The organism is Paenibacillus sp. FSL R7-0189, from assembly GCF_037969925.1.
Classification (GTDB): domain Bacteria; phylum Bacillota; class Bacilli; order Paenibacillales; family Paenibacillaceae; genus Paenibacillus_AQ; species Paenibacillus_AQ odorifer.
This window is the reverse complement of record NZ_CP150223.1, coordinates 115,343-173,013: the sequence shown is the minus strand read 5'-3', so window position 1 is coordinate 173,013 and position 57,671 is coordinate 115,343. Positions and strand designations below refer to the sequence as shown.

The following is a 57,671-nucleotide window of genomic DNA, read 5'->3' as shown; positions in this document are numbered from 1 at the left end:
GGCTATCCTGACGCGTTCTTTGATAGCGTCGTGTGCGATCCGCCATACGGACTATCGAAGGAACCGGACATAGCGGAAGTGCTAACGAAGTGGCTTGCGGGCGAACCGTACGACCACGGACACGGCGGATTCATGGGCAAGGCGTGGGACTCGTTCGTACCGCATCCGGATTTATGGCGCGAGGTGTTCCGCGTATTAAAGCCGGGCGGACATGCGCTAGTATTTGCGGGAACGCGTACGCAGGACTTGATGACGATTGCACTTCGGCTTGGCGGGTTCGAGATACGCGACGTTATCGAGTGGTTATATTTTAGCGGCTTTCCGAAATCTTACGATATATCCAAGGCGTTTGATAAAAGGGCCGGGGCCGAACGCGAGGTGATCGGAGTAAGGTACGACGGCGTTGGTTCAGACAGTGGCGAGGGGCGGTATAACTGGAACAACGGGAGCAGCGCGCAGTCAAACGAGGTCAAAATAACCGCGCCAGCAACAGAACTCGCCCGAAAATGGGACGGATGGGGAACCGCCCTTAAGCCCGCGCACGAACCGATTATCGTCGCCCGAAAGCCGCTTGCCGGAACCGTAGCCGAAACGGTCGAGAGATACGGGACGGGCGCGATTAACATCGACGGCTGCAGAATCGGACGGGCCGACGGAGATCGCACGGAATACGGCGTTACAGGTAATCAGACGGCTACAACGGGAGATAGCGGCATCTTTGGGCATTATGACGCTGTAGCGTACGCGCCTCACGAAGCCGGGCGCTTTCCAGCTAACGCAATCACGACGGACGGCGACGCGTTCTACTCCACGTATTTCAACGTATCGCCCGCCGACCTCTCGAAGAAGGCGTCGAAGCGTGATCGCAATACCTGCGTAGACGGAACAGTCCTCGACGGCCTGAACGTACACCCTACCGTTAAGCCAGTTGAGCTTATGCGCTGGCTGGTTACGCTCGTTACTCCGCCAGGCGGGGCCGTTCTAGATCCATTCGTTGGGAGCGGAACAACGCTAGTAGCTGCGGCACAGGCCGGATTTAACTACGTCGGTATTGATATGTTGCCAGCTCACGTTGACATCGCAAACGCACGTTTAAACCCGGAAGGAGTTGGCGCACTTGACGACGCAGCAAAAAGCGCAGCCTAAGATAGAACAAACGTATATCGAACGTTCGACCGCCGCTATTGAGGCGCTAGAATTCGCACTCCGCACGTTATTTAAAGAGGACGACGCCCCGCCAATTCCTTACGTATACAACGGCGCGACTTACGATATCCGCGATCGTGAAACGCGCATGCTCGTAATCGCTGCGATCCAAGACGCATACTACCGCGACCACGGCGAATTTAACCAATACGCACTCGACGTATGGTACGCAAAAGGATCGCCAGGACAACGTCCAACTCCGGTTCCAGCTAATGCGGCGCTACTCGATCGCTTGACTGACGCCGTATTGTACGAAGAGATCACGGACCCGAATCCGCATAAGGTCGCACATTCAGAATATCCGTTTATGTCCGAACGCCAACTTGATCTCCGCCGAGACCGCGAGACTTCCGATTCTGCGGCGGAAGCCCACGGCGCGGACGGCAAGGAATATCGAGCTCCAACGAAGCGAGCGCGTACGCCTTACGAAAAATTTAGCGTTGATGCTGGCGCTAAGATAAGAAACGCGGCGAGGGCTGCGCGGTATAAACGCGATACTGCGACGGGGGCAGTGGTTCCGTATAACCTTCGTGATACTGGCGGCGAGCTTGCGCCAGAGTTCGTAAACTGCGTCGGAATAGGTGCGCGGTGGTTGGCGGATATGAGCGCAGTAAATGAGATTACCGTAGTAGAGAGTGTAGAAGTATACGAAGAAAGAGCCGCAGCTTAATCGCGCGGCTTTTCTAATTCGAGTATGTCCGTTATCTCAATGTCGAGCACTTCGCATACCTTCGCGAGATTTTCCAACGGAAGCCGCACCGTTTTATTAGCGCACATCTCTCCGATGGATGGATGGCGGATTCCAGTCATACGCGAAAATTCACGTTGGCTGATGCCGCGTTCTTCAAGGATTGCGGCGAGTTTAATCCGGACTGTATTCATAAGCGGCGCCCCCTGCGTTTAGTATAGCGCAACTTCCGGTACGGTAAAAGTAAAAATAACGTATTGACACGTTAAACGGAACAGTGTATATTTACGTTATGGATGGTACGTTAAACGTACCGATAACGGAGGACCCCGCTATGAAAACCGCTGATGACCGCCTCGTTTACTATATACGCAAGCTCGATAAATACGGAGAACGGCTACGCCTTGATCCGGAGTATGACCGTTGGGGCTGGCGACGATATCGCTTGCTATCGTATAGGAATCACGTGTTCAAACTGTGTAACCGCGAGTCTGCGGAGAAAGTTCGGGAGGGGGCGCGTTAACATGGATTATTACGATAACCACAGCGCGCATTTACGTGAGCTGGACGCTAAATACGGATCGGATACGGTTAGCGCGGTTCATGCCCGCATAGTTAGCGCAAAGTTGTGGGAGTCGTGGCATACTGACGCGGAGGTGCTGGCGATAATACGCGAGTTAGACCGCGCGTATCGCGAAATCATATACGTTTAACTCGCGTATTTAAACGTACAGACATCGCGCACATAATACTCGCCGCGCACCTTAACGGAGTCATTCGTAATATCTTCGATTATTCCGCTGCCCATAAGTTCGTTGTCGATGAACACGACGATCGGAATACGCTCAAGCTGCGCGGTATAAAGTTGAACGTTAGAGGTTAGCGGCTTCATAAATCGGCTCATAAGCGTAGTCCTTTCATAGGTTAGTCTGTACACTTTCGACAAAATAGCGTCATTTCCTTCCGAGGAGGTGGCGTTTTTATTTACGCCGATACCCGACATTTTGCGTGATTTCACGGCTATATAGTTGAAGAAAATTTTTATTTTGCTCCCGGAGAAACCCGGGCCTTTTTTGCGTTATAACTCGAATAGGAGGCGTTGTACATGGCCGGAAACATTGGCGAAATGAACGTTAAGGTAAACGTAGTGGATATCGCGGAAACAATCCGCGGATTAAAGGCGATCCAACGTGAAGCGAAGAAAGCTACGCAGGCGTTGCGTGATTTAGAGAGTGCGGAAGCCAGCGGAGTATTTAAAACTGACGATTACCTTACGTGGGAAGGCGCCGAACATCGCGTAATTATTGCGGATGCGGAAACGGCGGTACTAGCGCCAGTCATCGAATATACTGACGAGCTAGGCTACGTTAAGTCTACGAAATATACCGATATGTTCGCGGTCAGTAATCAGCCGGAGTTATATGGTTCGATTGCGGATAAGGTAGTGCGGATATGATGTGTGCGTGTAAATTCTGCGGATCTGCGTTTAAACGTAGTGGGCGCGCATACCTGGCGAATCCCTTTTGCGGAGAACGGCAATGTTACGAAGAGAGACTCGAAGCATCCGGCGCGATTGACCTGCGGGATAACCACCGGATTACGCTATTAGATAACGGATATATGAAAATAGAGCCTATTGATCCTACGAAGCTCTTTAAAGCTACGCGGAAAGAGGTGGCGGACGTTGGCCGAAAATAAAACGCTAATTGACCCGGAAACAGGCGAACTTATATATGCTACGGTACTACACTCGGGCGACCGCGTAACAACGGAGTCACAGCGCGCCGGAGCCGCTGACCATTTCGAGCGTGAGACGTTTAAGGGGCGCAATACAGGCTTTACCTTTACGTCGATGGACGCGATCCATTTCGTAATTGAGCGTTTAACCACCGCGCAATGCGGCTATTTACTCGTTCTACAGTGTTACGTAGATTACGACGGCGGACGCATCATAGGCTCGGATAACAAGGCGCTGACGACTGCGGAAATGATGGACGTACTACAGTTGCGTAGGAAGCGCCAAACGTTCTACGATTTCCTCGGCGCGTGTCTTGACTCCGGAATCATTACGAAGGACGAGCACGATAGCTATTACGTTAATCCGCGTTACCACTTCCGCGGCACTACGCAAAGCCGGATGGTCGTGCGCACATACACGGCGAAGATTAAACGTGCTTACCGCGAAGTGAAGGCGGTCGACCTCGGCTTAATGTACCGGATGCTTCCGTTTGTTCACGTTAAGGAGAACGCGTTATGCGCGAATCCTAACGAACGTGATCCGAAGAAGATACGGTGGTTTAACGTAAAGAGCCTGGCGAGTGCGATCGGAGTGGACGAGAAGACATTATCGCGGAGACTGCCGCAACTTAAGTTCGCGGGGGAGTACGTGATTATGCGTCACTCACTCGGCAGAGAGCGTAAGTTTTCGTTTAATCCTCGTGTGTTCTATCGAGGAAATGCGGCTCCGTCGGACGGTGTGACTGCGTTATTTAACGGGTCGGCCGCATAAAAAGGTGACCTTATTCGTACAAATCGGCGGAAAAGGTGACCTTATTCGTACACCTAAAAACGCCGGGAATCCGCGCCACGTATGGGATCTCGGCGTTTTAGGGGTAAAAAGATATATAGTCTTAGTTACTCCGTAACTTGCGCCTACACTTCGGCCGAAACCGTGCCTTGTGTAACTATTATCTAACTACGCTGGTCTTTAATAAAAGTTTGAGCGCAGTTAAATAACATGTTCCGAAGGCGCGCCAGCGACAAGGTGTGAAGCCTGCTTTTGGCTGAACAAGCACTTAAGCTCAAACCTTTGTCTGATAGATACAAGGTGATTATTCATCGAAGTATCTCATGTAGGCAAGCCCATAGAATAGCGCGGATACTAAAGCGCAGTTAAGCGCTAAGCGAACGCTAAGTGAGCGGAGGGATAGCGTAATGAAAGCGACTATTAACGGTATCATTATCGAAGGAACAGCGCAGGAGATAGCGGATGTTATACGGTTAGTAAACGTAGAGGGCGGCGTTAATAAGAACGTTCCTACTCCGCGCAATAAAGGCGTAGTGATACCGTGGGATACGTATAGACCGGAGATCACTTGCGCAGACGGACGGATAGCACCGTATACAACAACGGTTCCTAGCGCAGGGAAATACGATATGTGGTAACGGATCAAGTAGCGCTGTTCGTACGCTTTGCCCGAGCGTATGAGTAGCGTTGTTTTAGGCGTTATTATAGCGCGGAAGTATAAACGTTAGGGTAGCGTATAGAGGCGCTAATACACGGAGGGGAGGCGAACATTATAGCGAAGCAGCTAACGCAAGAACAGTACGATGCTATAGCGTGGATGGCGCAGCCTAAACGCGGAGGTAAGACGTACGAAGAGATAGCGGAGATCATAGGCGTACACAGATCAACGCTATTCGAGTGGAAGAAGAATCCGGTATTCGAGGCGGAGTTAAAGCGCCAGATGGTGCGGAATAGTCAAGAGAAGCTACCGGAGTTAATCGAGTCACTAGCGGTCATTGCTATGCGTGATGGTAACGCGGCTATGGCGAAGTTAGCGTTACAGATTAACGGACTGCTTACGGATAAGGTCGAAGTGGAAACGAAGGGTAGCGAAGGTGTAGACGTAGAAGCGTTGAGGCAGCGTATTGAGGCGATGAGGATGCGTAAGGACGCGGAGTCGGATACGGAGGAATAACGCGCTATTATATGAAGGAACTCGCGCAGGTGAATGCGACTGATTGCGACTCGGCTCCGTTTTATCTGCACGGGTCGCCTGACGCGTACCCTCCGGAAACTTTCGGACTTCACCGTAGTACAGCGTATTTAACGTTGCATAAGCGTTGTATAAACGGAGGAATGTGCGCTCAATTAACGCTGCATAAACTGGAAACGGAATATTGCGTTAAATGGCGATAAGCCGCGTGGTTACAGCGTTCTTACTACGCGGGTACTGGTAAATGTATATGCAACGTATAATGGCGGATTATGCACGCGGGGAGAATGGCGTAGTGGCGCGGTTTGTTGACTAGTACATCCGCGCAGAATACGTATTTTGTGCACATGTCTTGCATAAACGGTGCATAATTTAATCTATTTATTTACTTCAACGCTTTAGTGCTGTAAAGCCCCAACGCCCCAAAGCAATAAAGTGAATTCTGGTGCTACAGATTTCCGCGTATCAAAAATTAACTTTGACTTTTGGAGGTGCTGCACGTGGCTAACATCAAACGTACGAAGGAGTGTGTATCCTCTGAGCTACTCCGACTGGCTGCGGAGGGGCATCCGATGACGTCAACAAAAGTCCCGTCATACCTCGTGAGGTCTGCGCAAACTTATTTCGGAAGCTGGAAAAATGCGATCTCCGAGCTCGGCATAACGCAGACAAGAGCCGCTTACGTTGAGACCGCAGCAATACGAGGTGCTTACGAGAATCGGCGTATATGGACCGACGATGTGGTTTCGGAAGCTTTACGTATGTCATCAAGCGATGGTATTACGCCTATGGAGTTTCGAAAACGTTTTGATCCGATGGGGGACGCCTTAGACCGAAGATTTGGCGGAGTACTCCAGGCGTGCGACTACTTCGGGATATCTAGGTTACCACGTGATAATACGGACCCTTACAAATTCGCAGGTCACTCGTTTGAGGAAGTGCTAGGCGATATTTTCCATGAAATCGGAGTCCACTACGTCAAGGAACGGCGCGGCGATTGCATACCGGACTTTATCGTAGGGGACTCGTGGTATGACGCGAAACTATCAGAAACAACTATAAACCTATGTAAAACGGTTGAAAAGTACGAGCCAAACTGCGAGTCGCTTACTATAGTGTTTCTGCGGGGCAATAAGAATGCAGATCGTAAATTAACTAATAAGACAAGGATACTCCATATCAGTCATTTCTTAAAGCGTTTGCCTGAAAAAAGACAAGTGCACTATAACAGAAAGTTGGACGACATCCTAAATACATTGAACTGCGAAATATTGAACGTAGCGTAATTTCACCGTTAAATCACCGTCGAATTAGCGCGCCTACCTCTTTCCGAGTATAAGCGGAAGGGTCACGTAGTTCAAGCGCTAATTCAACGGTAATTTACGCCTATACGGAAGGGAGGCGATATCTATCGCATGGATTGACGGCAAATGGAACGGACGAGACGAACGCAACACGGTAGTCAGCGGCATTAACGGACTCATTGATTCGTTGGCTGGCGTAGATATCGCGTCTCTTTCGGAAGAAGATCAGCGTTTAATCGACGAACAGGTTGCAGAGCTTGAGCGGTTAGAGCGTATTAACCGTTGCGAACGTAATCTACTCGAATTTTCATTAGAGTATTTCTCGGAAGCGCGCAATCCCGGTAACGACGGAAATTGGGAAGACTTCGACCTTACGGATGTATCTCAAGCGCCAGACTTTCACCGCGAGATATGCGGGTTAATGGACGACGTAAGCAACGTGCACATAAATGATAAGGTGGCGGAAGCAGCGCCTCGTTCTCACGGTAAATCAACGTATTTATCAAAGGCGTTTCCGTTGCGCGAGATTTGTTACCGTAAGCGGCGGTACGTGATTACGATATCAGAGACGCCGGCAGTTTCGAGCGCTAACCTCGATTGGATATCGCTGCAGCTTAAGAGTAACGAAAAGCTCCGGACGGACTTCGGACCGTTACTTAGCGCCAAGCAACAGGAGAATCCGAAAGATAACTCGTCCGAATTTATCGCCTGGGAACCGCGTGAAGACGGTACGAAACGCATGCTGGCGAAAGTAGAAGCGGCGTCAACCGGCCAGGCAATACGCGGACGTAACTGGAATCAAAAGCGCCCCGACCTTATCATTTGCGATGACCTCGAAGATATTAAATCGAATGCTGCTACGCCGGAACTGCGTAGAAAAATGAAGGATTGGTTTTCCCAGACAGTAATGCCACTCGGCGGACCTAAGGGCAAACGTACAGCCTTCGTATATATGGGAACAACGGTCCATCACGAAGCGCTACTCGTTGACGTATTGTACAATCGGTCAGACTTTAAATCGCGAGTCTACCGCGCGGTTATCGAATGGCCTGAGCGCATGGACTTATGGGAAGCGTGCCGACTCGTATATAAAGATCCGGATAGGTCGAAGGAAGAACGCGTTAAAGAAGCACGCGCCTTATACGATATGAACCGCGAAGAAATGGAACGTGGATGCGTCGTACTATGGCCGGAAGCTCAGCCGATATGGAAGCTAATGACGTGGAAGTGGGACAACGGTAGTAAGGCGTTTAATACGGAGTATATGAATAATCCGGTCGATGAGGAATCAATGATATTCAATCCGGAGACATTCACGTATTGGGATAGCGACCAGTTAAAAGACGCGCTATCGCAATATCCGCGACCGGCTGACGCAGTTTACGATATTTACATGGGCGTAGACTTCGCGATGGGTAAGACGCGCGGTGACTACAGTTCTATAATAACGATCGCGCGCCATAAAAAGACCGGAACTAAATACGTAATCGATGCGTTCGGCGAACGGATAAAGCCGGACGCTTTTTTGCGTGTAATCGTCGAAAAGGCGCTACGGTTTCAACCGAACGCAATCGCAGCGGAAGCACAAGCGGCGCAAGAGTTCTTCGTAACGCAACTAAAGACCGCGCTTAAAACTGCGGGATATCCGGCGCAAACACGCGTTAAGGAAATATATCAGCGCTCACGTAAGGGACTGCGGATTGAGGCGCTAATGCCGGCGGTTGAGAGCGGAGAAATCCAATTCTCACGGAAGCACGCGCTTTTACTTGAGCAATTCGAAATGTATCCGACAGGAACGCATGACGACCTCCCGGACGCTTTGGAAATGGCGGTCAGCATCGCGAAAACAGGACGCAAGAAGATACGCAATAAACCATCCGGAATGTAAACGAAAGGAGGACGATTAGCATATCGAAGTTATTCGAACCCGGTGCCTATTACCCGCCACCTGCACACATACCGCGCCTCGCCAACTATAAACGCGGTAAAACGATATTCGACGGACGCCATCCGGAAATCTACGATCGCGCCTCGTCTCTACTAAAAGATACGCCACATGCCGCGCAGCTTAAAACGCTGTTCATCGCGGTTAACTTAATGGATATATTGCTTACGAAGCCGGCGGATTTGCTGACCGGAGAGCCTCCGACATACGAAGCGGGAACCGGCGCAGGCACACGCGAGCAGGAACGCCTTGACTCGATCGTTGAAGAGAACGACTTAACGCAGATGGTTCACGAAATGGTAATCGGCGCAGGCTATCGGGGCGATTCGTTTATTAAGACGTATTATGACGCGCGAGCCGACATCAGCGAAACGGAAGCACTCGGATTAGAACCGCCGAAGCCCGTACTCGAACCAATTATCGAATCTGTACGCGCGGATATCGTATTTCCAGAATTGTCGACCGGCTCGCGGAAGAAATTTAAGGCAATTAATATCGCGTGGGTCGATTGGGTCGAGGAGCCAGGCGGAAAAATTGTTCGTTGGCTCTACGGTAAAGCTGCCTCCTATGTTCCTTATCTCGTCGTTGAGCGCCATATTCCGGGCTATATCGTACATGAGCGTTACGAGCTTTCGGAGGCTGGCGTTAACAGCGATTGGGGAGTTCCGATCTCAACGTATTTAATCGGCGATAAAATTGCGACAGGACGCGAGGAAGATATAGAGCCTACCGGAACCGACCGTTTACTCGTGCATCATATTCCGTATAAAAGCGTTGATGACCGTTGGGAAGGCATTAACGGAGTTGAGAAGCTAGAAAGCGTACTGAGCGCGATTAACGAGCGGTTAGTACAGATCGATTATATTCTTTGGAAGCATAGCGACCCTTGGATGTATGGACCGGAAGACATCGGAGATGACGGCGAAGACAATGCGGGAACACTCCGCGGAGGCGGACGTTATATACCGGTTGCCAAGGAAGACGCGACTCCCGGTTATATGACGTGGGAAGGACAGCTAACCTCCGCTTTTACGGAACTCGACGTACTACTCGGGCTCGTGTACCAAATGTCGGAAACGCCGCAATGGTTATTCGGAACAACGCTTGCCTCAGATAAGGGCGGAACAGGCACGTCACATACAGATAGCGGCGCAATTAAAGCTCGTTTCATGCCGATCCTAGCGAAAGTAAACCGTATCCGCGCGCATGTTGATCGCGCTTTACGTGACGCAATATGGACCGCGATGCAGCTCGAAAACTACGCCAATAAAGACGTTGCGGGCTTCGTAAAATATGATCCTGTTTATCCGCGCATTAACTGGCGCGATGGCGTTCCGATCGACGAAAAAGAAGCCGCAGAAGTGGCGCAGATTCGAACCGGTAATAAGCCGACGCTCTCTGTACAGGACGCAATTAAGACGCTTGACGGAGTAGACGACGCAATAGCAGCCGAGATTATAGCGCGGATCGATGCGGATGAGACGCGGACGCTCGGAACGGTCGACTCTACGATATTTAACGGAGATGCTGCGTAATGGAGCCGACGTACGATTACAGCGTCAATCTTCTCGTCCGCGCATATAAAAACGCATTATTGGCGATATCCGCCGAACTCTCACGCTTAGATTTAACGGATTTATCTCGCGCTAATTCGAAAGCCGCCCTCGCCGAGGTTGCGGCTATTTTGCGTGGGCTAAATGCGGAATCGGCGGCGTGGGTTGACCGCTATATTCCGTTAGCTGCTACGGATGGCGTTGCGCTCGCTATCGTTCAGCTCGGCGCGGCGGAAACGTTAGAAGAGGCGCGGAAGATCGTTAAGTTTAACCGGATCAATCGCGAGTTTGTAGCGTCAGCCGTTGCGGATACTCAAGCGGAATTACTCGCGGTAACAAATAACGTAAGCCGCCGTGTTAAGCAAGTCATCCGCCAGGTAACCGCCGACTCTATGCGTGCGAATTTAACGCGCGGCATTAACGGTAATCGCACGCTCAGTGCCGATATCCTACAGCGGATGCAGAAAACGCTAGGCAGCGCGGTTGATACCGGAATAATTGACGCAGCAGGACGGCGCTGGGCTCCGGAAAATTACGTTAAAATGCTGACGCGTACGAAGATGGCGGCAACACAGCGCGAGTCTACGATTAACGAAGCAGTAGGACGCGGTGCTTATTACGGAGTCATATCGAAGCATAACGCGGTTGATAAATGCCGCGGATACGAGGGAATGATCGTTAAACTTACGCCGGATGCACCTGGAAATTACCGTTATATCGGCGACTTGCCGCGTAATGAAATTTTCCATCCGTGTTGTGCCCATGTCGTAACTGCGATACGCGATCCAAAAATACTGGCCGCCGAATAGGGCGATTTTTCTTTGCCGCGATAGGCTGATCACCGAAAAGGCGTGACCTTGACGCTCTGCGCGGCTCTTTACTCAAGGAATCGAGCCGAAGGGGTTTGGTAATTTGGGGGATTTAATACGCAAGATACACAGTGTTAATGAGGACTTCTTTAAGGTGTGGGATAGAGAAAACGCGTGGGTGTTTGGGTGGTTAGTTACAGACGGCTCTGTTAATGAGAAGAGTGGGCAGATTCGCCTGATGCTTAAATTGCATGATATTGACGTGCTCGAAAAGATCAAAAAAGCAATGCGATTTACTGGTCCTGTTTTCCAGGGAGAGCATGAAGATGGTAGACAGTTCGCTTATCTTCGGATTTGTCGCAAGAGTATGACGGAGGACTTATTCACACATGGAATGGCGAGGAACGATAAGACGTTCAATACCTCCGTACCCAATCTTCCCGATTTTCTATTCTGGGACTTTACGCGGGGCGTGTTCGAAGGTGACGGAAATATAAAACATGGAAAACAGTGGAATGACCTTCAACTATCGATATGTGGTGCGACAAAGAACTTCTTTGAGGAGATGCAGGAGGCGCTTCTAAAGAGAGGGATTAATACAACGCTTAAAGAGCACCCCTCCGGTCAGTCAGGTCGTAAAAGCCCACTATTTACGTTAACTACCAAATCAAACGCCGACGCTTTACGTTGGTGTCTTTTTATGTACGCAGATACTCCGAAATACTTACGCCTGGATCGTAAGTTCCAAGTATTCACGAATTACATGCACGGATACTACGATCGAAACCGTAGATCGCGTCCCTGCATTGAAGCTATCGAACTCATCCGTATATCAATTCCGGAATGCGCTGTAACTACGCAAACTCAGGAACTTCTCGCAGCTTAATAGGAGCAATAAGGCTCCGCGTCCCAAACGTATAAGACGCGATAAACTGGACGGCCAGACATATTAGTGCCGACGGGCCTTGTACGGGAGGTATTATGATGGAAAACGAAATTAAACGCTCACGATATCCGTTAAATCTGCAGTTATTTGCGGAAGGAGACGCGGATCCCGATCCGAACCCAACGCCGGATAAGACGTTTACGCAGGCGGAACTCGACTTAATCGTAGCGGACAGGCTTGCGCGTGAACGTAAGAAAGCGGAGAAATTCGCAGATTACGACGAATTAAAAACGAAGTTGACCGCGCTGGAACAGGCGGAAGCCGACCGTGCTAAAGCGGAAATGACCGCAGCCGAACGATTGGAAGCGGAGAAGGCCGAAGCATTAAAGAAAGCGCAGGAAGCGGAAGATCGCAGCACCGCGCGCGAGACAGCCGCAAATCAACGCATCATTAACGCGGAGTTTAAGTCGCTAGCGCGTGAGGCTAACGTACCGGCTGACCGGTTAGCGGCGGCATTAAAACTAGCGGATTTAAGCGCGGTTACGGTGGATGACGAAGGAAACGCAGTCGGCGTAAAGGAAGCGGTCGAGGCGTTGGTTAGCGCGCACGTTTACCTCGTTGAGAAGACGCAGCCGAAACCGTTAGGCGGACGTAGTGGTGGGGAAGATGTTCCGGATAAGACGAAGGAACAACTACTTAAGGAAGCGGCAGAAAAGGCGCGCAAGACAGGTCGGATTGAAGACCGCATGGCATATTCGGCGCTTAAGGACGAATTGAACAAGTAATTAAAGTCGCGAGCAATTGGCGGCTTATTTTATTGCGCGGATTTATCCGTAGCACACAAAACAGGGGGAAATACACAATATGCCTAAAATTTATAACGCTTCTATCGTAGGAAAACGCGAGTCTATCGTTGACGAACTTTTGCTTCTTAATCCGCACCAAACGCCGCTACTGAACGCGCTTGGATTCGCGCAGCCAATTACAGCGGTCGAACACGTATGGTTCGAGGACGAAATGTTTCCGGACGAAACCGTAACTACTGCTACCGCGCTGATCGACGCGACCGCTGTCGTAGTTGCGGATGTAACACCGTTCCGCGTAGGATCCGTAGTCAAAATCGGCGATGAGCTGCTATACGTTTCCGCAATCAACTCCGGAACTAAGACGCTGACCGTTACGCGCGCATACGCATCTACTACGGCGGCTGCGGTTGCTAATGGCGCTAAGGTAGAGTTCCTTTTTGACGAAGGTGTAGAAGGTGCGGCTGCTCGCGACGCTCGTTTCAAGGCTCGCGTGCGTAAGTCTAACCTTACTCAAATCTTCACCGACTCCGTTGATATCTCTGGGACAGCACAGGCGGTGGCGCAGTATGGTGTGAATGATTTGTATGAATACGAGAAGCAGAAGAAGCAGCTTGAGCTTGCGCTGCAGCTTGAAAAGGCGCTGATTAACGGGATTTCGTACGAAAACGGACAGGTACGGCAAATGAAGGGAGTACGCCAGTTCATCACTACTAACGTAGATACTGTAGGCGGAGCATTAACATTGCCTTCAATTAACAATTTAGCTCAAAAGGTCTATGACGCAGGCGGATTTGCTAATGGAGGCAACTATAAAATCATGGTTGCTGCTAAACAGAAAGTGGCCCTCTCTGCGCTTGACACCACTAAAGTAGTCCTCACGCGTGCAGAAAACACACGAGGACAGGTCGTAGACAACATCGTTACCGACTTCGGACAGTTTGAAATCGTGCTAAATCAGAACCTCGCATCTGACGAGCTGTTCCTGGTTGACGCTAACCGCCTCGGTATCCATCCGCTGGCTACGCGCGAGTTCGGTCACACCTACCTCGGACTGGTTGGCGACTCAATGAAAGGTCAAATCGTAGGCGAGTATACGCTGGCTCTCGAACAAGAAAAGGCTCACGGCCGTCTGAAAGGCCTGGCGTAAGAAACGGAGGTATACGATGGTAACTTACGAATCACCACGCTATCCGCAGCTCGGATTTTACGTAGACGGAGGCTTTCGCAGATTTAGCGGAGGCCTTTTTCATACGGACGATCCCGCTGAGATAGCCGTACTCGACACGATAACTGACGTTGCACGGATCGACGAAGAAGTACCGGAGGAACCCGTTAAGCCAGCGCCTAAACCGCGAAAGGCTGCGAATACCTCCGCAAAATAACGGGAGGTGTTTACGTGGCTCTAACGGTAGAAGACGCAACGGCGTATATAAACGTGAATTGTATTAGCATTGACGACTGGACGGACGCAGACGACGCCAAAAAACTACGGATAGTTAACGTGGCAGGACGAACGCTGACGAACAAATACGCTCAATATACGATACCGGACGCGGCTGTATACGAATATGCGAACGAACTCGCGATCGCGTTTAACGATACGAACGCGCTACAACAACAAGGCGTAGCGAGCTTCGGATTAACAGGCGTCGCGAATTTTACGTTTAAGGATTGGGCGAAAACGGGCCTCGACGCATGGATACCGGATATCGCGCTCGAACTCATTAGCGCGGAGAATGGCGGCGTTAAACTCGGACGTAAGACCGCGAAGTGGGTGACGATGTAATGGCGCTCATACCGCTTAGACAGACCGTCACAATTACGCCGTTCACCGGATATGATCCGGATTATAACGAGCCGTCATACGGTGTCCCTTATACGCAGAAATGCCGCTTTCAAGAGGCGGTTAAACTCGTACGCAATCAGCACGGCGCGGAAGTCGTGAGCGTTGGAACGTTTTACTTCGATAAGCTCGCGGACATATCGCTCGACGATCGCCTAACGTACACCAACGAACTATTAGCGGAGACAACGTACACGCCAATCGCAATCAGCGTAAAACGGGCGCTCAACGGGAAGCCGCTAATAACGGAGGTGGACGTATAATGGTGCTATTAACAGTCGCAGATATTAACGCAGCCATCCGCTTAATCGTTCCGGGATTTGCCGTAGTCGGCAACGATTTTGTAGCGGCTAATCCGGATGATTGCGCTTATACGCGGATAACGGGCGGTCCGCCACCGAGCGAATGGTCATCCGTTGCATATCCGTCATTCCAAGTCGTGATTCGCGCGAAGTCATCCGCAACGGCAGAAACGAAGGCTAACGCAATATTCGAAGCGCTGCATGGTAAAGCGGAGTTTACTATCGGAACAACACGCGTCGTTAAGTGCCTGGCGGATCAATCGGCGCCGTGGTATCTCGGTCCTGACGCGAATAACCGAGCGCTATATTCTGTGAATTTTACGTTAACAACATCGCTATAAACGCAGGGCTGTCCGTTACTGGGCGGCTCTTTTTGTTGTGCAAATATAAACATAAGGGGACCTGTGAGAATGTCACAAAACTTTAGCAAGATCGAGGTAGGCCCGGCGATAGTCGAATACGGCACAGGACTAACGGCGGTCAAATTCGAAACGACCATCGGCGGCGTCGTCTTCACAACGGAGACTACTTATCGCGAACAGAAGACGGACCAAACCGGTGAGACCATCGTCGGTAAGCGCGTAACCGGACGTAATGTAAGCGTGACGGTACCGTTCGGCGAGTATGATCTGCCAACTATTCCGAAGATTATGGCGGGCGCGGAAGTTGTAACAGGCGCAGGTGGTTCGAAGGTTGTTGTTAAGACTGGCGTAGGCCTTAACTTGATTGACACCGCAAAGCAAGCCGTCATTAAGCCATTGGCGAAACTGACTGATCCGGACTTTTGGATTACGATTCCGCTGGCGTACAGCGAGACGGATTTATCTTATTCGTTCAACAACGAAAATGAGCGCATCACAAACGTAACACTCCGGTCAACTCCGGATGAAGACGGAGTTATTGCGATTCTCGGTGACGAAACAATCACTGCAACACCGTAAATATCACGTTGAAAGGGGCGCTTAATTGCGCCTCTATTTCTTTATAAGGAGCGAATATAATGCAGATTTTTAAGCGTTCAGATAAAGCGGAAGTACCCGCGCCAAATATCGTAATTGACCCCAACGTAATCCAGCTCGGAGACAGAACGGTAAAGGTGCGGAAGGTAGCGGTCGGACAATGGCGCGAACTATTTGCCGCTGTTAATATGCTACCGGAATTGATTATGGGCGTTATGTCAGCGCCAGCCGAGAACCGCGTAGCTTACTTATTCGCGTTCATCGAGCACGCGCTAAATGACGTCGTTCAAGTGGTCAGCGTATTGACCGGATTCGAACCGGAGTGGATCGAGGCAAACGTAGCGCCGGACGAATTGATGGCGTATTTTACCGCCGTTGCGCGCGTTAACAATTTCGGAGGTCTCTTAAAAAACGTGCAAGGCGCTCTGCAACTAGCGAACCTGCAAACGGGAGTAGCGGAAGCGAGCGCCGAGTAACGATAGACGAATTTTTTATTGACGCAGCCGTACGCCTCGGTAAAACGCAGGTCGAGTTCGAACGCGGATATTACGTTATGGATTTACTCGACGTGCTGGATGCGGATAAGCGGCGTAAGGCCGGCGAAACATTAGACGCGCTAAATGTTAATGTCATGTCGCATACGACTAACGTGGAGGACTACCGCAAGTTTACGACGGGGCTGCAACGTGAAGCCGGATTCGCAACGCAGAGTACGCCGAAGTTTGACGAGGCCGGATTTAAACTATTACGCGATCAGATGAGCGCGGGGAGGGTGTGACGGACGATGGATTTTCGTATGGAAACGGCGGCGCTACGTCAGTTTTTAGAGCGTCAGAAAACGCGAGTACTCGACGGAGCGATTATCGGATTACATGACGCTACCGATCACCTACTCGCGGCATCGCGTAATGAGGCTCCGTTAAAGTCGAGTACGTTGCGGATGACGGCCGGCAAGAAGGTAGCGAATGAGAACGGACGGATATACGGTGAGGTATTTTATTCCGCAACGGAAACGGGTCCCTCTGGTGCGCGCTTTAATTATGCGCTACGTGTACATGAGATGGGCGAGTATAAGAATCCGACAACGCCTGGCACTCGTCCGAAGTTCTTATCGCGACCACTCCGAACGAATGAACGGATATATAAACAGTTTATCGCGGATGCAGTAAGGAGGGCGCTAAGATGAGTACAGGCGGTACAAACGTAGGTGAAATTCAGGCGCGGATTACGCTTGATATAGCGGAGTTTCGGCGTAACTTAGACGAAGCGAGGCGCCGGATACAGGAACTCGAAGATCAAAGTAGACGCGGTGCGGACGGCATGCGGAACTTAGGCTCTGCGCTTGCCGGACTCGGTGCCGGCGCAGCCTTAACGAAGCTTGTGCGCGAGATGCAGTCGGTCGTCGCAGAGAGTACGAAATTATATAACGCGTTCCAGGGACTCAACGCCGTTGCGAAAGGCTTCGGTATCCAAACAGGAGACGCACAACAAGCCGCGCAGGATTTAGCCAAGCGCGGTTTTTTATCGCTCACTGAATCGGTGCTAGCGTTCAAGACCGCGATGTCTACTGGACTTGATCTCGAAGAATCTACGAAGCTTATTAATTCACTTGCGGACTCAGCAGCATATAACCGCCAGTCCTTTTATACGATGGGCGGCGCTATTCAAGCGTCACTCGACGGTATCAAGAACGGTAACTCGGTACTGTCCGATGCGGTCGGCGTAACGAAGAACCTATCCGTTATGCAAAAGGAATACGCGGCATCGATCGGAACGACAGTCGGCAGATTGACGGACGCGCAAAAGATTCAAGCGGCGTACTACGGATTTATGCGTGAGGGTGCGATCTTTACCGGAAACGCAGACGAAGCGATGCAGGGATTCACAGGTACGCAGAATCGTTTCGCGCAAGCTACGAACGAAGCGCGCGTCGCACTCGGCGAATCGTTTACTCCCGTTGTCCAAAAAACGCTTGAGGCTTTGACCCCCGTAATAATCGGACTTGCGGATTTTGTATCGGAGAACAAAGCACTCGTATCCGGGCTAGCTACCGCAACTGGCGGGGTTCTGCTATTCGTATCGGGCCTTACAATGCTACCACCGCTATTCGCGTTGATTAAGACTGGGATGATGGCGCTAGGAGCTTCCGCAGGTCCAATCGGACTGGCGATCGTTGCTATCGGAGCATTGGCGGGCGGAATCGGTGCGCTAGTTGCGAAAAAGGGAGAAGACGCTAGGGCAACGGAAGATATGATTAAGGCGCAGAAAGAGCTCAATACGCTACTCGATAAAGCGCCAGTCGACCAATCAGCCGCGGATATCGAAACGCTCACAATTAAAACGAAGGAACTTACGGAATCACTCAACGAACGCGCCACGCTGCAGGATCGTCTTAACGAGATCGAGGCGTTTCAATCGCGCGGTGAGGGAACCCCGCAACTACTATCCGAGGCTATCGATATTAACGAGGAACTCGGCGATATGGACGATAAGCTGCGCACTATGGGCTTCGACGGCGTTGAGGCCGCCACGTCTAAACTCGAAGAGATGAACAAAGCGCTCAAGTATTCGGTAGACTCAATCTCCTCGCAAGATAAAGCGGAGTATGCCGCACTCGCAACGAAGAAGGCATCGCTCGTACAAATGAGCGCATTAGCGACGCAATTTAAAGAGCTATCCGGACACCAAACGCTGGACGCCACGCAAAAAGGGCGTCTTGTTGACGTAACCGAAAAGTTGATCGAACAGTATCCGGAGCTCAACGCGCGCCAAGGCGAAGACGGACGTATCCGTGCGGATAATATAGACGTAATTATCGAGCAGATTGCTGCGGATAAGAAATTTACGGACTTAGCCGCCGATCAAGCTGCGCAACGGATTCGTAACTTCGCGAAGGAAAATAAGGCGCAAGAGGAATCGGTCAAGACACAGATTAAGAATTATACGCTGCTAATCGAAGCTATGGCGAAAGTGTCCGGAGCAAAGGCGGATACGTTTGCGGAGTCTGTAGCGCAAGGTGAGGCGCGTATGAACGGGAAGACGCCGAACGTTATGGACATCGTAAACAACGATTACCTGACGAATAAAGTTACGGAGGAAGCGAAGCAGGGGCGGGACTTAGCGCTCGCACAACAGCAGAAATATTCGGACGCAGCGCGCGAGATGGAGAAGTTAGCGGCGGAGGTTGAATCCGGAGCTCAGACGTTTACGAAGGATATTATTCCGCAGGATGCCCCGAAAGCGGCGAAGGAAAAGAAAGCGACGGGCAAGACAGCCGCAGAACTTGCCGCCGAAGCACGCAAGGCTGCGTATGATGCCGATATGAAAACCGTCCAGTTTCAGGCGGACTTTTACGATATGACGGCTGATGCGCAGATTAAGAAATACGAAGAGTTGCGCAAGAAGCACGCTACTTTCCTCAAAGAGTCCGTAGACGATGCGCGCACATTGGCGCTACAGCTTAAGCGGCTCGGTGAGGACAGCGCCCAATCACGCTATGACTTTTCGGCTACGTGGATTGATGCGGAGTCGAAACGGATGGAAGACAGCGGAAAGTCCGAACTCAAGATCGCGGAAATGAAACTCGCAAGCTGGACGCGATTACGTAATCGTTACGCGAAGGACAGCGCAGAATATATCGCCGCCGACGATCAAGTTCGCCAATCACGCAAAAATGTAGCCACCGCAACCGAAGCGGAAGCACGCGCACAATACAACGCATCGTCTAAGTGGATTAGCGCAGAGGAACGGCGGATGTCTGACGCAGGCAAATCGGAAACAGAGATCGCGCAAATGAAGATCGACGCGTGGACTCGCGTACGTGATCGTTACGCCAAGGACTCGGAGTATTATGCGCAGGCTGACGAACAGCTTTATAACCTCCGCAAGTCATTAACGAAACTGACGCAGGATCTTGCGACCGATCTCGTTAAGACGCAGAAAGCCGCAATTAAGGACGCAAAGGATGCGGAGCTCAAGGCGATCGAGGAACGTAAGCAGGCGGCACTCGACGATTATGACGCGCGGATTGACGCTATTCAGCGCTTACGTGACGCCAACAAAGAGCTCAATGTTGACGCGGACTATGCGACGCAATTGGCGGAGAAACAATCGCGCTTGGCGGAATTATCGAGCGCAGTCGGTCCGGAAGGAATTGCGGAACGTGACGCGCTGCTTAAAGAGATCGCGCGCATGCAACTCGAGCATGACCGCGAATTAACCGACCGTACGCTCGCGGATCAGCAAGACGCGCTTAAGGACGAAAAGGATGCGAAGACGAAAGCGTACGAAGCGGAGAAGACCGCAGCCGAAGCGCAATACAGCGTGTTAACGGCGGCATTTGATGCGTACTCAGGCGATATCAAGTCGATAGAAGACGGAATAGCGGCGTATCGTGTTAGCGCAAGTGGTTCCGCAAACACTGCGATACTAACGGAGCTTGACGGATTCCTGACGCAATATCGTGCGAAGATGGCGTCAATAACGCAGATTAACGCGGAGTCGAAGAAGGCGTCCGACCTCGCTGAATACAACGCGAATAAAACCGCATGGACCGCGGCGAAGGCGAGCGGCAATACGGCGGAGATGGCGCGGCTTAACGCACGTAACGAGGAGCTACGGAAATTGTACGGAGTATCTTCGGATACCGGCGCGTTGCAGGCGTTTAAGGACGGCGGCATCGTTAAGGGCGCACCTGGCGCGGCTGTTCCGGTTATTGCGCACGCGAGCGAGATGTATCTAAATCCGCAGCAGCAAGCGACGCTATTCGATATGATCGCAAGCCCGCGTATGTCACCGCAAGCGCCTGCATCAGTTACGAATGTTGTGCAGCATATAGACCTCGGCGTAGATGAGGTAACACTCGCGGATAAAGCCGATATCGCTACATTTTATGACGAACGTACTCGCGCACTATCCCGCCTGCAATCGATGGGAGTGAAGGAGTAATGACGTACGATGTGGCGGTAAATGGCGTTTGGCTATCGGAGCACGGAGCTGCGCTATACGAACGGAACTTACCGGTCCTGCCGGAGACCGAAGACAATACGGTTAAGCTCGCGAATACGGACGGCGTCGTTGATTTCGGCGCTTCCTACGGTCCGCGTACGATTGGACTAACGTTCGAGATTACGGCGTCGGCAGCGGAGTTTCATCGGACACTAGCGTATCTAGCGCGAACGTTTAACGCTAAGCGCGGAGAAATTACGCTAGAGTTTGCGGATATGCCCGGCAAGTACTACGTAGCGACTTACGCGGGAACGCTCGCGCTCGGTGCGACAGGATCACGTTTGATTGACGTTAATCTGCGCATGAATGATCCGTGGCCGACCGGAAGCGAAGTGCTCACGGAATATACGATAGATACGTCATGGCAAGCGGTGGCGATCGAATCGGAAGCGGATGTAAGAGCGCGACCAGTTATTACGATGGCGAATACGGGAGTTACGACAGTTAACGGATTTACGCTAACGAACGAATATACACTCGAAGATTAAACGAAGGAAACGCGAAGGTTCGGCAATTATGCCGGGCCTTTTTTGCGTTGTCAAAAAAGCGTGATCATGACGCTTAAAAATAGGAGGAAACGAATAATGGCGATGCAAATTTCGAACTATCTGAGCGCGGCGCTACTTAACGCGGCTTTACGCAATACGGCGTTTACCGGACCATCTACCGTTTACATTGCGCTTTACATATCGGACCCAACAGCGGCGGATACCGGCACGGAAGTAAGCGGAGGCTCATACGCACGGCAGGCGGTTACCTTCGGAGCGCCGACGCTCGTCAGCGGACAACAATCCGTAGCAAATACCGCAGAAGTAGTATTTCCCGTTGCTACTGCGGATTGGGGACTCGTAACACATATCGGACTACGTACGGCGGCGACTGGCGGGTCTTTGTTATGGACGAAGGCGCTAGATAATCCGCGTACATTACTCGTAGGCGACCGTCCTAGATTCGCGGTATCAAGTACGTCGGTTAAATTCACACAATAATTACGAGAGGGGGAAATCATAGATGGCGCAGGTAGAAATGTTCGCATCAAAAGCGAATAGTCCGGCAACGGAATTGACCGCAGCAATAACGGACGTAGCAACGACTGTCTCCGTATTGGATGCGTCGAAGCTACCGGACGCTCCGAATATTGCGACGATTGGCGTAGATGAGAGCGCGGAAACAGTACGATACGCAGGGAAAAGCGGAAATGACTTAACGGGAGTAACGCGCGGTTTTAGCGGGACATTAGCGAAGGCGTGGGCGACTGGCGTAGGAGTAGCGCGGTATTTTACGGCGTACGATGCGGATGCGCTGCGGGAGAATGTGGCGGAGCATAGTGCGCAGTTGGCGGAAATTGAGAAGGTAACACCAACTGTTGTAAATCTTAAATTTTTCCCCAGATTAGTCGGAGAAATAGATGATACAAACCGATTCAGGCGTGCAATAGCTTATATGAAGGTAAATGCGAACAAAGCTCTATTTGTACCACCACAAACAGGGAATTATCAGATTTCTGGAGAAATCGTTATTGATATTTTAGCATTTAAAATGTCAGGTCAAAACACAAAAACAACACGTATTGAGTACACCACTCCTGAAGCTGTATTCAAAATTGTACCGCTTGAGGGGTATGGCTATCACGCATATGATATTATCATTGAGAACATGCAGTTTTACGGTAATAATATTGCCAAAAAGGGTTTGTGGTTTGATGTATCTTCTCAAATAGACCTATCTCGTATTGAGTGTAATGTTTTCACTGAATGTGCTATTGACATGTACAAAGGAGGTATTAACAGTCTTTATCATGTTGTACTTTCTCATTCTCCCGTAGGAATTAGATTAACAGAAACAAATAATATATCTATGTATTCAATGAACTTCTACAAAAACGTCAAAGACGTTCAATTCGTAGGATTAAATGACAATGTATCTGTTTATGGTTCATGGTCTGAGGAATCATACGAGTGTGTTTTCTACATGTCCAATGTTAATGAAAATGCCCGCATTAACAATTTGAATGTAGATGGGATAAACTTTTCAGGTGATCCGACATTCAACTCACGTTTGATAAAATTCGAAAGTTCTGAGACGGGTAATATTCATCGAAGTGTTGTAAAAATTAAAGATTCTCACATATACGCTCCGGATGCAGATTATCTTATCGAGGTAAATGTTAATGGAAACACTAGACCAGAATCTATCCATAATATTGTTTTTGAAGGGAATACTCTTCGAAAACCACTTTTAGCGATAATGAAAGCACATTCAACCAACAACAAAGTTCGATTTATCTACAGAGATAATATTGAGAGTTCAAATGCAACTTTGTTGGACGGAGATGCTTTATTATCTGGATTAAATTCAGGTGGTTCCGCCTTATCCCCTTTCAATAAGGTTAGTGGTGAATTAATTTTAGGAACTTCAAGGATTGAATCTCTAATTGGTGGGGCTCTTACTTGGGATACAACCAAAAAACATATCAAAATGTATGATGAGTCTAAAAATGTTTACCTGTTAAAAGGCGAAAGCGGTACTACTCGCCCATCAGGGACGTTTGTGGGGCAAATATTCTTTGATGCGAATTTGAAGAAGCCAATTTGGTTTACGGGTACAAGTTGGGTGGACGCTACAGGAACTGTAGTATAAAAAAAGAGGGAGTGATAAAATGGCATTGCTATTAACACTAACGAGTGCAACGGGTTACGAAGTTCAAGATGCGTATATCAAAGTTGACGAGTATGGTTGTTACGGTAATACAGTACACGCTCGTTTAAGAGCATATGTATCAAAAGAGTTAGCAGACAATGGTGCTTCATCAATCGAGGGTAGCGAGGATATTATCACCCTAACAGTTGACTATAGTGATAATGCTGCTAACGCAAAAAAGCAAATTTATGAACACGCAAAGAAACTAGATAAATACGTCAATTCCGTGGATATCTAGTTTCTCAACTGGACTAATTCGAACACCAAGATAGTGACAAATTAGTAGTTGGCGGATATAGCGATTAACGTAAAAAACTTCGGAGCAGTCGGAGGCAGCTTTGGTGGTCTGTAGAATTGTGATTGTATACTCTTCCATTAAATTCATAGACATATTATTATTATCCTTATAATATTAAGTAGTTAAAAAAATAAATACTAATGGGGATTAGGTTATGTCTAAAAGAGGATTGGTAACATTTTTGCTTGTAATAACATTTTTATCCGGTAACTTTACTTTAGCTAGACTTCAATTATCTCATAATTTTGAGGTAAGGTATTTTTTATACGGAGTATTTTTTCTTGCGTTGATTATTATAAGTCCTCACCGGGGACTGCAGGATCGCATGAAAATAAACACTAGGTTAATATCTTTTTTTATTTTAAGTTTTTTTTACTTTTTAATTTCAATATTTTCGTTTTTCTACAGTTCTAACAAAGATATTTCATTTGAAAAAGTAACTTCTATTTTATTTATTATAGCCTTAGTATTAGGAGTTATTTATGTAATGAGATTATTTGAAGCAACTGACTATTATAAATTTATATCTCATATATTTATTTGTTTCGGCCTTATATATGCTATACCAATATTTTCAAGTGTTTTTTCCGGATCTCTCAGGGGTTCTATTGATTTTGGTGGTCCAAATGTTGCAACAAGAATAATGTTTTTTGCTTCAATGTGCTCCATGTTTTTATACAAAGAGAAAAAGAAACTAAAGTACTTACTTTCTACAATTATTTTCTTAGCAGCAATCATTTTTTTAGGGTCCAGAGGTGGAGTTGTTGGTGCTTGTGGAACTTTAGTGTTATTGTGGATTATTAAAAATGTTTTACGTAAACCGAGGTTCAAAAAATTCACCATGTCTATACCAAGGTTGTTTTATTCTGTAATCGGTATTATTGTAGTTTTTTTTATATATGAACCAGTAAAACGAATATTTTTGTACAGGGTTATAAACACAACATTTCAAAGTAACGGAATTTACACAGCTGGTAGAGATCTATTGTATGCTGAATCAATTAGGATGATAAAAGATAAGCCTATATTTGGTTATGGTATAAACGGATTTAAGATAGAAACAGGGGAAGAATACCCACATAATTTGATTTTGGAATTAATGAACGATATTGGACTGTTCGGACTTTTGTTTTTTGTGTGTATAACATTAATATCATTACTTTTAGTTTTTAAATCTAAAAAGACAAATATTTATATTTTTAGTGGTATTCCGGTGTATATGCTGATCGTCGAGATGTTCTCAGGTGGTGTGTATGATTTCAGATACTTTTTCTTTTGGATCATACCATTGCTATACTATTCTTACGGTAATGAAAAGGGCGATCCTAGGATTATATAAAATCAGAGGGCGGATAATTTTGACAAAGGACAATGGAAAATCTAATGTAGTTGAATTTAAAAGGAACATATCAGAAAGCGAGAAGTTAGGGCTCGCAAACAAAATTCAAGTAGTAACTGATCTTGCGAACGATGGTATCATTTCGCAAAAAGAAAGGTTGCGTATTGTAAAAATTTTAGTAGAGGGTTGTTAGACACTTGGATGATACTGCGCACTAACCCGCCATCAAACGCAAGCCCTCGCCGCCACAAGCGGGGGCTATTTTTGCGTAGCAATTATTTACGTTAGAAAGGAGGCGCACGCCTATGTCATTTCTCGGCGCATTCAATCGCGCGCCCTTTAATCGCCCTTACGTAATCCAGACGTTCTTTAACGTTACGATCGCATCGGAAACGGACGTATCCGCACGCCTAAACGCTGACTTTGCGATCGGCATCGTATTTGACACCGAAACGAAGTTCGACGGAGCTCCAACGCGCGATATACCATCCGCGGCAGTATTCGAATCGGCTACGGAATTACTCACGTCAATGATCCGCGAACGCCTACACACGGCAGGCATCCGGTCAGCTACGCAATTCAGCGCAAAAGTCCGTTACATGCACGTCGATAAGCTCGCGTTTACTGGCGGATTTAATCCCGGCGATAAACTCATCATCGACGTTAAGAAGCAGACGATTACGTTAAACGGAGTTAACGCTATCCACTTACTCGACGGAGACTTCTTCGAGTTCGGACTCGGCCTAAACGAAGTCACCTACGCGGACAACGAAGCAGCTCGCGAAATCCTAACGCGCATTACGCATCGCGACCGCTATTTATATTAACGTAGAAAGGAGGCGCGCATTTGATTAACGCACTACAATCGTACGACCGTTTCCGCAAGCGCATCGGCATCCTGCGCGACGCTTACGATATCACACGAACTCGGCGGATTAACGCAGATTATACGCTGACTTTCACCGTCCCAATGACTTCCGATGATTTCCGCGATAAGTTGCCGCTAAAGGGTCACGTAATGGACGAGCGCGGTCAATACTACGTAATTAACAAGCGCGAACGATCGCGTGAGGACCGCAAGTTGACCGCGCAGATATCGTGCTCACACGTCATGTTCAAACTCGCGGATTATAAGTTTCCGTACGCATCGTATATTCGCGAAGCTTACGGAATCCATATCACGCAACTAACAGCGCTCATCTCGGCGGCAACCGGTGGGCGCTTTTCTATTGCGGTCGATGACACGTTCGACCTCGCGGACGTTAAAGCGTTCGGTGGCGGCAACTGTCTCGAAGCGCTCAACGCGGTCATAAATCTGTACGGTGCGGAAGTTGAGCCGGATAACTTTACGCTACATTTGCGCAAGAAGATCGGCAATCCCGCGTCAGACTATCGGATCCAAGTAACTCGCAATTTGATCGCGGCATCCTTTACCGATAGCGCAGCGTCATTATGTACGCGATTATATGCGGAAATGAAAGACTCACGGACATGGATCGGTCAGCCTGCGTCGATTTTAACCGCGGACGAACAGGCGCGGCTCGCTACGATACCAGGCGCAATCACTGACGGAATCCTCCGCGTCAATTACCTCGTATCTCCGTATGCTGACGCGTGGGCCTCGGATAGCGTGCCGTTTTACGACGATCTATTAACGGAGCAAGACGTAACCGATCCGCTTAAACTCGTAGCCGCCGCGAGATTACGCTTAGCCGAGCGTGAGGTGCCGGCGCTTGAGGTGTCCGTGAGCGCTGCGGACTTATTCAAGATCGATAAACAAGAAGCGCGGCCCGGCCTCGGCGATACAGTAACGCTCGTAGATCCAGCGCTCGGCTTGACGGGCATTACAGCGCGAATCACGGAAATGACGGAGTACCCGTATGCTCCCGACAAGCATACGCAATTAACGGTTGCGAACGTAATGAAACGTGACTATACGCAAATACTCGCGGACTTAGAGGCGGGGCGACGCGCGATAGAGAACGTGTTTAGCGGCGGAAGAATCAGAGCAGAAGTATTCGAAGAGTTTGCGCGGCTGGCGGTTAACGAGATCAACGCGAGTAAGACGGAGATTAAATACGATGAGCGCGGAATCGTCCTGCAGTCGAAAACGGACCCGTCCGATCAAGTCATACTGACGTCAAACGGACTTATCTTAACGACGGATGCCGGAGCTACAGCACGGATAGCGATGACGGCGACCGGAATAGCAGCGGAAGTAATCGCGGGACAACTCGGTAGTTTCGTATCGATGGTTATCGGCAGCGGCAATAACGTAGTCAAGATTAATACGAACGGTATCAGCGCAGGGCATGACGATTTCAACTCCGCACCCTTCCGCTTAGATATGGCGGGCAACGTCGTACTCAATAAGCTGACCGCGAACTCTGCGAATATCCTATCGTCCAACTTTACGAGTGGCGCGATCGTCGGATCTTCGATTAACGTTGGGAACGGGGTATTCACGGTAGACACCGCCGGTAATATGCGAGCGACGAGCGGTGACTTTAGCGGATTTATTAGCGCATCATCCATTAGCGGTACGACTATTACGGGCGGTACGATAACGGGTTCTTTGATACGTACGAGTCCAAGCGGCGAACGCATCGAAGTCAGCGCAGCTGGATTACGTTCGTTTGATACATCGGGGCGTCGGCGTGTGTCTATTTCAAACGACGGAAATCTCGGCTTCTCCGGGATCGAGTTATGGGCGCCGAGTGGCACAGTTAAGGGCGGATTGTACGCGGACGATAATTTGTTCTTCCTCAACGGGATGGGCGCGTTGCAGATATTTTCGTTTACGGACCGTGTACATTTCGCAGGTACGGTGGACTTTTCGAATACGACGAGTGTGTACGGGTTGCCTATGTCTAGCGTGGAAAACTTAACAACAACGCTTGGGTTGAAGGCTGATAAAAGCGCCGCAGCATCTAATATGACTTTTGACTCGGCTACAAGGAACCTGAAACTCTGGAGTGGAACGGGAACGTTACTAGCACAGGTAAATATTCCCGCGTAATAGATTGAAATGGGGCGCCCCTTGGCCGATAATAGTTATAGAAACTAAGACTGAGGGGAGTGGCTACTTTGAAAAAGTTCATATCAGGAGTAATTGTCGGGGTGCTGTTACTTACGAGTGTTTCAGCGTTTGCAGACTCAGCGTCACTTATTGGGCAGAAGGTCCAGGGTTTGTTCTCTGTTGAGAAGAACGGAGTAAAGATCGCCGATGCAGTTGTTATCAAGGGTACAGCTTATGCTCCTGTAAGGTCTATATCCGAGGCTGCTGGGGTAGCGCTGAATGTGGAAGGGAAGAAAATACTAATGGGCGAAACAAACACAACAAGCGCCGCTGAGGCGGTAAGTGTTGAGTTAAGTCGGTTGAACTCAGAGTTAAAGAGCTACCAAGCTAACATAGATAGTACTGTTGAAAATGTAATTAAACCACGAGAAGCTAACCTAGCTGCTTTGAAAGCTGCTGATAACGGGTCCGCAGAAAGTGCCTTTACGATTAGTAGCGTTGAGAAACGGCTAGAGAGTGAGCGTGCATACGTCGCTGAACAACAAGCACTCATCGACAAAGCGGAGGCGCGCATCGCAGAACTCACGAAATAAACGCAAAATAACGAAGAGTCTCGTGCTACGGACGTAATGTCCTACGCATCGGGGCTCTTTTTAATTAACGGAGGGATACGAATGAGTGTCGGAGAAATCAAAGTTAGGATCGAGCTTCCATGGTTACACGAACTCACCGCAGCGATAGTCGAAACCGGAGAAATGCGAGCAGACCGCCGCGAGAGAGAGGCGCATGTAGTTAGATTCATTGAACATAACGCAGGCAGGGCGCAGATAACTCAAATTAACTAAAGTCCTAACTGACGAGCAACTTGTTCCGCGACAGCCTTCGTCTGGAATTCGTTCCAGTTTGAGAACTTAGTGTGCTCAGAAATGTAGGCGTTAAACCTAGGGCCGATTATCTTTTCGATGTCCTCAAGACTGGCGACTGCATACCCGCCCTTATCGAATAACTCATCAATAGATTGAAAGTCAGTATACTTGCGCATAAATGAAGAATTAAAAAGTTCATCTAACGTAACATGCTGCCCTTCGGATAGCTTGTCCGCTTTACGTTGGATATTATCGAACAAATTTGAACTAGTAAATTTAGCTTTTACCAATCACTTTACCTCCCATGTATCTGCGCCCTACCTTATTTTAACATCTAACTCAATCAAAAGGGGTTTTACTATGAAAGTACGCGCATTACTCGAATGTACGATAGATACCGCTAATCCCGCGCCAGAACTCGCCGCAACTATCAGCGCAGTCCTAGCCGCACTACCTAACGCTGAATCCCGCCTATCTGTACTCCAAACGCTCGACGACGAGATCGGCCGCGCGCTAGCGGATTACGAAGTGGCTAACGTACCTGAACCGGAGGAGGCCGCGTAGATGGAAACGCTATGGGCGGAAGTTGCCAAGAACGGAATATTTGCGTTGGCCGCTGCGGTCATTGCCTACGCGTTATGGAAGCAGATGAACCGCATATCAGACGAAGCTCGCGCGCGTGAAGAACGTATAAGCACGGAAGCCAAGACGGAACGCGAACGGATGCACACGGAGTCACTCGCGCGTGAGGATCGCTTGATGCGCTTGGCGGAGGGATTGACGCAGCGTTTCGAAGCGCTCGCGGGTCAATACGAAGGGCTAGCGCAAGACGTTCACGAAATTAAATCGAGTATTAACGGAAAGGATGCTGCGTAATTATGGGCGATTTTAATTACCGGAAGGATTATATACCGAAGACAACCGCGTGCAATCGGCGGCCTGGATACGCTATGAGCGCGACGACTATTACGATTCACAATACGGGCAATCCGGCGTCCTCGGCAGCGAATGAACGCGCATGGCTAACGAATCCAACGAACGCGCGCCAAGCGTCATTTCATATCGTAGTCGATGAGCGCGAGGCAATCGAATGTTTACCGCTGACTGAGAACGCATGGCACAGCGGAGACGGCAGTGCAGCGAAATCCGGTAACCGGACGTCGATCGGCGTAGAGATATGCGAAAGTGGTAACTACGCGAAGACGCTCGATAATGCTGCGAGCCTTGTAGCATCGATGCTAAAGGAACGAGGATGGGGTACGGAACGCTTGCGCCGACATTATGATTGGTCCGGTAAAATATGTCCGCGCTTAATGTACGACAGCGGTAAATGGACCGGATGGGCAGCGTTTAAAGCGCTAGTAGAGGCGCACCTATCGGCACGCGTAAGTGAGCCGAAGTTAAATCCGATTAAACAGGAGGTCAACGATATGATCGTATATAAAGCGAACGTAGTAGTTAACGGATGTAAGGCGAAGGATGGCGTATTGATTGACGGAGCAGTGTACGTTCCATTGCGCGAGATGTCCGATCAGTTTGGCGCGGCCATCGCGTGGGATAACGTTACGAAGACCGCAAGTGTTACGATTAAGGAGGCGAAATAATATGAGTAAAAACGATATCATGCGTAAATTATCCTCGCGGAAGTTTTGGGCGTTGTTGGCTGCGTTAGCTACTTCGGTACTTACGGCTTCGGGCGCGGGCGACAATACGGTGCTGCACGTGACTGGCGTCATTGGCGCGGTCGGTGCGTGCGTTGCGTATATGCTGGCGGAGGGCATTTCTGACGCAGCGAACAAAGATAAGGCGGAATAGGTTACGCATATTTACAAAATGCGGAAACTCTCCGATAATAAGATATAACGTAAATGAACGGAGGTCGAGCGGATATGTTCTTAGGCGTAATCGTATTCGGAGTTGTAGTCGGGATAATCATCGCGGTAGTAATCGCTATTAAACAGACCGCAACTGCGGAGAAAGTCGATTGCCCTACGTGCGGACGTACGACTCTGTTACCTGGCGGAAGTGCGAAATGTCCGAAGTGTAAAACGCTGATTGTGCGGACGTCTAGCGGTGAATTGATAACGAAGTAACAACGTAATATAAGGCGCAGTCTTTGCGGAGTACTATCCGTAGGGGCTGCGCTTTTTTTTGTTTATTTTCGCGAGTTCGTCCGGCATAACGTACAAGCGCGCCGTCATACGCTAGGGGTAAAGCGGTCGCCTACGCGATCCGCGCTTTGGGAGCGACGGTGGAGACCTGCGCTCCTTTTCGTTGTCTAACGCCTGTCTACCCGTAAAAATGTCGTAAAATTTGACGACATATAGACCGAGCTACTCCGCATAACATCAAACATACGTAAAACGTAGGAGGCGGTAATGTGGCAGCGTTAGTAAACAAAGCGTTATTGAAACGTATGGCTGGCGAAGTATCCGTTGGAATACTCGCTGAGATGATCGCAGATTTCGCGCAAGGAATCACGGATGCGGACGATGTTGACGACGGCGTGCTCGAAGTAGTTAGCGCGATTGAAACGTTGACGGCGGAGATTAAGAGCCGCAGTGGCGCACCGAAAGTTGATCGTTCTAAGCGTAAAAAGACAGCCGCAGTAGTAGCGGAGCCTACGGAATCAAAGTCTGCCGACGGTCCGAATACTCAAACTCAACCAGTAACCATGCGCCCGATAGGAAACGGTAGCCATCGTGAGTAAGTACGTACGCAAGGGCGTAAATTTCAACGTTGATAACGAGCACCAACGCAAGATACTCGAATGGGCAGCGCGAAAGGGACGCGATAACTTTAGCGGATTTGTAAAGACGATATTGTACGCCGCGATGACCGCTGAATTAAAACAGAAGCGTGATCGCTCCGACAGCACCGCCGACGATTAATCCGATAACAAACGCCATGAATAACAACTCCTCTGTGTTAAATTTACGCCTAGTATATCCAATCCGAAAGGAATGATACGTATGACTAAAACCGTTGCGCTCGAATGGGGCGCATTCCAATCCGGGATTGTATTGCCGAAAGTGCGAGCGCCACACGTACCGAATCCGTTAACAAAAACGGCCGCCACCGTTCACCTTGCGTTGATTCCTAAAACCGTATTTGCATCGTCAGTCGCGGCCGGTTCCGCAACGTGGGTAACGGTATTTTCAACGGTACTCGGTATCGCCGATTGGCTCTGCGTTGGCATCATCGTATACGCGGGCATTACGTGGATGTTCGGCAACCGTACTAAAGCGATCGAGTTTCTGATGGGCGGAAGCATCGGTTACATTATCGTGCGCCATGCGGTCGATATCCGTAATTGGCTGCGGATGTTATAGGAGGTGGGCGCAATGATTGTACGTATAAATGGCGCAGCACTTCCGGACATTGGCGGCGGTGCTATCGAGAACATAACGGAGACGATAACCGGAATAATGTCGCGCGCATTAGGAGAGACAGTACACGGTATTTTCGCGACGCTTAACGCATACTCTCCGGAGATTATTACTTTCGGCATCATCGTATGTGCGCTCGGAATGATGGTCGCGCCAATCGTCGGCAACAACGGTAAGTGGCTGGGGCGCATGTTTCTAACGTTTTGGGTCGGCGTAATCTGGCGTGTATTAACGTGAGCGCGTACGTCGTTTATAAAATCATCCCGCATGTATCCGCGCTAAACTCCGCATCCCGTAATTTCCAACGTTCCCTATACGAACTATTCTCCGCGCGTACCAAACCACGTCGCGAAGGTTATCGCATCATTACGAAGCCGGCTCCGGACTTCTGGTGGATAACGCAAATGGCTGCCAACTCTATTGCGTTTTATTGCGCGATGCCCGTCGAGTTTGCCGAGGCCTTCCACGTTAAATTCCGCAATCATGAACAGTGGAGGAAAGCAACGTTAGAACTTGCGGACGACTTTACGTTTCTGAACGATGACGATACGGATATGTACGCGCTCAAATACCGCCGCCACGATATGTTCTCACTAGACTTCCGCTATAACGAGCAGACGACGCCAATACGCGAATTACTCGGTGTAACGAATGAATTAAGCGAAGGTGAAGCGGTTAGCGTATTTATCCGGACTGAAACGGTATTGCGCGCTAAATGGAAGAAACTCGCGGACTATGCGTGGGAAACGTGGGAAGGCGGAGGGCTCGCGTATCGACCCGGATTTGATCCAATGCGGCTAATGCGTACAATAGCGGTGGGCGCAGCGCATGTCTTTTACGAAGTCAAAACGCTAATAGAGGACGTAATGGCTGGCGTAGAGAAATCGCTATATCATGGCGCGGGCCCAGCGGCTAAATCCGAACGTAAGGCGTTACCTAATCCGGATCGCGCGGAGCTACTCGTTAATGGCGATCTATCTACGCAAACGAAGAATAAGCGTAATCTGCCCGTATTTAAAACGTCGATTCGGTGCGCAGTAACGTCCGCCGATCCAATTAAGCGCGAGATGTTGGCGCGGTCAGTAGCGAGCGCATACGGAGGGTTAGCGGGCGACAATCGGCTGGAATGCGTAAAGGTTAACGTAAGGGCTCGCGCAGATTTAAGTGAATGGAAAGTACGCGAAATCGCTCCGAATATAATGAGCGTTGATGAGCTCGGCAAACTAACGCAGCTACCGACCGCTGATTTACAGGCGGAATTTAGCGAGGTATTAACGTCAAATCGGCGCGTAGAGATCGAGCTGCCGCGTGCGTTCCTGGATGATCGCGGAATACTTGCGGGAACGGCTACGGATCGCGGCGTAGAGCAGCGCGTTCATATTCCGACTAACAGTCCGGATAAATTGTATATGCCACGCGCTGTTAACGGATCACCGCGTATGGGCAAGGACCAACACGTAGTCAACCTCGTAGTGGAGGCGAAGCGCCAGCACGGAATCGGCGCAGTTATACCGGACTTCATAGACGAACATAATCGGGATAGCGCCGGCAATCAACGCGGCATGGCGGACGCAATACGCGACCACTTAGCGCCGGAAGACGTTATTGATATTAACTTAGCGGATACAGCTTACGCGCCATATCTCGGACTGCAGACCGTGCTTCATAACGTTAGTGATAAGCGGATTGCCGCCGATGCGATAGCGGAATATTTAACGGATTTCTTACTATCGGACGGTGACGAAGATAAGTTTCAAACGTCGGAATTTACGCGTGATGCCGCGAAAGTGTGTAACGGGGATCTAACGGATATGAAAGCGATGTTTACGTCCGCCGCCTTCCGTAAGCAGAAGATAGCGGAGTTGGACGATACGTTCGATATGGATACGTGGCGCGATTACGATAAAATGAGCGAAGGTAAGCAGGGGCAGATATACGGACCGGTCTTGCGGAGGATAACGCAAATAACGAGTAGCGAGTTTTTGAAGCCGATGTTTTGCCAAACGTATAATCCCGCGATGGATTTATACCGCTGGGTCGCGGAGGGGAAAGTCGTGATTATCCGCTGTGTAATGCCGGAGGGTGTACCGATGCCTGAGCGCGTTAAGGAGATGCTTGGATATTGGATCGTAATGCTGACGCTACTTATTAAACTTGCGCAGGCGGGGAAAGGCGCGGGAACTCTACTCGTACTTAATGAACCGCATCAATTTATGTCGCGCGGACTCGTTCACTTTACTAAACGGATGCTACGCGAAGGTCCGAAGTATAAACTCGCGCCGATCATCGCGTTCCATGATTTCAGCGCATTCCATTCGTATCCTGGCTTCGTTGATACGTTGCTCGCCGCGTCTGTTAACTGGCATCTATTCCGGAATACTCACGTTGATACGTATAAGCGCTTGATGCCGTATCTCTCGAAAACGTTCGACGATCCGCAGCAAGCTTTCGAAGCTACGCGCCAGTATCAGTTTATCGCGTGTTGGCTGCGTGAAGGAGAGTACGAAGCGCCTTTCGTAGCGGATGCGTTAGTTCCCGTCGGCAAGCGCTATGTGTCCGTAGATAATGCGGCGCTCACGGCGGCACACTCGCGTAAGTACGGTCGCCCGATCGCGGAAGTGTTGGCGGAGATTAAGGCGCGGGAACGGAGTTATCGAAAAGTGTAAGATACGCGCGCATAACGTCCATGCCGCCGTTTATATCGACCGTGACTTCTCCGCTGTGACCGCGACAGAGATAGTGCGCTATAACATTCGCGCCAACACGCTCGGTGGAAACAACGCGTAAACCGCGCCGGTAGATATCGCGCTTAGCTGCGTCGAGATCCACAGTGGCACGAGCAATGGCGGTATCGATAACGTCGGTATACGGTGACGGCGTCTTTAGGAGACCGGGCTCCATAAATACGAGGCGATCACGTTTAAGTGCGGCGATAACTAACGGAAGAGTGACGGCCGGTGCGATTAGTGCGAGGTCATCCGGAGAAGGTGGCGCGGGCATTGTTTTCATAGCGTAGGACCTCCGTTTTGATTGCGAATGTATGTTCGTATTATATAACGGAAAATGCGATTCCGCAATATTCGAGCAGATATCCGGAAAAAAGACTTGCAGCGATGCGCTCCCGTGTGGTATATTAATTGAGCGGAAAGAAAACGAGCGGATTTGCAGGACGCTAGAAACCGTTGGTACGAGCGGGTTGTACGTTGACTGACCGTCGACTTGACGGAGTAATTCGCGGGGCCATAGCTCAGCTGGGAGAGCGCATCGCTGGCAGCGATGAGGTCAGGGGTTCGATCCCCCTTGGCTCCACCAAACATCATATGGACTCTTAGCTCAGTTGGTAGAGCAGTAGACTCTTAATCTATTTGTCCAGGGTTCGAGCCCCTGAGAGTCCATCCTAAAGAAACGGCAGAAATGCCGTTTCTTTGCTGTTTGGGGAGTGAGTGACTTTTGATTTGGTTTTGATCGTGGTATAGTTTGGGTAGATAAAAGCGGCTTCGGAAGTTTAGTCAGGAAATAGACCGCATTCCTTTGCGAGAGGGCGGTCTATTTCTTTTTGAGGTAGTTGAGCAATGCAATAATGAACATGCCGAACATGAACATCAGTGATAATTGCTGACTCCAATTACAGACAATCCATATCTAAAGAAACAGCAAGATGCTGTTTCTTTTTTTGTGTGCGCCCAGCATGGGCGCTATCTATAGGGTTGAAGTCCCGAATGGCGAAGGCAGTAGTAGCCATTAGCTTAAGGCAAGGGTGTCCACCGCGAGGTGGAATCTGAAGGAAGCCAGCGGCAAATCTCCGGTCTGAGGAATACGAACTTCATACAAGGCTAACGTAGGCTGGATGAGGTTGCACAACAAACCAAAGTCCATACTGCCAAAGGCGTACGAGAGTAAATGAAGCAGATAGATGGAGAGGAAGATAGCGTTCTTACCTGGGGAGATCTGTGTGATAGGCGAGTATACTTCGTAACCCTACTTGTGAGAGTAGGCTGAGTGCACAGAAGTCAGCAGACGCCATAGTACGCAAGCTGTTGCAACAGCTGCGGAAGGGCTGAACATGGAATAGGATTTATACATCCAGGCGTTCAAGATGAGCGATGAATGCAGAAAAAAAAAAATCCGAAAGGACCTGACTGAAGAAGGAAACGGTGAATCCCGTGGGGGTCTTCAGCAGGGCGGAGTTCATCTTTGGCACAAATGGAAGGTATAAATCACGTAAAGAGAGGTTAAAAAAAAAATGTTGGAGCAACTGCTATCACGGGAAAATCTTCTGCAAGCCTTAAAGCGTGTTGAAGCGAATAAAGGAAGTCATGGCGTAGATGGGATGTCCGTAAAATCCTTACGAGAACACATCGTACAAAACTGGCAGACCTTGCGGCATGCCATAGAAGAAGGAACCTATGAACCGAGCCCCGTGCGCCGAGTCGAAATCCCGAAACCCGGTGGCGGAGGTGTTAGGTTACTAGGAATACCTACCGTGACAGATCGAATGATTCAACAAGCAATCGCGCAGGTGTTAACTCCATTGTTTGATCCAGAGTTTTCCGACCATAGCTATGGATTCCGTCCGAAAAGACGAGGGCATGATGCGGTGAGGAAAGCTCGAACCTTTATGAAAGAAGGCTATCGATTCGTAGTCGACCTAGACTTGGAGAAATTCTTTGATCGCGTCAACCATGACCGACTGATGATGAAGATTTCGGAGAAAGTGGAGGACAAGAAAGTTCTCCTGCTTATCCGCAAATATCTTCAGTCAGGTGTGATGGAGAACGGGTTAGTAACCCCGACAACGGAAGGTGCCCCGCAAGGCGGTCCACTGAGTCCGTTATTATCTAACATTGTCCTAGATGAGCTCGACAAAGAACTCGAGAAACGTGGGCACCGCTTCGTTCGTTATGCGGATGATTGCAATATTTACGTGAAAACGCTAAGAGCAGGAGAGAGAGTCAAGACAACGGTCACCCGATTCATCGAGACGAGGCTAAAGCTGAAGGTGAACCAAGTAAAGAGCGCGGTAGACCGTCCCTGGAAACGAAAGTTTCTAGGATTTAGTTTTAGTGTGGACAAAGAACCAAAGGTGAGAATTGCGAAGCAGTCCTTACAGAGAGTCAAGGTTCGAATACAGGAGATATCCTCTCGAAAGAGATCGATGAAGATGGAAGAGCGAATCAAGGAACTAAACCACTACCTCATGGGATGGTGCGGTTATTTCTCGCTGGCGGATACCCCAAGTACCTTTCGAGATATGGATAAATGGATACGAAGAAGGCTACGAATGTGCCTCTGGAAGCAGTGGAAGACCCCTAGAACCAAAGTCAAAAGACTTATATCCTTAGGGGTACCTAAGGATAAAGCCTATGAGTGGGGAAATACCCGAAAAGGGTATTGGCGAATTGCAGGGAGTCCAATTCTACAACATGCATTGAATAACCAATATTGGGAAGCCAATGGATTAAAGAGTGTATTGGACAGATACAACTCCTTACGGAATATTTCATGAACCGCCGTATATCGAACGGTACGTACGGTGGTGTGAGAGGTCGGGGGCTAGCCGCCCCCTCCTACTCGATTCCCATTTATTAATTATCATTAAATCCATTAAACTCCTGAAGCATTTGGATAAAGGTTTCAAGCTGTTGATTATCCCATTGGGCTATGCGCTCATAAAATATGAATTCCTTATCCTGCAGCGCATCAAAGGTTTTTTGTCGTCCAAGATCAGTGAGAGTAAGAAGGATCGCTCGACGATCGTTAGGGGAGTCTTCCCTTTTGATATAACCCAAATTCTCGAGTTGCTTGATGAGACGGCTGACTGAACTACGATCCATAGCCGTTGATTCTGCCAACACAGAGGCGCTTGTTGGTCCATAAGAGTACAGCCAACGGATTATATGGAAAGCAGCAGGCTGTATAGTTGAATCGAAAGCGGCAGCAGTTCTGACATTTAGGGCATGCGAAGCACTAATGAGGGCACTAATTTGTCCACCTAACTTCAGTTCTAATTGTCCTCTCGACGTGTCTTTACGTTCAGTATTCATTGTTTTAACCACCTAACCTTGTATTTTAAAGTCATCAAACATCTATGTAGTTGACATATATCAATCATCGTCATATAGTTGATATATATCAATTATATGATTTGGACAATACGCTGTCAAAATGAAATTGCCCCTGATGAATTCCTTATATAAAGGAGAATGTAGATGATGACAAAGCCGATTATTGTAATTACTGGAGCTACAAGCGGTTTGGGACAACTCGTTGCACTTGAAATGGCAAAGCAGGGTGCCCATCTTGTTCTGACTGCAAGGAGTAAAACCCGTTCGGAAGTAACTGAAAAAATGATAAAGGAGAGCGTACCAGCAGCCGAAATTAGTTTTTTCTACGGAGACTTATCCTCAATGAGGGATGTCACTAGGTTAGGACAAGAAATATCTAGTGTTTTTCCGAAGATAGATGTGTTAATAAATAATGCAGGGCTTCATGGGTTTGAACAGCGGATAACTGCCGATGGATTCTCAGAAATGATGGCTGTGAACTATTTTGCACCATGGTTATTGACACATACCTTAGAGCATTCTTTGAGAGCAGCAGGAAGTGCAAAAATCATAAATGTTGCTTCGGAAGCTTCACGCCGGCATGGAGTGCTAAAGTTGCCAGAAGATTTGCTCAATACAGCTTCTTTTACTTCCAGAGGATCATCTGAGATTTATGGGAAAACCAAACTGTTAAATATTATGTTTACCAGTGAGCTTGCACGTCGATGGGCGGAAACGGGAATTAGCGTTCATGCATTGAATCCGGGTTTTAACGTTACAGGTCTCGGGCGTGAACTTTGGTTTTCTTCGATGCTGAAGCACTTATTGAATTTCTTTCGTATTGGCGATCCTCGTAAAGGAGCTGAGATCATTATTCGTTTAATGACCGATCCTAAGTATCAAGAGAGCACCGGGGGATATTTTAACGTTGGGACAGGCAATCCCATTGTACCCGTACAACCGGGAGGAGATAAGGTAATGGAAAATAAATTATGGAACGATACGGGAGACATTTTGCAGCAGAAAGGTTTCGTTGGAAATTGATTTAATTAGTGAAACTGAGCTCCTGTCCGTTCGAATCACCCACTTATGATCCTGCGGACTGTATGGCTCTTATTTTCTTTATTCGGTGCAATTAGTCGAGTGATCGGACCGTAGCGCACTTATTTCCTCTCCAGTAGCAGTATTTTGTTTTGAAAAGACTAAATAAGTGCGTAGGAGTCCGATAGCTTGGGAAAACGCCCCATAATCAGAAAATAAGAGCACCTCGGTCCGTTGTATCTCAACCTTCCGCCAGGCCGACCTTTTATAGTACTACGAGCAGAAATAGACCGCATCTCTGGTGAGAGAGGGCGGTCTATTTTTCCATTACCGTTCCCGTTAGTTACGTATTCCTTGAAAAGCGTACCTCACCAACTGCTGCACATAAGCATCGTCTATGGGTTGGCCGGTCACCAGCAAGCGGTAGAATATCGGCCCGTAAATAAGATCGGTAACTACTTCAATATCGAGATTATCCTTCAATTCCCCGCGCTGAACACCCCGTTCCATAAGCAGCCGTGCCTCAAGCCGACGAGGCTGGAAATATCGGGTCCGATAAGCTTCCGCCAAACCTGAATCCATCTGTCCTTCGCCAATGATCTCCGTAATGATTTTACCCTCTCGACTAATCAAGAACCGGGATAAGTTCGTTGCATGCATGAGAATATCATCAAATACTGAACCTGTGTCAGGTACGGGCAGTCTGTCCGCAGCGGAGGATAGGAATGCATCCATCACCACGGCAGCCTTGTTAGGCCACCATTTATATATCGTAGCTTTGCTGACCTTGGCACGATCCGCTATTTTTTCCACCGTAACTGCTCCAAAACCATTTTCCAATAACAAATCATAGGATGCGGTAAGAATAGACTTCTCCGTCTCAACATTACGCGGACGCCCTCGTTTACTCTCCATCTGAAATCACCCTTTCATTAATCTGTTTCCAATCAAAATATAAACTATACGTTCAGTATACTAAAAAAACCTAAAAAAATAAATGACTATCACCTATTTACAAAACGATACGTTCAGTATATTATTTAAACATGAATTAGTGAACTGAACGTATAGTATTTAAATTATTAAGACCATCTGAGGAGGATTCACATGCAAAAAGAACAAGCGGTGAAAGAGAACCACATTTCAAGTTGGATGATGTTTATGTTAGCAGCCGCATGTGGGCTTATCGTGGCCAATCTTTATTATGCTCAAACCCTTGTTGGACCTATCAGTGTCTCGACAGGACTTTCTTCTACAGCCGCAGGCTTGATAGTCACTTTAACTCAAATCGGTTATGTTGTAGGTTTGTTATTTATCGTGCCGTTGAGTGACATTGTTGAGAATCGGCGTCTCACGATAATCACGTTAATGGTTGCAGTGGGTGCATTGCTGGTTGCAGCCTTCGCAGCTAATGCGCCTTTATTCCTGACAGCATCTTTGTTTATAGGAACCGGTTCTGTGGTAGCCCAAATCCTGGTGCCTTATGCCACCTATTTAGCGTCTGAAGAGCAGCGTGGGCGTGTGGTTGGTAATGTTATGAGTGGACTCTTACTAGGTATTATGTTTGCCCGGCCCGTGGCAAGCTTTATCACCAGCATCTGGGGATGGCAAGCCGTTTTTATTTTTTCAGCGGTCGTCATCACGTTGTTAGCCATTCTGCTGTCGCGATTTCTTCCTGAACGTAAACCTGCACCTTCGGTAAGCTATGGTAAATTAATTGTCTCTTTAGGCACCCTTTTAAAACAAACGCCTATATTGCGCCGACGTGCCTTATATCAAGCTTGTTTATTTGGAGCTTTTAGTCTCTTTTGGACGGTGGTTCCGTTGCGGTTGGCGGATGATTTTGGAATGTCGCAGCAAGGTATCGCAGGGTTTGCTTTAGTAGGTGTTGGTGGGGCTGTAGCCGCGCCGATTGCTGGAAGACTGGCAGATAAAGGTTGGAGCAAATGGTTAACCGGGCTGGCCATGATCATTGCCACCTTGTCTTTTTTACTAATTCATCTTTTCCATAGCCACTCAGCTTTTGCTCTCATTCTGCTCTTTATTTCCGCGATTACATTGGATATGGCCGTATCCGGAAATCTTGTACTCGGACAGCGTGTGATTTATTCATTGGGTAGTGAAGCGAGGGGGCGTCTTAATGGGATCTTTATGGCGATTTTCTTCGTGGGTGGAGCCGTTGGATCATCTTTGGGTGGTTGGGCTTATGCCTATGGGGGATGGACCTTCGCCTCACTCATCGGAGTGATCCTGCCGCTATTGGTTTTGGTTTACTTTTTCACTGAAAAAAGATCAACTAAAGCTGTTGAATAAAGCCTTGCTTTAAGAGTGGGGGTTAGGTTTTACACGGCAGAATAGACCGCTACCTTTGGTTAGGGCGGTCTATTTCTTTTTGAGGTAATAACGCGCTTGATAAACGTTAGTTATGCTCCGCTAACTGCACCTCAAACCCGTCCGGGTCCAGGATATAAAAGAACCGCAGGTGGGGATTGGGGGCGATTGGTCCGCGCGCTACTGGGATACCTTGGCTTTTTAAACTCTCCATCGCTTCATCAAGTGACTCCACTTCGAAACCCACAGAAACGCCACATTCCGGTTTCAAAGCCGGGTCACTTCCCTGAATAAGCTCGATCTTGGGTTGCCCCTCCAGACCTAACATGACGATCTGTTTTCCACTGCTTTCAAATCTACGCTCAATGGGTAGCCCCAGTATCCGGTTATAAAAATGAAGGGAAGCCTCCAGATCGCGGACCCGAAGCGTAATCCAATTCATACTCAATTTCATGGTTTTATAGTCTCCTCTGATGAATATTCTATATCGTATATTATACGCTATCATCTTGCCCGGAAATAGGGAGAATGGGGAATCAAGAACGTTTAATGAGGATAAAAGCCCGCAAAATCAGCTGTGCAACCAGTGGTTGACAGTATGTAAGGGTAGATAGGTAGTCAATTACAGAACGTTATAATATGATGAGCATGAGGTGATGGCGAATGGACTTTGCAAATAAATTGCAAAGCTATAGGAAACAGAGAGGAATGTCCCAGGAGAACTTGGCGGAGGTGATTGGTGTTTCGCGGCAAGCCGTGTCTAAGTGGGAATCAGGTCAATCCTATCCCGAAATGGATAAGATGATTAGTTTAAGTGAATTATTTCACGTAAGTTTGGATCATCTGGTGAAGGATGCTTCAAGCGATACCAAAGCAGAGCATGTCGCAAGCCCCGTATATGTAGATCTGAATTCCTTGTTTCATTATGAGTACAAAAGTAAGAGAACATGCTTTGGAATTCCTCTGGTTCATATCCATATCGGACGGGGGCTATACGTTGCCAAAGGGGTTATTGCCATAGGTAATGTTGCGATTGGTGCTGTATCTATTGGTATTGTTGCTTTGGGCGGATTATGTTTAGGTGCGCTTGCTTTAGGACTCATCAGTTTTGCAGGTCTGGCTCTAGGGCTTTTGTTAGCCGTTGGGGGCATTGCGGCGGGTACAATGGCCGTTGGTGGAATAGCATTGGGGATATTTGCTGTTGGAGGTTTAGCTGTAGGTATGTTCTCCTTGGGTGGTCTCTCTATCGCTTCCCATATTGCAATGGGTGGATATGCAAGCGGGCATATAGCTATAGGGGATACCGTAAAAGGTGCTTATACCTTTATTACTCAAGATAATAATTTCAACGACATCAAGGGGGAGGAGGTAAGAAAGTTAATTCAGCAAGAATATCCACATCTTTGGAAGCCCATTGTGCAGGGAATTATTTCAATCTTCAAATAGCTGATTAATTTGCGGAAATTTCTTAACGGTTGTTTCATATGGATATAATTTGGGTAATAAACGATTGGCGTTTGTCATATATGGATCCGGCAAAAATACTTGTTGCTCAGCAACAAGTATTTTGATTTTGTGTTGGATATTTGTGAAAATATAAAACCTGATATTAGATTTTTTGCTGAAAACCGAAATTTTTACAGAGGAGTATTTATTTGAAAAGCATTCATAAGCGCTTATTATTCTTGCTGCTTGTGTTTATAATTCTACCGTATTTTTTATCCGTGTTGTTGATCTATCGGCAGACGAAAGAGAATGTGGAACGACATGAACTTGAGAACAGCCAAGAGCAAATTCAGCAGGCGTCAGCCGATCTAGAGCATTATTTTGATGAAATCATTAATCTTCCATATATTTTATACCGAAATCCAGACTTATTCAGGGTGTTTGAAGAAGGGTTAGAAGAAGATTTTTATTTTAAGCAGCTTGAAATTAATAAGGGTATGACTAACTTCTATCTCATGAGGAGTGAAATTCGTCAGATCCGTTTATTCATAAACGAAGGGAAAAGCTCATTTACAGTTTATAATGCCATGTTAAGTTCCCGTAAAAGGAATCCGGATTTATTACAGCAAGCTTCCATTCAGAAGCTGATGAGCTCTAATAGCAATTATCTTATTGAAGCTCCACATCTGATTGAGAACTATAACGATACCTCCATTATGCCTCCTTCGGATAAAACGATGGTCTTGACGGTTCATCACAAAATTGTGGATGTCCTAACGCAAGAATTTCTGGGCGTCATCACTATAGATATTGATTTGGACAAGATTGCTCATATCGCTAATCATTTTCTACAGAAAAATAAAGAGAGCGTGTGGCTTTCCGATGCGGAGGATCATGTCATTTACGCCAGTGATGAAACATGGATAGGCAAAACCGTTCCTGATGAACTGCAAAGGAAAATAAGTCCGGCACAGGCAGATACTAAATCTCCAGAAGGAGATATTGTGTTTACTAGAACATTGCAGGAACCGATAAAAGAGTGGCATTTTGCTAAGGTAACCCCGAGCTCTTTTTTATTTGAAGATGTAAGGAAAACCGCCTATACAAACATCATTGTAGGTGTGGTTGTAGGTGGACTGGGCTTGATAATGATAACAATCATTTCATATGGATTTACACGGCCGATAAAATTGCTTAGTCAAAAAGTCCAGCGCATCGAGGGGAGGAATATGAATGCCCCATTCGACGATATGCGGGAGGACGAAATCGGTATTCTAGAAAGACATATCAAGGAGATGATGAATCGGATCAACCGTCACATTGACCGGGAGTATAAGCTTGAGATAGAGAACAGGAAAAATCAGCATAGGGCGCTAAAGTCGCAGATCAATCCGCACTTTTTATTTAATTCTTTACAATCCATTGCAGCTGTTGCCCTACTCTCTGAATCTCCAAAAGTATATCAACTGATTACCTCTTTATCCAAAATGATGCGGTACTCGATTCGTGTGGATCAGAAGGCGACGCTTCAAAGCGAAGTGGATTATGTACAGGCTTATTTGAATCTTCAAGCGGAACGTTTTCAGACTGATTTTAGCTATTCCATTGATATACCTAAAGATATTTTTGATATTCCGGTTCCCAGTATGATCCTGCAGCCGCTCGTTGAGAACTTTTTTAAGCACTGTTATGACGAGGGCTATGAACAAGCTTACATCCATATTTATGGTGAAATACAAGGTGAATATTTGAATCTAGTCGTAGAAAATAACGGAAACAGCGTGACGGATGATGAACTTGAGGCATTAAAAAATAATCTCTACACACCGGTTAACGAAGGCAATCCTTCTTTTGCGCATATCGGGTTAAAAAACATTCATGATCGCTTGGTTCTTCATTTCGATCAGACAGCGGGAATCAAACTAGATTCGATGCAGGGACAAGGGTTCACTGTACGGCTAGTAATTCCACTCTACCTAAAGGAGAAGTGACGTTTATGAAAGCTCTTATTGTAGATGATGAGTCTAATGTTAGAAAAATCATCCGTTTTTTGGGACGGTGGGAACAATACGGGATTACCGAAGTGCTGGAAGCAAGAAATGGTCTCGAGGCTAAGGCGTTGATTGAGCAGAAATCTCCAGAGATCATAATGACAGATGTCAAAATGCCCAAAAATAGCGGGATGGAGTTAATCGAGTGGTTGGCTGCTAAAGACTATCCGGGAAAAGTGATTATGATTTCTGGGTTTGACGATTATTGTTTCATGCGTAAAGCGTTTAAGCTGGGATGCTTTGATTATTTGATGAAGCCAATTGAAGAGAAAATGCTGAATGAAACTTTAGAAGGGGCGTTGAGAGCCTGGGAACAAGAAGAGGGAGAACGTCGCAATATGGAGTCCGGATTTTATGAAGAGGTAAAAATATTTCGCTTAAACAGGGAGATTACTGCTGCTTGTAACGGTGAAGCTTTTGATGCAGGCGAAATTGCCTCAGCTCTCCCACAGGCAGACGTATACGACTTCACCATGATGTATTTTTACCAATCTCACTATTCGGAGCCATACATTCAGCTTTTGACCGAAGAACTGGCTACACGGGAGTGGGGAAATGCATTTACGCTTCAAAATGATCCTAATGTCTGTGTGATTCTGTCCCTTCATGGACAGTTTTTCCCGATAGAGGAATGGATTACCCAGCATTTTGATATACCTGTTCGTTTGGTTAGTGGCCCTTCCATTCAATCGCTCGCAGAGATATCCTTATCTTTTCAATCTGCACAAAGGTCTATGGCTGAACAAAATTTTAGAGCAATCCATCGTTTGGCGGATTTAGATGATGTTAGGCGTATGAATGATATTGTCGCATTTGTTGATGAGCATTATATGGAAGAGTTAAGTTTGGACAAATTATCCACCCGTTTTTTTCTGAGCCGAGAACATATCTCGCGGAGATTTAAGCAAGAAGTAGGGATGACTCTTACTAACTACGTCATTCATTTACGAATAAATCAAGCGAAACAGTGGTTACTGGAATCGGATGAAAAGATGTACTCGATTGCCTTAAAGCTAGGGTATCAAGATGAGATTTATTTCTCTAAGCTGTTCAAAAAAAACGTCGGTATGACGCCTGCTGAATATCGTAATTCACAGGGAGCAAGAGAAATAGACGCGGAAGTCAGGATAGCCAATACATAAGTTCATTGTTGAATGCATCTGGGGGAATTATGAAAATAAAAAGGGTTCAAATGATTATCGTGGGGTTGATTACGCTAACGCTTTCTTCATGTGGTGCGCATACACGTCCACTGAAGGAAGCGGATTTGAAGGTAGCGGATAAGACAGTCACTTTGGAGGTACTGAATCCTAAAGTGGAAATTTCTATAGAATTCGAGCAGATGGTTAAGGAATATGAAAAGGAAAACCCGAATATTAACGTGGAAATTCTAACCTTTGGCGGAGGAGCTAACTACCTTGATGAGCTAAAGGCGAGGTTTGCGGCCAATGTTGGTCCGGATATTTTTCCAAATGGCGGTTATGAAGAAGCGAGGGCATGGAGTAGATATCTTGAAGATTTATCGGATCAACCCTGGGTGGAACAGGCTTATGACGAGGCGCTAGAACCGATGAAGATGGACGGGAAAATATACGGGATGCCGATCAATTTTGAAGGCTACGGTTTTATTTATAATAAGGATTTATTCGCAAAGGCTGGGGTTGATCCTCTCCCAACAACGTTTACGGAATTAAAAGAGGCGGCGAAAAAGCTGAAGGCTATAGGTGTGACTCCTTTTTCTGTTGGGTATTCAGATCATTGGTTTTTTGTACTCCTGTTGAATATTGCTATTGCCCAACAGGAGGAGCCGGATGCTTTTATTCAAGGGTTAAACAACGGAACACAATCTTTTCGAGAGAATAAGGAAGTTAAAGATGTCATTCGGATGCTGGATTTGACCGTACAATATGGTAACGAAAATTTTTTGACAACAGATTATAATTCGGAAGTTGAGTTATTTGCAACAGGGAGAACGGCGATTCTTAAACAAGGGAATTGGGTTCAGTCTAAAATTGATCAAATATCGCCGAATATGAATATCGGTTTTTTACCCATGCCTATTAATGATGGTGCCGAAAACAATGCGTTGCCAGTAGGGATATCTAATAATTGGGCTGTTAATAAAGAATCTTCGCCAGAAAAGAAGAAGGAAGCCAAAAAGTTTTTGAACTGGATGGTTTCCTCGGAAACAGGGAAAAAGTTCATGAAGGATCGCTTTCATTTTATTTCAGCTTTTAAAAATATAGAGACGGACCGTTCGGGAGCGCTTGTAAAAGAACTTATGCGATACGTCGATGAGCAGAAAACATTATCTTGGAATTGGTTCAAATTCCCTCCCAGAGCAAGAGAGGAGTTTGGCTATCTTATGCAAGCTTATGTAGGAGAGCAAATCAATCGGGATCAATTGCTTCAAGAGCTTCAAAAATCGTGGGATACCCATGTGAAGTAATAAAACCAAATCAATATAACCCTGTAAATTCATCAATTCACGACATACTCATAACGTCTACTCTTCATTAGAATTTAAAAGGGGAACAGCACAAAGGAAGATCGAAACCCAAATTTAAAGTATAAGAGGAGTTAGATGATGAATTTCAAGAAAATGATTAAACAAACAACAATCCTAACCTTTACAGCTGCTTTAATGTTAGGTGGAGCTACTCAAACCTTTGCGAAAGGAAATAACAAGCCGAACAAGCCGGAGTACAATGACTACGGTTTCTCTCATATCACTCGCGCTGACATGTTGAAATTACCCAAACAACAAAATAGTAATCAATTCCAAGTCCCAAAATTTGATGCTTCAACGATTAAGAACATTCCTGCAGCCGTTAAGTTCGATGAGAATGGAAACAAAATTGAAATGGATGTTTGGGATACTTGGCCGCTGCAAAATGCAGATGGAACTGTAGCAAGTTATAAGGGGTATCAAATTGTTTTTGGTCTGGCGGGCGACCCTAATAATGGATCAGACACATTTATTTATTTGTTCTATAAGAAAGAAGGAGACAACTCTATCAGCAGCTGGAAGAATGCCGGCCGGGTGTTTAAGGATAGTGACAAACTTGTACCTGATGATTATGTTTTAAACAATCAAGCCGAAGAATGGTCCGGTTCAGCAACCATGACATCTGATGGCAAAGTTCGCTTGTTCTACACCAATCGTCATCCTTGGGATCCAGATCGCGGATTTTACGGGAAACAAACTTTAACTACAGCTCAAATTAATGTCTCTGCCCCGGATGGGGATACCCTTAAGATTGATGGCGTAGAAGATATGAAATCCATCTATGACGGTAATCAAGGTGAAATTTATCAAAGTCTTGATATCACCGGTTTCAGCAAAGGCGATTACGACGATAATCATACCTTAAGAGATCCTCACTATGTGGAGGATAAAGGCCACAAGTATCTTGTGTTTGAAGCAAATACAGGGACAACTACGGGTTACCAGGGTGAAGAATCTCTCTTTAACAAAGCTTATTATGGTAATAGCAATGCCTTCTTCCAAGCGGAGAAAAAGAAATTACTAAGCAGTGCTGACAAAACATCTGCGGAAACCGCGAATGGTGCGCTCGGTATCATTGAATTAAATAATGATTATACATTCAAAAAAGAAATGAAGCCGCTACTTGCCTCCAATACCGTGACAGATGAAATTGAACGTGCGAACATATTTAAATTGAATGGCAAGTGGTATCTGTTCACAAGCTCAAGAGGTTCTAAAATGTTCATTGATGGCATTGATGATGAAGACATCTACATGCTCGGGTACGTATCTAATTCTTTAAACGGACCGTATAAACCATTAAATGGTACAGGACTTGTCCTCCATCAAGATCTTAATCCTTATGATATTACCTGGACTTATGCTCACTTTGCGATTCCGCAAGTGAAAGGGAATAATGTAGTCATCACAAGTTACATGACGAATAGAGGTTACTTTGGGGATCATCATTCCACTTTTGCCCCAAGCTTTGTGCTGAATATTAAAGGCTCCAAGACTTCAGTTGTACCGAACAGCATTTTGGAACAAGGGCAATTGACACTTAAAGGTAACAAACCGTATTAATTATTTACAAAGTAAATGCCAATGTAGTTGGCGTTTACTTTTCTTTTTATAAGCTAAGATTAGCAATGTGAAAAAAGCGAGGTATATTTTGAATAAGAAAAAAATGATAGGAATCACTATATTAATCCTTTGTTTAATTTGTATTGTGACAATAGTATTAGTAACTTATGGCGCTGGAGAGAAGAATAAGCCGGGGACCGACGTTCCTGATCATAAACCTACCACTCGGGCTAGCTATCATTTCACTGTACCTGAGCATTGGAAAAACGATCCGCAGAAGCCCATTTATTTTGATGGTAAATATCATTACTATTATCTCTATAATGCTGATTACCCGGATGGAAATGGTACAGAATGGAGACATGCCACATCAACGGATTTGGTGAGCTGGACAGATGAAGGCGTTGCGATTCCAAAATATACAACACCCAATGGTGATCCCTGGTCAGGATCTGTTGTTGTTGACGATAGCAATACAGCAGGTTTTGGCGAAGGGGCAATTGTGGCGATTTTAACACAGCCCTCTGCAGAGGCGGGGAAGCAAGAACAATATTTATGGTTCAGTACGGATCGTGGGCTGACGTTTAAATCTTATAGTGATGATCCTATTTTGCCAAATCCGGGCACAGAAGATTTCAGAGACCCGAAGGTAATATGGGATCAACATTCTCATAAATGGGTGATGACACTAGCCGAAGGTACGAAAGTGGGCTTTTACGAGTCTGACAATTTAAAGGATTGGCACTACACAAGCGGCTTCGAAACAGAAAATATCGGAATTGTGGAGTGTCCTGACTTCTATATGATGCGGGCGAATGATGGCACTTATAGATGGGTTCTTGGGGTCAGTGCAAATGGTAAGTCGATAGGTAAACCCAACACGTATGCCTACTGGACTGGAGATTTTAATGGGAATGAATTTATCACGGATTATCATGAACCACAGTGGCTAGATTATGGATTTGATTGGTATGGTGCTGTGACTTTTGAAGAGGGAAAGGACAAGGATCAATACAATCATCGATATGCTTTGGCCTGGATGAATAATTGGGATTACCCTCATGTTACCCCCAATCTTAACGAAGGTTTTAACGGAATGGATTCAATCGTACGTCAAATAAAATTAAAACGAGATGAAGAGCAGTCGTATCAGTTAGTATCACAGCCCATCGAAGCATTAGATCAAATGGTAACTTCAACGGATTCCTTGCAACAAATAAAAGTGAACGGCTCGTCAACACTTGATATCACAGGCGAAAATTACCAGCTCGATGCAGATCTATCTTGGTCAGAGAGTACCAATGTAGGCTTAAGACTTCGTGAATCCGCAGATAAGACGCGCCATGTGGACGTAGGAGTGTTTGTTGAAGGACAATATTCTTATGTTAATAGAGCCTTCACTGGACAACCTGATGAGAGTGACAGATATCTTGAAAGCAAGGCCCCCTTTGATGTGAACAAGAAAAAAGTGCATCTGAAGATCCTTGTGGATAGAACAAGTATTGAAGTTTTTATAGATGATGGTGAAATTGTATTTTCTAATGAAATCTTCCCGGAAATAAATGATCAAGGCATTACCTTATTTTCTGAAGGTGGCACCGCGATTTTTAATAATGTTGTAATTAAGCATTTTGGCAAAGATTAGAATGAATATACAGAATTTTTCTAATTCTTGCGTAATAAGAGGGCACTCCAACCTAATTTGGGTGATGCTATAGATGTTAATGCTTTTGGTGATCTATTTTTGCATTGACATACCAAGCTGTTAACACTATGATATGAATGAAAAAATAATTATTCATTCACGGAGAGACGAAAAGTGGAAGACAAAAAAACAAAGATATACGAATGCGCGAAAGAGCTATTTAGCAATAAAGGCTTTAAAGATACTAATGTTTCTGGCATTACCAAAATGGCTGGAATAGCTGTAGGAAGTTTTTACAACTATTATCCCTCTAAGGAAAAGCTTTTTATGGATATTTTTTTAGAGGAAAATGAAAAGCTCAAAAAAAGCTGTATGCAATCGCTCGATATGAGCCAAAGCCCACTGGCAGTAATACGGCAGATGATGGCGCTTAATTTGGAAGGTATGATAGCCAACCCCATTCTTAAGGAATGGTATAACAAAAGTGTTTTCGCAAAAATCGAACAGTTGTACCGGGAAGAAACCAACATTCAGGTAAACGACATCTTGTATGATAGCTTCCATGAAATCATTAAGCAGTGGCAAGCCGATGGTAAAATGCGCAGCGATATGGATAGTAAAATGATTATGATGATTTTCGCCGCAATGATTAATGTGGAAACCCACAAGGAAGAAATCGGGCTGGAGCACTTTCCACAACTTCTGGACAATATGCTGGAACTAATCATGAAGGGTTTGACAGACTGCCCCTAATACACTTATGGTGCAGTTTTTTTTCTTGTATAATGAATGAATAATTAAATATTCATTCGAAATTGAAATCCAAAAGAAGGAGGCAAGCAGGTGAGTAAGAGAAGAGGAAAAAAGCGAAAATTCAATAAATGGATTATTGTTCTCAGCATTCTATGCGTGATTACAGTCATAGGTTGGATAGGTGGTATTCTCTTGACTGCTCCGGGAAGGCATGAGGTTCAGCAGCTTACTATCAACGTCATAGATATACAGAATCTGCGGGAGGGTACCTATGTGGGGGAATACATTGGCATCAAAGATCATTCCAGAGATACCAAGGTGAGGGCAATAATATCTGCTGAACGGCTGACAGATATAAAAATACTCAAAGGTGCCTTGGACAAAACAGGGAACCCTGCTGAACTGAAGGATGGTCTAGGCATTGGTGATTTGTTTAGTCATGTGATTGAATCGCAGTCTCTTCAGGTGGACGTTATCAGCGGGGCAACGCTTACCTCTAAAATACATCTTAAGGCACTCGAAAATGCCCTACAGCAGGCGGAGACGAAATAATTCATTTTAAGGAGAATTTATATGAACATTGCAGTCATTTCGTATTCATTCACAGGTAATAATGAAGCATTAGCAAGGAGTGTGGCGAATGCGTTGTCGGCTGAACATATCCGAATCTCGGAAGCCAAACCCCGAACACTCGGTAGGATTACCTTCGATATGATTTTTGACAGGATACCGTTGGTTCAACCGAAGCCTGAGCAAATAGGAAAATATGATATTATCCTATTTTTTGGACCGGTTTGGATGGGGAAAGTGGCCACACCGCTCCGTGCCTATTTAAAGGATTTGAAGAAAAATCCGCAAAAGTATGGTTACCTTTCAATCAGTGGCGGAGCTGACGGTCCAAATCCGAAGGTGCCAGGGGAGCTCAGAAAAAGAACTGGAGCAGATCCTGTTGTATTCATCGAGCAGCATATCGCAGATCTGATATCGGCAGATCACAAACCTGCACGTAAAGATACCTCAGCTTATAAGTTAAATGAGGGGGATATTAATCAATTAACTGGTAAAATAGTGAAGAAAGTAAGGGATATGATCTAGCTATTGAGCTCCAGCGAGACGAACAGAGAAACGGCAAAGCTGCCGTTTTTTTGTTTTCTCTGCAATCTGGTAGAAATTGTTCTATTATAAAGTGTTCGTTCAATTCGCTAGATGGTATGATAGGTATGGGAGGGAATTATAAAATGAACAATGAGACGACTAATGAAAATGAAATAACAAATGAGAATGAGGAAGTAAATGATAATACAGAAATGTCTGAAGAGGATATGGCACAGCTGCTAAAGGCTGTTCACCATAACGGCCTTGTAGCATTGAGAGTACACTTTAAAGATGTTGAAGGACAAGTATTGAACATGGAAGCCTACGGTCCTGTTTTTGTTTTTCACGTGAAAACTGAATTAGATCAGGTGTATTCCTGCGGATTTTTTCTGCGCGAGTTAATTGCAAGATTCCAGTCGGGTAAGGATCCGGCAGCATGGATGGCCTCATTCTTCGTTGAGCTGATGAAAATTGAGGGAGGCAAAACACTTCCAAAACCACCAGCAAGTGAAGAAGAAGCAAAAGGGATCATTGACAATGTGTTAGTTCCGCTTTGTATTGAGGAAATTACCCAAGAATTTGCTCCAGAAAAAGTGCATGTCGGGCTGGCATGGAACGAGAAATTGGGACCAGTCTTCGAGGCTGGATTTCCAGCGATCACCGATGGGAATAACGTATGTGCATTCCCGCTTCATCTGTTGCTGACCCATTTGCAATTGAACCGGGATCCATCTGAGCTGCTTGTTCAGGGTATGTATAACATCCGCAGAGAACATGGATTGGAGTAAAACAGGCTCTGAGCCCTGACCATCCATAACCCAAAGAAACGGCAGAAATGCCGTTTCTTTTTCTTTTGACATTCAAAGAGTAGATCCTTGCTCAATGAATTCATTCATATCTACTATAGGCTGATAACCTGCTGCTTGAAGGTTTCGTTCACATCATCTTCGGATTGTATAGCGCTTATCTTTGCTTTTTAGCTCCATTTACCGAACTCAAGGACCGTATAGCCCTTATTGTCTGTTTATCGCCGATAAAAGTAGGAGAATTAGCCAAAGAGTTGCATCTCAGTCCGTTAACAGAAGAATTCTCTTGAAATTGAACCAATAACGTCTCCTCGGTCCGATAGGACTTGGTGTAGCTGGATTATATAAAGAAACTGTAAATACTTTTCAGATATTTTAGGATAAAATTTCATTTACTGAATACGTTTGCGGACGAAGCTATATGCACAGCACCACTATACTTTTTTAGAAAAATAAACGAAGGCGTGGTAACAAGATGAAATATCTAGTTTCAATACTACTAATTGCTGCAGTGATAGCATCTGGTTGTTCCAATACCACTCCAATCCCTCATCCAACTTCTAATCAGGAAACTTCTCCTTCTCCTAATCCAAATACAAATTTGAATTCTGATACTGATTCTTCAGATAACCGCAGAGAAGATACTGTGTTCCTCAACAAAAATATAGGTTGGAAAGCAGTCTATCATTTTCAAGGGATGTCACGCGAAGATATGGAGCTTTATGCAACTAGTGATGGGGGAGAGACTTGGAAGGAGATGGGGGATAGCTTACAAGCAGGAAGTACTCTTCCTAGCGGGGTGAAATCGGGACTTACTTTTGTTAATGAAAAAGAAGGCTGGATTACAACGAATGCTCCATGGGAGGGAAAGGTTGGTTTATATAAAACAATGGATGGTGGAGTTACCTGGAGTGAACAGACAGTCACAGTGCCGGGTGAGTTAGTAAACTCGCAAATCTATGCTTATCCTCCCCTCTTTCTTACGAAGGATCAAGGAATCTTAATTACTCGGCCCGTTGAAAAAGAATATACATTGTTATTTATAACGATAGACGGAGGACAACATTGGAAATCATTCCTTGACGATCATATGGATCAGTATGTTGGTATAGCATGGACGCTCTCTGAGAGTATGGCGACGGTGAAATACGCAGAGAAAACCTGGACATTAAGCATGCAGAACTATGGAAAATGGTCCCTTTAATCGAAATGTTGGCATATTGCGTTTAGAAAAGACGTACACATCAAATGAAGCGAGGCGTTAACCTGACTCCGGCTGTTATAGCTGTTTATGGGATAACGTTTTGTTTTATCCAATATTCGAAACCGGTTTCAAATGTGCGAGCGCGCCGCGCAATGAAATCAGTAGGAGGAAAAGACGATGTTACGAAAAGGAAAAATGTTAAGTCTATTTCTGCTGTTCACCCTCTTAATTGCTTGGGTACCTACAGGGAGTTCAAGCGCGGCATCAAGCTGGAATCTGGCATGGAGCGATGAATTTGATGGGAATTCTCTGAACACTAATAATTGGTCGGCGGAAATAGGTACGGGTAGCGGAGGTTGGGGAAACAATGAGCTTCAGTATTATACCAGTCGCCCGCAGAACCTGCAGGTAACAGGTGGGAATTTAGTGATTACTGCACAAAAGGAGTCGTACGGGGGGATGAATTATACCTCTGCACGGATCAAAACACAGGGACTCAAAAGCTTCACCTACGGAAAAATCGAAGCTAGAATCAAATTGCCTTCAGGACAGGGACTCTGGCCAGCATTTTGGATGCTTGGGGCGAATATTGATTCAGTGGGTTGGCCGAAATCTGGGGAAACGGACATTATGGAGCGTGTAAACAATAATGCTTTTGTTAATGGGACGGTACATTGGGATGCCAATGGGCATGCCGAGTACGGTCAGGTGTCTGGTAACCTCGATTTCTCACAGTACCATGTGTACAGCGTGGAATGGGATGCGAATTATATAAGATGGTTTGTAGACGGCAACCCATTTAATGCTTTTTATATTGAGAACGGAACCGGAAATACGGAGGAGTTCCAGAAACCTTTCTTCATCCTGCTAAACCTTGCCGTGGGTGGAAATTGGCCGGGAAGTCCAAATGCTTCAACTGCTTTCCCAGCTCAAATGCTGGTTGATTACGTACGTGTGTATCAGGCTGCGCCTACCTCAAGCATTGTTAGTGGTGGGATTTACACTTTAGCTGACAAGGCTAGTGGTAAGGTTCTGGACGTAGTGGATGTATCCACAGCAAGCGGGGCGAAAATGCAGCAATGGACCAATTACACTGCCAATAATCAGAAATTTAAAGTGGAGAGTACAGGCGACGGTTATTACAAGCTTACGGCAGTGCATAGTGGAAAAGTGTTGGATGTGCCAAACTCATCAACCGCGAGCGGTGTACAGCTGCAGCAGTGGGATGACAATGGTACCAACGCTCAGCGATGGAGAATTATTGATGTCGGAGGGGGCTATTATAAGCTTATTTCAAAAGTGAGCGGATTAGCCATGGATGTATCCGGAGCATCAACAGCCGATGGCGCAGCTGTCCAGCAGTGGACAGATAACGGGAGTGATGCTCAGAAATGGTTTTTTACGAAAGTGAACTAAAGAATGCCGCCCCATATCAAATGGGGCTTTTTCTAATCGGTCTAATCGGTCTAATTTGTTTTAAATCGGATAAAAAAATAGGGGTTAAGTTCAACTGAACAATTTTTATTTTCTGCTTGTTTCTTTTTCGGGTGAGGTGTGGTTTTAAAGGGCTGCTTTTCCGTTTTCTTCGTCTGATTTTGGCTCTGGTGATTCTCCAAGGGGTTAGCTTTAGGAATTGCTGATATAGGGATGAACCCGCGGAATCTTTATTCCAGCATTTATCATCTCCGGCAAAATGGATGATTTTGTTAGTGAAATCATGGTCCGGAATGTTTGTGTTGAACGAATTAAAACGGATATCAAGGGGGAGGTAATTCCCACCAAAAACCGCATTCAGAACATCCTGATCTGGCATGGTGACATCAGGAAAGGTACGTAGAAAGGTTAGCATTTCTTCGTACCAGTTGGTATTCTGGCGGATATTATGCAAAGAAAATAAAATCACTCCGGAATTAAAATAAAGCTCAGGATTTAATCCCTTAGCGCTCACAATATGAGCAACCTCTCTAATCCCTTGGTCCCAAATTGCGGCCAAATACTTGTCATCCAGTTCAACCTGCCATATTTCAGTTATGTCCATATTCACTAATACATCGCAGTCCAGATAGATGATTTTGTCCACGGGTATTAGTGCAGGAAGAAGCAATCGATACATACATGCCTGCGTCCATACATTAATGGAGTTAACATTGGCTAACACCTGAGTTAGATCATCGGGCATAGTGATTGAATAAAAGCTAAGGGTATGATTATGTTTTGTAGTTAATGCGCTAAGCCTGCGCTTATTAGTTTCACTTAAAGAAACATCATGTAAAATATGAATATGAATTGGGGAACTCGTATGATGAAAAATTGACGCTAGAACGACTCCGGCATGTTCAGCATATTTCCCATCCTTATCTTGAAAAGCCAAGGCGATATCGATCATTTGATTTATCCTCTCTTCACGTTTGTGTACGAATGTACCACAGTATACGTTCGCCTTGATCAGAGGACAGAGACATTAAACCCAGAATATTCACCCAATTTGATGTGAACACCAAAAAACCAAGTGCTGAATCTCAGCAACTTGGTCGGCTAAGGACTT

Annotated in this window: 63 protein-coding genes and 2 tRNA genes (1 of these 65 cut by a window edge); 57 read left to right on the top strand and 8 right to left on the bottom strand. The window is 46.8% G+C overall.

Annotated features, from left to right (window positions below):
• Positions 1-1,146 carry the 3' portion of a site-specific DNA-methyltransferase gene (locus MKY63_RS00780; RefSeq protein ID WP_339811162.1) on the top strand. 60 nt of this gene lie to the left of the window's left edge, so the window shows 1,146 of its 1,206 coding nt (coding positions 61-1,206); its start codon lies off the left edge, out of view; it ends in the stop codon at positions 1,144-1,146.
• A complete protein-coding gene (locus MKY63_RS00775; RefSeq protein WP_339811159.1) occupies positions 1,118-1,876 on the top strand; it encodes a hypothetical protein in 759 nt (252 codons plus the stop codon). Before MKY63_RS00780 ends, MKY63_RS00775 begins: the two co-directional genes overlap by 29 nt.
• On the opposite strand, the gene MKY63_RS00770 is transcribed toward MKY63_RS00775, so the two are convergent.
• Positions 1,873-2,088 (bottom strand): helix-turn-helix transcriptional regulator, encoded by a 216-nt coding sequence (locus MKY63_RS00770; protein ID WP_339811156.1) that lies wholly within the window; start codon positions 2,086-2,088, stop codon positions 1,873-1,875. The genes MKY63_RS00775 and MKY63_RS00770 overlap by 4 nt on opposite strands.
• A gap of 515 nt (positions 2,089-2,603) precedes the next feature.
• Positions 2,604-2,798 (bottom strand): hypothetical protein, encoded by a 195-nt coding sequence (locus tag MKY63_RS00765; RefSeq protein ID WP_339811154.1) that lies wholly within the window; start codon positions 2,796-2,798, stop codon positions 2,604-2,606.
• A 201-nt stretch (positions 2,799-2,999) separates the two neighbouring features.
• On the opposite strand from MKY63_RS00765, the gene MKY63_RS00760 reads away from it, so the two are divergent.
• The 29 genes from MKY63_RS00760 to MKY63_RS00620 all read left to right on the top strand — a co-directional run bounded on the left by MKY63_RS00760 (position 3,000) and on the right by MKY63_RS00620 (position 28,976).
• On the top strand, positions 3,000-3,350 hold the full coding sequence (locus MKY63_RS00760) for a hypothetical protein (RefSeq protein WP_339811152.1): 351 nt from the start codon (positions 3,000-3,002) through the stop codon (positions 3,348-3,350).
• Positions 3,347-3,592: a hypothetical protein gene (locus tag MKY63_RS00755; RefSeq protein ID WP_339811149.1), complete on the top strand. Its 246-nt coding sequence runs from the start codon at positions 3,347-3,349 to the stop codon at positions 3,590-3,592. Before MKY63_RS00760 ends, MKY63_RS00755 begins: the two co-directional genes overlap by 4 nt.
• A complete protein-coding gene (locus MKY63_RS00750; protein ID WP_339811147.1) occupies positions 3,579-4,403 on the top strand; it encodes a hypothetical protein in 825 nt (274 codons plus the stop codon). Before MKY63_RS00755 ends, MKY63_RS00750 begins: the two co-directional genes overlap by 14 nt.
• A gap of 425 nt (positions 4,404-4,828) precedes the next feature.
• Complete coding sequence (locus MKY63_RS00745) at positions 4,829-5,059, top strand: hypothetical protein (RefSeq protein WP_339811144.1); 231 nt, start codon at positions 4,829-4,831, stop codon at positions 5,057-5,059.
• A gap of 179 nt (positions 5,060-5,238) precedes the next feature.
• The gene (locus tag MKY63_RS00740) at positions 5,239-5,595 is read left to right on the top strand and encodes a phBC6A51 family helix-turn-helix protein (RefSeq protein WP_339811141.1); all 357 of its coding nucleotides are present in this window, start codon (positions 5,239-5,241) and stop codon (positions 5,593-5,595) included.
• Positions 5,596-6,113: 518 nt separating this feature from the next.
• Positions 6,114-6,899, top strand: coding sequence for a hypothetical protein (locus MKY63_RS00735; RefSeq protein ID WP_339811138.1), 786 nt, complete (start codon positions 6,114-6,116; stop codon positions 6,897-6,899).
• Positions 6,900-7,104: 205 nt separating this feature from the next.
• On the top strand, positions 7,105-8,805 hold the full coding sequence (gene terL / locus MKY63_RS00730; RefSeq protein ID WP_339811135.1) for a phage terminase large subunit: 1,701 nt from the start codon (positions 7,105-7,107) through the stop codon (positions 8,803-8,805).
• 209 nt (positions 8,806-9,014) lie between these two features.
• Positions 9,015-10,397, top strand: coding sequence for a portal protein (locus MKY63_RS00725; protein WP_339811132.1), 1,383 nt, complete (start codon positions 9,015-9,017; stop codon positions 10,395-10,397).
• Positions 10,397-11,224 (top strand): phage minor capsid protein, encoded by an 828-nt coding sequence (locus MKY63_RS00720; RefSeq protein ID WP_339811130.1) that lies wholly within the window; start codon positions 10,397-10,399, stop codon positions 11,222-11,224. Before MKY63_RS00725 ends, MKY63_RS00720 begins: the two co-directional genes overlap by 1 nt.
• Positions 11,225-11,327: 103 nt before the next feature.
• Entirely contained in the window at positions 11,328-12,110 is a 783-nt protein-coding gene (locus MKY63_RS00715; protein ID WP_339811128.1) for an LAGLIDADG family homing endonuclease, read from the top strand.
• 95 nt (positions 12,111-12,205) lie between these two features.
• Positions 12,206-12,895, top strand: coding sequence for a scaffolding protein (locus MKY63_RS00710; RefSeq protein ID WP_339811126.1), 690 nt, complete (start codon positions 12,206-12,208; stop codon positions 12,893-12,895).
• A gap of 79 nt (positions 12,896-12,974) precedes the next feature.
• Entirely contained in the window at positions 12,975-14,063 is a 1,089-nt protein-coding gene (locus MKY63_RS00705) for a DUF5309 family protein (RefSeq protein ID WP_339811123.1), read from the top strand.
• 16 nt (positions 14,064-14,079) lie between these two features.
• On the top strand, positions 14,080-14,298 hold the full coding sequence (locus MKY63_RS00700; RefSeq protein ID WP_076214571.1) for a hypothetical protein: 219 nt from the start codon (positions 14,080-14,082) through the stop codon (positions 14,296-14,298).
• A gap of 14 nt (positions 14,299-14,312) precedes the next feature.
• Complete coding sequence (locus tag MKY63_RS00695; protein ID WP_036679092.1) at positions 14,313-14,702, top strand: hypothetical protein; 390 nt, start codon at positions 14,313-14,315, stop codon at positions 14,700-14,702.
• Positions 14,702-15,022, top strand: coding sequence for a hypothetical protein (locus MKY63_RS00690; protein ID WP_339811120.1), 321 nt, complete (start codon positions 14,702-14,704; stop codon positions 15,020-15,022). The genes MKY63_RS00695 and MKY63_RS00690 overlap by 1 nt, the downstream gene beginning before the upstream one ends.
• The gene (locus MKY63_RS00685) at positions 15,022-15,402 is read left to right on the top strand and encodes a minor capsid protein (protein ID WP_339811117.1); all 381 of its coding nucleotides are present in this window, start codon (positions 15,022-15,024) and stop codon (positions 15,400-15,402) included. Before MKY63_RS00690 ends, MKY63_RS00685 begins: the two co-directional genes overlap by 1 nt.
• A 69-nt stretch (positions 15,403-15,471) precedes the next feature.
• Positions 15,472-16,002 (top strand): hypothetical protein, encoded by a 531-nt coding sequence (locus tag MKY63_RS00680; protein WP_076141597.1) that lies wholly within the window; start codon positions 15,472-15,474, stop codon positions 16,000-16,002.
• Between the two features lie 59 nt (positions 16,003-16,061).
• Positions 16,062-16,496 (top strand): hypothetical protein, encoded by a 435-nt coding sequence (locus MKY63_RS00675; protein ID WP_076179832.1) that lies wholly within the window; start codon positions 16,062-16,064, stop codon positions 16,494-16,496.
• Positions 16,497-16,573: 77 nt separating this feature from the next.
• Positions 16,574-16,798, top strand: coding sequence for a hypothetical protein (locus MKY63_RS00670; RefSeq protein WP_339811113.1), 225 nt, complete (start codon positions 16,574-16,576; stop codon positions 16,796-16,798).
• A 6-nt stretch (positions 16,799-16,804) separates the two neighbouring features.
• Positions 16,805-17,206 (top strand): hypothetical protein, encoded by a 402-nt coding sequence (locus tag MKY63_RS00665; RefSeq protein ID WP_339811111.1) that lies wholly within the window; start codon positions 16,805-16,807, stop codon positions 17,204-17,206.
• Positions 17,203-20,967 (top strand): hypothetical protein, encoded by a 3,765-nt coding sequence (locus MKY63_RS00660; protein ID WP_339811109.1) that lies wholly within the window; start codon positions 17,203-17,205, stop codon positions 20,965-20,967. Before MKY63_RS00665 ends, MKY63_RS00660 begins: the two co-directional genes overlap by 4 nt.
• Positions 20,967-21,515, top strand: a complete 549-nt coding sequence (locus MKY63_RS00655; protein ID WP_339811106.1) for a phage tail domain-containing protein — start codon at positions 20,967-20,969, stop codon at positions 21,513-21,515. The genes MKY63_RS00660 and MKY63_RS00655 overlap by 1 nt, the downstream gene beginning before the upstream one ends.
• A gap of 96 nt (positions 21,516-21,611) precedes the next feature.
• Entirely contained in the window at positions 21,612-22,016 is a 405-nt protein-coding gene (locus MKY63_RS00650) for a hypothetical protein (RefSeq protein WP_339811103.1), read from the top strand.
• Between the two features lie 22 nt (positions 22,017-22,038).
• The gene (locus tag MKY63_RS00645; protein ID WP_339811100.1) at positions 22,039-23,667 is read left to right on the top strand and encodes a hypothetical protein; all 1,629 of its coding nucleotides are present in this window, start codon (positions 22,039-22,041) and stop codon (positions 23,665-23,667) included.
• Between the two features lie 19 nt (positions 23,668-23,686).
• Complete coding sequence (locus tag MKY63_RS00640) at positions 23,687-23,965, top strand: hypothetical protein (protein WP_339811098.1); 279 nt, start codon at positions 23,687-23,689, stop codon at positions 23,963-23,965.
• Positions 23,966-24,179: 214 nt separating this feature from the next.
• Positions 24,180-25,364, top strand: coding sequence for an O-antigen ligase family protein (locus MKY63_RS00635; protein WP_339811096.1), 1,185 nt, complete (start codon positions 24,180-24,182; stop codon positions 25,362-25,364).
• A gap of 305 nt (positions 25,365-25,669) precedes the next feature.
• Positions 25,670-26,191: a hypothetical protein gene (locus MKY63_RS00630; protein WP_339811093.1), complete on the top strand. Its 522-nt coding sequence runs from the start codon at positions 25,670-25,672 to the stop codon at positions 26,189-26,191.
• Positions 26,192-26,211: 20 nt separating this feature from the next.
• Complete coding sequence (locus tag MKY63_RS00625; RefSeq protein WP_339811091.1) at positions 26,212-28,383, top strand: phage tail protein; 2,172 nt, start codon at positions 26,212-26,214, stop codon at positions 28,381-28,383.
• Between the two features lie 68 nt (positions 28,384-28,451).
• Positions 28,452-28,976 (top strand): hypothetical protein, encoded by a 525-nt coding sequence (locus tag MKY63_RS00620; RefSeq protein ID WP_339811088.1) that lies wholly within the window; start codon positions 28,452-28,454, stop codon positions 28,974-28,976.
• A gap of 248 nt (positions 28,977-29,224) precedes the next feature.
• Here MKY63_RS00620 and MKY63_RS00615 read toward each other — a convergent pair whose 3' ends face one another.
• The gene (locus tag MKY63_RS00615) at positions 29,225-29,539 is read right to left on the bottom strand and encodes a hypothetical protein (RefSeq protein ID WP_076214615.1); all 315 of its coding nucleotides are present in this window, start codon (positions 29,537-29,539) and stop codon (positions 29,225-29,227) included.
• 274 nt (positions 29,540-29,813) lie between these two features.
• On the opposite strand from MKY63_RS00615, the gene MKY63_RS00610 reads away from it, so the two are divergent.
• From MKY63_RS00610 to MKY63_RS00570, 9 genes are all read left to right on the top strand, one after another.
• Positions 29,814-30,125, top strand: a complete 312-nt coding sequence (locus MKY63_RS00610; RefSeq protein WP_339811086.1) for a hypothetical protein — start codon at positions 29,814-29,816, stop codon at positions 30,123-30,125.
• A 2-nt stretch (positions 30,126-30,127) separates the two neighbouring features.
• Positions 30,128-30,853: an N-acetylmuramoyl-L-alanine amidase gene (locus tag MKY63_RS00605; protein ID WP_339811084.1), complete on the top strand. Its 726-nt coding sequence runs from the start codon at positions 30,128-30,130 to the stop codon at positions 30,851-30,853.
• A gap of 1 nt (position 30,854) precedes the next feature.
• On the top strand, positions 30,855-31,064 hold the full coding sequence (locus tag MKY63_RS00600; RefSeq protein ID WP_339811082.1) for a hypothetical protein: 210 nt from the start codon (positions 30,855-30,857) through the stop codon (positions 31,062-31,064).
• Between the two features lie 53 nt (positions 31,065-31,117).
• Positions 31,118-31,342 carry a hypothetical protein gene (locus tag MKY63_RS00595; RefSeq protein ID WP_143766846.1) on the top strand — a complete coding sequence of 75 codons (225 nt, stop codon included), beginning with the start codon at positions 31,118-31,120 and terminating at the stop codon, positions 31,340-31,342.
• 287 nt (positions 31,343-31,629) lie between these two features.
• Positions 31,630-31,959 carry a hypothetical protein gene (locus tag MKY63_RS00590; protein WP_339811078.1) on the top strand — a complete coding sequence of 110 codons (330 nt, stop codon included), beginning with the start codon at positions 31,630-31,632 and terminating at the stop codon, positions 31,957-31,959.
• On the top strand, positions 31,952-32,140 hold the full coding sequence (locus MKY63_RS00585; protein ID WP_036679184.1) for a hypothetical protein: 189 nt from the start codon (positions 31,952-31,954) through the stop codon (positions 32,138-32,140). The genes MKY63_RS00590 and MKY63_RS00585 overlap by 8 nt, the downstream gene beginning before the upstream one ends.
• A gap of 81 nt (positions 32,141-32,221) precedes the next feature.
• A complete protein-coding gene (locus tag MKY63_RS00580) occupies positions 32,222-32,581 on the top strand; it encodes a hypothetical protein (RefSeq protein ID WP_339811076.1) in 360 nt (119 codons plus the stop codon).
• Between the two features lie 12 nt (positions 32,582-32,593).
• Entirely contained in the window at positions 32,594-32,875 is a 282-nt protein-coding gene (locus tag MKY63_RS00575; RefSeq protein ID WP_339811073.1) for a hypothetical protein, read from the top strand.
• Between the two features lie 347 nt (positions 32,876-33,222).
• Positions 33,223-35,304, top strand: a complete 2,082-nt coding sequence (locus MKY63_RS00570; RefSeq protein ID WP_339811071.1) for a hypothetical protein — start codon at positions 33,223-33,225, stop codon at positions 35,302-35,304.
• Here MKY63_RS00570 and MKY63_RS00565 read toward each other — a convergent pair.
• Positions 35,270-35,647 (bottom strand): hypothetical protein, encoded by a 378-nt coding sequence (locus tag MKY63_RS00565; protein ID WP_339811070.1) that lies wholly within the window; start codon positions 35,645-35,647, stop codon positions 35,270-35,272. The two genes, MKY63_RS00570 and MKY63_RS00565, sit on opposite strands and share 35 nt — an antisense overlap.
• 227 nt (positions 35,648-35,874) lie before the next feature.
• On the opposite strand from MKY63_RS00565, the gene MKY63_RS00560 reads away from it, so the two are divergent.
• The 3 genes from MKY63_RS00560 to ltrA all read left to right on the top strand — a co-directional run bounded on the left by MKY63_RS00560 (position 35,875) and on the right by ltrA (position 38,144).
• Positions 35,875-35,950 (top strand) — tRNA-Ala (locus MKY63_RS00560).
• 10 nt (positions 35,951-35,960) lie between these two features.
• Positions 35,961-36,033, top strand: a tRNA-Lys gene (locus MKY63_RS00555).
• An 848-nt stretch (positions 36,034-36,881) separates the two neighbouring features.
• Positions 36,882-38,144, top strand: coding sequence for a group II intron reverse transcriptase/maturase (gene ltrA / locus MKY63_RS00550; RefSeq protein ID WP_036681916.1), 1,263 nt, complete (start codon positions 36,882-36,884; stop codon positions 38,142-38,144).
• Positions 38,145-38,223: 79 nt separating this feature from the next.
• Here ltrA and MKY63_RS00545 read toward each other — a convergent pair whose 3' ends face one another.
• Positions 38,224-38,682 (bottom strand): MarR family transcriptional regulator, encoded by a 459-nt coding sequence (locus MKY63_RS00545; protein ID WP_036679196.1) that lies wholly within the window; start codon positions 38,680-38,682, stop codon positions 38,224-38,226.
• A gap of 165 nt (positions 38,683-38,847) precedes the next feature.
• Here MKY63_RS00545 and MKY63_RS00540 point away from each other — a divergent pair, with 165 nt between their 5' ends.
• Positions 38,848-39,726 carry an SDR family NAD(P)-dependent oxidoreductase gene (locus tag MKY63_RS00540; RefSeq protein WP_036679199.1) on the top strand — a complete coding sequence of 293 codons (879 nt, stop codon included), beginning with the start codon at positions 38,848-38,850 and terminating at the stop codon, positions 39,724-39,726.
• A gap of 336 nt (positions 39,727-40,062) precedes the next feature.
• Here the strand turns inward: MKY63_RS00540 and MKY63_RS00535 are convergent, their stop codons facing one another.
• Positions 40,063-40,638: a TetR/AcrR family transcriptional regulator gene (locus tag MKY63_RS00535; RefSeq protein ID WP_036679201.1), complete on the bottom strand. Its 576-nt coding sequence runs from the start codon at positions 40,636-40,638 to the stop codon at positions 40,063-40,065.
• Between the two features lie 192 nt (positions 40,639-40,830).
• Between MKY63_RS00535 and MKY63_RS00530 the strand changes: the two genes are divergently transcribed.
• Complete coding sequence (locus tag MKY63_RS00530) at positions 40,831-42,036, top strand: MFS transporter (RefSeq protein ID WP_036679204.1); 1,206 nt, start codon at positions 40,831-40,833, stop codon at positions 42,034-42,036.
• A 106-nt stretch (positions 42,037-42,142) separates the two neighbouring features.
• Here the strand turns inward: MKY63_RS00530 and MKY63_RS00525 are convergent, their stop codons facing one another.
• Positions 42,143-42,508 (bottom strand): VOC family protein, encoded by a 366-nt coding sequence (locus MKY63_RS00525; RefSeq protein WP_051491055.1) that lies wholly within the window; start codon positions 42,506-42,508, stop codon positions 42,143-42,145.
• Positions 42,509-42,762: 254 nt separating this feature from the next.
• On the opposite strand from MKY63_RS00525, the gene MKY63_RS00520 reads away from it, so the two are divergent.
• The 12 genes from MKY63_RS00520 (at position 42,763) to MKY63_RS00465 (ending at position 56,542) form a co-directional block, all read left to right on the top strand.
• A complete protein-coding gene (locus MKY63_RS00520) occupies positions 42,763-43,500 on the top strand; it encodes a helix-turn-helix transcriptional regulator (protein ID WP_212592199.1) in 738 nt (245 codons plus the stop codon).
• Positions 43,501-43,709: 209 nt separating this feature from the next.
• Entirely contained in the window at positions 43,710-45,491 is a 1,782-nt protein-coding gene (locus tag MKY63_RS00515) for a sensor histidine kinase (RefSeq protein WP_036679209.1), read from the top strand.
• Between the two features lie 5 nt (positions 45,492-45,496).
• Positions 45,497-46,693, top strand: coding sequence for a helix-turn-helix domain-containing protein (locus MKY63_RS00510; protein ID WP_036679211.1), 1,197 nt, complete (start codon positions 45,497-45,499; stop codon positions 46,691-46,693).
• Between the two features lie 29 nt (positions 46,694-46,722).
• The gene (locus tag MKY63_RS00505; RefSeq protein WP_051491056.1) at positions 46,723-48,000 is read left to right on the top strand and encodes an ABC transporter substrate-binding protein; all 1,278 of its coding nucleotides are present in this window, start codon (positions 46,723-46,725) and stop codon (positions 47,998-48,000) included.
• A gap of 138 nt (positions 48,001-48,138) precedes the next feature.
• Positions 48,139-49,623 (top strand): glycoside hydrolase family 68 protein, encoded by a 1,485-nt coding sequence (locus MKY63_RS00500; protein WP_036679414.1) that lies wholly within the window; start codon positions 48,139-48,141, stop codon positions 49,621-49,623.
• A 103-nt stretch (positions 49,624-49,726) separates the two neighbouring features.
• Positions 49,727-51,268: a glycoside hydrolase family 32 protein gene (locus MKY63_RS00495; RefSeq protein ID WP_036679416.1), complete on the top strand. Its 1,542-nt coding sequence runs from the start codon at positions 49,727-49,729 to the stop codon at positions 51,266-51,268.
• A gap of 174 nt (positions 51,269-51,442) precedes the next feature.
• Complete coding sequence (locus tag MKY63_RS00490; protein ID WP_036679214.1) at positions 51,443-52,021, top strand: TetR/AcrR family transcriptional regulator; 579 nt, start codon at positions 51,443-51,445, stop codon at positions 52,019-52,021.
• Positions 52,022-52,111: 90 nt separating this feature from the next.
• Complete coding sequence (locus tag MKY63_RS00485) at positions 52,112-52,573, top strand: FMN-binding protein (protein WP_036679218.1); 462 nt, start codon at positions 52,112-52,114, stop codon at positions 52,571-52,573.
• A gap of 21 nt (positions 52,574-52,594) precedes the next feature.
• Positions 52,595-53,116, top strand: coding sequence for a hypothetical protein (locus MKY63_RS00480; RefSeq protein ID WP_051491057.1), 522 nt, complete (start codon positions 52,595-52,597; stop codon positions 53,114-53,116).
• A 143-nt stretch (positions 53,117-53,259) separates the two neighbouring features.
• A complete protein-coding gene (locus MKY63_RS00475; RefSeq protein ID WP_036679224.1) occupies positions 53,260-53,904 on the top strand; it encodes a hypothetical protein in 645 nt (214 codons plus the stop codon).
• Between the two features lie 493 nt (positions 53,905-54,397).
• Positions 54,398-55,126: a hypothetical protein gene (locus MKY63_RS00470; RefSeq protein ID WP_076140884.1), complete on the top strand. Its 729-nt coding sequence runs from the start codon at positions 54,398-54,400 to the stop codon at positions 55,124-55,126.
• Positions 55,127-55,303: 177 nt separating this feature from the next.
• A complete protein-coding gene (locus MKY63_RS00465; RefSeq protein ID WP_076140886.1) occupies positions 55,304-56,542 on the top strand; it encodes an RICIN domain-containing protein in 1,239 nt (412 codons plus the stop codon).
• Between the two features lie 16 nt (positions 56,543-56,558).
• On the opposite strand, the gene MKY63_RS00460 is transcribed toward MKY63_RS00465, so the two are convergent.
• Positions 56,559-57,512, bottom strand: a complete 954-nt coding sequence (locus tag MKY63_RS00460; RefSeq protein WP_051491058.1) for a glycosyltransferase family 8 protein — start codon at positions 57,510-57,512, stop codon at positions 56,559-56,561.
• Positions 57,513-57,671: the final 159 nt, after the last annotated feature.

Coding starts and splice junctions, on each gene's coding strand:
- MKY63_RS00680 (WP_076141597.1), top strand. CDS start 15,472: ATGTCACAAAACTTTAGCAAGATCGAGGTAGGCCCGGCGATAGTCGAA.
- MKY63_RS00755 (WP_339811149.1), top strand. CDS start 3,347: ATGATGTGTGCGTGTAAATTCTGCGGATCTGCGTTTAAACGTAGTGGG.
- MKY63_RS00540 (WP_036679199.1), top strand. CDS start 38,848: ATGATGACAAAGCCGATTATTGTAATTACTGGAGCTACAAGCGGTTTG.
- MKY63_RS00740 (WP_339811141.1), top strand. CDS start 5,239: ATGGCGCAGCCTAAACGCGGAGGTAAGACGTACGAAGAGATAGCGGAG.
- MKY63_RS00580 (WP_339811076.1), top strand. CDS start 32,222: ATGACTAAAACCGTTGCGCTCGAATGGGGCGCATTCCAATCCGGGATT.
- MKY63_RS00495 (WP_036679416.1), top strand. CDS start 49,727: ATGATAGGAATCACTATATTAATCCTTTGTTTAATTTGTATTGTGACA.
- MKY63_RS00470 (WP_076140884.1), top strand. CDS start 54,398: ATGAAATATCTAGTTTCAATACTACTAATTGCTGCAGTGATAGCATCT.
- ltrA (WP_036681916.1), top strand. CDS start 36,882: ATGTTGGAGCAACTGCTATCACGGGAAAATCTTCTGCAAGCCTTAAAG.
- MKY63_RS00525 (WP_051491055.1), bottom strand. CDS start 42,508: ATGAAATTGAGTATGAATTGGATTACGCTTCGGGTCCGCGATCTGGAG.
- MKY63_RS00500 (WP_036679414.1), top strand. CDS start 48,139: ATGAATTTCAAGAAAATGATTAAACAAACAACAATCCTAACCTTTACA.
- MKY63_RS00545 (WP_036679196.1), bottom strand. CDS start 38,682: ATGAATACTGAACGTAAAGACACGTCGAGAGGACAATTAGAACTGAAG.
- MKY63_RS00700 (WP_076214571.1), top strand. CDS start 14,080: ATGGTAACTTACGAATCACCACGCTATCCGCAGCTCGGATTTTACGTA.
- MKY63_RS00635 (WP_339811096.1), top strand. CDS start 24,180: ATGTCTAAAAGAGGATTGGTAACATTTTTGCTTGTAATAACATTTTTA.
- MKY63_RS00690 (WP_339811120.1), top strand. CDS start 14,702: ATGGCGCTCATACCGCTTAGACAGACCGTCACAATTACGCCGTTCACC.
- MKY63_RS00630 (WP_339811093.1), top strand. CDS start 25,670: ATGTCATTTCTCGGCGCATTCAATCGCGCGCCCTTTAATCGCCCTTAC.
- MKY63_RS00640 (WP_339811098.1), top strand. CDS start 23,687: ATGGCATTGCTATTAACACTAACGAGTGCAACGGGTTACGAAGTTCAA.
- MKY63_RS00745 (WP_339811144.1), top strand. CDS start 4,829: ATGAAAGCGACTATTAACGGTATCATTATCGAAGGAACAGCGCAGGAG.
- MKY63_RS00720 (WP_339811130.1), top strand. CDS start 10,397: ATGGAGCCGACGTACGATTACAGCGTCAATCTTCTCGTCCGCGCATAT.
- MKY63_RS00510 (WP_036679211.1), top strand. CDS start 45,497: ATGAAAGCTCTTATTGTAGATGATGAGTCTAATGTTAGAAAAATCATC.
- MKY63_RS00705 (WP_339811123.1), top strand. CDS start 12,975: ATGCCTAAAATTTATAACGCTTCTATCGTAGGAAAACGCGAGTCTATC.
- MKY63_RS00650 (WP_339811103.1), top strand. CDS start 21,612: ATGGCGATGCAAATTTCGAACTATCTGAGCGCGGCGCTACTTAACGCG.
- MKY63_RS00760 (WP_339811152.1), top strand. CDS start 3,000: ATGGCCGGAAACATTGGCGAAATGAACGTTAAGGTAAACGTAGTGGAT.
- MKY63_RS00575 (WP_339811073.1), top strand. CDS start 32,594: ATGATTGTACGTATAAATGGCGCAGCACTTCCGGACATTGGCGGCGGT.
- MKY63_RS00520 (WP_212592199.1), top strand. CDS start 42,763: ATGTCCCAGGAGAACTTGGCGGAGGTGATTGGTGTTTCGCGGCAAGCC.
- MKY63_RS00530 (WP_036679204.1), top strand. CDS start 40,831: ATGCAAAAAGAACAAGCGGTGAAAGAGAACCACATTTCAAGTTGGATG.
- MKY63_RS00605 (WP_339811084.1), top strand. CDS start 30,128: ATGGGCGATTTTAATTACCGGAAGGATTATATACCGAAGACAACCGCG.
- MKY63_RS00675 (WP_076179832.1), top strand. CDS start 16,062: ATGCAGATTTTTAAGCGTTCAGATAAAGCGGAAGTACCCGCGCCAAAT.
- MKY63_RS00645 (WP_339811100.1), top strand. CDS start 22,039: ATGGCGCAGGTAGAAATGTTCGCATCAAAAGCGAATAGTCCGGCAACG.
- MKY63_RS00610 (WP_339811086.1), top strand. CDS start 29,814: ATGGAAACGCTATGGGCGGAAGTTGCCAAGAACGGAATATTTGCGTTG.
- MKY63_RS00565 (WP_339811070.1), bottom strand. CDS start 35,647: ATGAAAACAATGCCCGCGCCACCTTCTCCGGATGACCTCGCACTAATC.
- MKY63_RS00670 (WP_339811113.1), top strand. CDS start 16,574: ATGGATTTACTCGACGTGCTGGATGCGGATAAGCGGCGTAAGGCCGGC.
- MKY63_RS00460 (WP_051491058.1), bottom strand. CDS start 57,512: ATGATCGATATCGCCTTGGCTTTTCAAGATAAGGATGGGAAATATGCT.
- MKY63_RS00480 (WP_051491057.1), top strand. CDS start 52,595: ATGAACATTGCAGTCATTTCGTATTCATTCACAGGTAATAATGAAGCA.
- MKY63_RS00505 (WP_051491056.1), top strand. CDS start 46,723: ATGAAAATAAAAAGGGTTCAAATGATTATCGTGGGGTTGATTACGCTA.
- MKY63_RS00685 (WP_339811117.1), top strand. CDS start 15,022: ATGGTGCTATTAACAGTCGCAGATATTAACGCAGCCATCCGCTTAATC.
- MKY63_RS00535 (WP_036679201.1), bottom strand. CDS start 40,638: ATGGAGAGTAAACGAGGGCGTCCGCGTAATGTTGAGACGGAGAAGTCT.
- MKY63_RS00710 (WP_339811126.1), top strand. CDS start 12,206: ATGATGGAAAACGAAATTAAACGCTCACGATATCCGTTAAATCTGCAG.
- MKY63_RS00665 (WP_339811111.1), top strand. CDS start 16,805: ATGGATTTTCGTATGGAAACGGCGGCGCTACGTCAGTTTTTAGAGCGT.
- MKY63_RS00595 (WP_143766846.1), top strand. CDS start 31,118: ATGAACGGAGGTCGAGCGGATATGTTCTTAGGCGTAATCGTATTCGGA.
- MKY63_RS00770 (WP_339811156.1), bottom strand. CDS start 2,088: ATGAATACAGTCCGGATTAAACTCGCCGCAATCCTTGAAGAACGCGGC.
- MKY63_RS00570 (WP_339811071.1), top strand. CDS start 33,223: ATGTTCTCACTAGACTTCCGCTATAACGAGCAGACGACGCCAATACGC.
- MKY63_RS00655 (WP_339811106.1), top strand. CDS start 20,967: ATGACGTACGATGTGGCGGTAAATGGCGTTTGGCTATCGGAGCACGGA.
- MKY63_RS00475 (WP_036679224.1), top strand. CDS start 53,260: ATGAACAATGAGACGACTAATGAAAATGAAATAACAAATGAGAATGAG.
- MKY63_RS00660 (WP_339811109.1), top strand. CDS start 17,203: ATGAGTACAGGCGGTACAAACGTAGGTGAAATTCAGGCGCGGATTACG.
- MKY63_RS00765 (WP_339811154.1), bottom strand. CDS start 2,798: ATGAGCCGATTTATGAAGCCGCTAACCTCTAACGTTCAACTTTATACC.
- MKY63_RS00600 (WP_339811082.1), top strand. CDS start 30,855: ATGAGTAAAAACGATATCATGCGTAAATTATCCTCGCGGAAGTTTTGG.
- MKY63_RS00725 (WP_339811132.1), top strand. CDS start 9,015: ATGGATATATTGCTTACGAAGCCGGCGGATTTGCTGACCGGAGAGCCT.
- MKY63_RS00465 (WP_076140886.1), top strand. CDS start 55,304: ATGTTACGAAAAGGAAAAATGTTAAGTCTATTTCTGCTGTTCACCCTC.